48 protein-coding genes and 1 pseudogene (1 of these 49 running past the window's edge) are annotated in these 57,671 nt (G+C 58.9%); 24 read left to right on the top strand and 25 right to left on the bottom strand.

All coding sequences use genetic code 11. From position 1 onward, the window contains the following. Positions 1–206, top strand: partial view of a pyrroloquinoline quinone biosynthesis protein PqqE gene (gene pqqE, locus NTD86_RS05920; RefSeq protein WP_262201224.1) — the 3' portion only. It extends 967 nt beyond the left edge of the window; the window shows 206 of its 1,173 coding nt (coding positions 968–1,173); its start codon lies beyond the left edge, outside the window; it ends in the stop codon at positions 204–206. Further along, on the top strand, positions 172–1,998 hold the full coding sequence (locus NTD86_RS05915; protein ID WP_262201223.1) for a S9 family peptidase: 1,827 nt from the start codon (positions 172–174) through the stop codon (positions 1,996–1,998). Before pqqE ends, NTD86_RS05915 begins: the two co-directional genes overlap by 35 nt. A 68-nt stretch (positions 1,999–2,066) precedes the next feature. On the opposite strand, the gene NTD86_RS05910 is transcribed toward NTD86_RS05915, so the two are convergent. Together NTD86_RS05910 and NTD86_RS05905 are read right to left on the bottom strand one after the other, a co-directional pair. After that, positions 2,067–2,231, bottom strand: a complete 165-nt coding sequence (locus NTD86_RS05910; RefSeq protein ID WP_262201222.1) for a YqaE/Pmp3 family membrane protein — start codon at positions 2,229–2,231, stop codon at positions 2,067–2,069. Between the two features lie 178 nt (positions 2,232–2,409). Beyond that, entirely contained in the window at positions 2,410–3,693 is a 1,284-nt protein-coding gene (locus NTD86_RS05905) for an aspartate aminotransferase family protein (RefSeq protein ID WP_262201221.1), read from the bottom strand. A 228-nt stretch (positions 3,694–3,921) separates the two neighbouring features. On the opposite strand from NTD86_RS05905, the gene NTD86_RS05900 reads away from it, so the two are divergent. After that, the gene (locus NTD86_RS05900) at positions 3,922–4,824 is read left to right on the top strand and encodes a LysR family transcriptional regulator (RefSeq protein WP_262201220.1); all 903 of its coding nucleotides are present in this window, start codon (positions 3,922–3,924) and stop codon (positions 4,822–4,824) included. A 411-nt stretch (positions 4,825–5,235) separates the two neighbouring features. Here NTD86_RS05900 and NTD86_RS05895 read toward each other — a convergent pair whose 3' ends face one another. From NTD86_RS05895 to bioB, 7 genes are all read right to left on the bottom strand, one after another. Continuing rightward, positions 5,236–7,014 (bottom strand): acyl-CoA dehydrogenase C-terminal domain-containing protein, encoded by a 1,779-nt coding sequence (locus tag NTD86_RS05895; RefSeq protein ID WP_262201219.1) that lies wholly within the window; start codon positions 7,012–7,014, stop codon positions 5,236–5,238. A gap of 249 nt (positions 7,015–7,263) precedes the next feature. Continuing rightward, positions 7,264–9,069 carry a phenylacyl-CoA dehydrogenase gene (locus tag NTD86_RS05890; protein WP_262201218.1) on the bottom strand — a complete coding sequence of 602 codons (1,806 nt, stop codon included), beginning with the start codon at positions 9,067–9,069 and terminating at the stop codon, positions 7,264–7,266. Positions 9,070–9,309: 240 nt separating this feature from the next. Beyond that, the gene (bioD, locus tag NTD86_RS05885; RefSeq protein ID WP_262201217.1) at positions 9,310–9,990 is read right to left on the bottom strand and encodes a dethiobiotin synthase; all 681 of its coding nucleotides are present in this window, start codon (positions 9,988–9,990) and stop codon (positions 9,310–9,312) included. Next, positions 9,990–10,799, bottom strand: a complete 810-nt coding sequence (gene bioC / locus NTD86_RS05880) for a malonyl-ACP O-methyltransferase BioC (protein WP_262201216.1) — start codon at positions 10,797–10,799, stop codon at positions 9,990–9,992. Before bioC ends, bioD begins: the two co-directional genes overlap by 1 nt. Continuing rightward, positions 10,792–11,523, bottom strand: coding sequence for an alpha/beta fold hydrolase (locus NTD86_RS05875; RefSeq protein WP_262201215.1), 732 nt, complete (start codon positions 11,521–11,523; stop codon positions 10,792–10,794). Before NTD86_RS05875 ends, bioC begins: the two co-directional genes overlap by 8 nt. After that, on the bottom strand, positions 11,516–12,688 hold the full coding sequence (gene bioF / locus NTD86_RS05870) for an 8-amino-7-oxononanoate synthase (protein ID WP_262201214.1): 1,173 nt from the start codon (positions 12,686–12,688) through the stop codon (positions 11,516–11,518). Before bioF ends, NTD86_RS05875 begins: the two co-directional genes overlap by 8 nt. Positions 12,689–12,795: 107 nt before the next feature. Continuing rightward, a complete protein-coding gene (gene bioB, locus NTD86_RS05865; protein ID WP_262201213.1) occupies positions 12,796–13,851 on the bottom strand; it encodes a biotin synthase BioB in 1,056 nt (351 codons plus the stop codon). Positions 13,852–13,939: 88 nt separating this feature from the next. Between bioB and NTD86_RS05860 the strand changes: the two genes are divergently transcribed. From NTD86_RS05860 to NTD86_RS05840, 5 genes are all read left to right on the top strand, one after another. Continuing rightward, positions 13,940–14,680, top strand: coding sequence for a ComF family protein (locus tag NTD86_RS05860; RefSeq protein WP_262201212.1), 741 nt, complete (start codon positions 13,940–13,942; stop codon positions 14,678–14,680). Between the two features lie 278 nt (positions 14,681–14,958). Further along, positions 14,959–16,860, top strand: coding sequence for a PhoX family protein (locus NTD86_RS05855; RefSeq protein WP_262201211.1), 1,902 nt, complete (start codon positions 14,959–14,961; stop codon positions 16,858–16,860). A gap of 129 nt (positions 16,861–16,989) precedes the next feature. Further along, entirely contained in the window at positions 16,990–17,964 is a 975-nt protein-coding gene (locus NTD86_RS05850; RefSeq protein WP_262201209.1) for a serine/threonine protein kinase, read from the top strand. Positions 17,965–18,077: 113 nt separating this feature from the next. Continuing rightward, positions 18,078–18,965, top strand: coding sequence for an EamA family transporter RarD (gene rarD, locus NTD86_RS05845; RefSeq protein WP_262201208.1), 888 nt, complete (start codon positions 18,078–18,080; stop codon positions 18,963–18,965). Positions 18,966–19,302: 337 nt separating this feature from the next. Next, the gene (locus tag NTD86_RS05840) at positions 19,303–21,480 is read left to right on the top strand and encodes a malate synthase G (protein WP_262201207.1); all 2,178 of its coding nucleotides are present in this window, start codon (positions 19,303–19,305) and stop codon (positions 21,478–21,480) included. 75 nt (positions 21,481–21,555) lie between these two features. Here NTD86_RS05840 and NTD86_RS05835 read toward each other — a convergent pair whose 3' ends face one another. Continuing rightward, a complete protein-coding gene (locus NTD86_RS05835) occupies positions 21,556–21,999 on the bottom strand; it encodes a response regulator (RefSeq protein WP_262201206.1) in 444 nt (147 codons plus the stop codon). A gap of 254 nt (positions 22,000–22,253) precedes the next feature. On the opposite strand from NTD86_RS05835, the gene NTD86_RS05830 reads away from it, so the two are divergent. The 8 genes from NTD86_RS05830 to NTD86_RS05795 all read left to right on the top strand — a co-directional run bounded on the left by NTD86_RS05830 (position 22,254) and on the right by NTD86_RS05795 (position 31,666). Beyond that, the gene (locus NTD86_RS05830) at positions 22,254–24,188 is read left to right on the top strand and encodes a putative nucleotidyltransferase substrate binding domain-containing protein (RefSeq protein ID WP_262201205.1); all 1,935 of its coding nucleotides are present in this window, start codon (positions 22,254–22,256) and stop codon (positions 24,186–24,188) included. Next, positions 24,185–24,895 (top strand): PolC-type DNA polymerase III, encoded by a 711-nt coding sequence (locus NTD86_RS05825; RefSeq protein WP_262201204.1) that lies wholly within the window; start codon positions 24,185–24,187, stop codon positions 24,893–24,895. The genes NTD86_RS05830 and NTD86_RS05825 overlap by 4 nt, the downstream gene beginning before the upstream one ends. A 192-nt stretch (positions 24,896–25,087) precedes the next feature. Further along, entirely contained in the window at positions 25,088–25,606 is a 519-nt protein-coding gene (locus tag NTD86_RS05820) for an RNA polymerase sigma factor (protein WP_262201203.1), read from the top strand. Then, complete coding sequence (locus NTD86_RS05815) at positions 25,603–26,577, top strand: FecR family protein (protein ID WP_262201202.1); 975 nt, start codon at positions 25,603–25,605, stop codon at positions 26,575–26,577. The genes NTD86_RS05820 and NTD86_RS05815 overlap by 4 nt, the downstream gene beginning before the upstream one ends. Before the next feature lie 90 nt (positions 26,578–26,667). Continuing rightward, entirely contained in the window at positions 26,668–29,103 is a 2,436-nt protein-coding gene (locus NTD86_RS05810) for a TonB-dependent siderophore receptor (RefSeq protein ID WP_262201201.1), read from the top strand. A 214-nt stretch (positions 29,104–29,317) separates the two neighbouring features. After that, positions 29,318–30,430: a PepSY-associated TM helix domain-containing protein gene (locus tag NTD86_RS05805; protein WP_262201200.1), complete on the top strand. Its 1,113-nt coding sequence runs from the start codon at positions 29,318–29,320 to the stop codon at positions 30,428–30,430. After that, positions 30,427–30,603, top strand: a complete 177-nt coding sequence (locus NTD86_RS05800) for a hypothetical protein (protein ID WP_262201199.1) — start codon at positions 30,427–30,429, stop codon at positions 30,601–30,603. Before NTD86_RS05805 ends, NTD86_RS05800 begins: the two co-directional genes overlap by 4 nt. A 184-nt stretch (positions 30,604–30,787) precedes the next feature. Continuing rightward, complete coding sequence (locus NTD86_RS05795) at positions 30,788–31,666, top strand: RHS repeat-associated core domain-containing protein (protein WP_262201198.1); 879 nt, start codon at positions 30,788–30,790, stop codon at positions 31,664–31,666. Positions 31,667–31,680: 14 nt separating this feature from the next. Here the strand turns inward: NTD86_RS05795 and NTD86_RS05790 are convergent, their stop codons facing one another. Next, entirely contained in the window at positions 31,681–32,181 is a 501-nt protein-coding gene (locus NTD86_RS05790; RefSeq protein ID WP_262201197.1) for an ATP-dependent zinc protease, read from the bottom strand. 164 nt (positions 32,182–32,345) lie between these two features. Here NTD86_RS05790 and NTD86_RS05785 point away from each other — a divergent pair, with 164 nt between their 5' ends. Next, complete coding sequence (locus NTD86_RS05785) at positions 32,346–33,233, top strand: acyltransferase (RefSeq protein WP_262201196.1); 888 nt, start codon at positions 32,346–32,348, stop codon at positions 33,231–33,233. A 2-nt stretch (positions 33,234–33,235) separates the two neighbouring features. Here NTD86_RS05785 and NTD86_RS05780 read toward each other — a convergent pair whose 3' ends face one another. Next, the gene (locus NTD86_RS05780) at positions 33,236–33,811 is read right to left on the bottom strand and encodes a DUF2780 domain-containing protein (protein ID WP_262201195.1); all 576 of its coding nucleotides are present in this window, start codon (positions 33,809–33,811) and stop codon (positions 33,236–33,238) included. Between the two features lie 284 nt (positions 33,812–34,095). On the opposite strand from NTD86_RS05780, the gene NTD86_RS05775 reads away from it, so the two are divergent. The 4 genes and pseudogenes from NTD86_RS05775 (at position 34,096) to NTD86_RS05760 (ending at position 36,650) form a co-directional block, all read left to right on the top strand. After that, the gene (locus NTD86_RS05775; protein WP_262201194.1) at positions 34,096–34,608 is read left to right on the top strand and encodes a sigma factor; all 513 of its coding nucleotides are present in this window, start codon (positions 34,096–34,098) and stop codon (positions 34,606–34,608) included. Beyond that, positions 34,605–34,913: pseudogene (locus tag NTD86_RS05770) on the top strand (anti-sigma factor); the annotation flags it as partial. The gene NTD86_RS05775 and the pseudogene NTD86_RS05770, both read left to right, overlap by 4 nt. A gap of 326 nt (positions 34,914–35,239) precedes the next feature. Then, on the top strand, positions 35,240–35,500 hold the full coding sequence (locus tag NTD86_RS05765; RefSeq protein WP_019409796.1) for a hypothetical protein: 261 nt from the start codon (positions 35,240–35,242) through the stop codon (positions 35,498–35,500). Between the two features lie 91 nt (positions 35,501–35,591). Further along, on the top strand, positions 35,592–36,650 hold the full coding sequence (locus NTD86_RS05760; RefSeq protein WP_262201192.1) for an RHS repeat-associated core domain-containing protein: 1,059 nt from the start codon (positions 35,592–35,594) through the stop codon (positions 36,648–36,650). Positions 36,651–36,714: 64 nt separating this feature from the next. On the opposite strand, the gene fdhA is transcribed toward NTD86_RS05760, so the two are convergent. Further along, a complete protein-coding gene (gene fdhA / locus NTD86_RS05755) occupies positions 36,715–37,914 on the bottom strand; it encodes a formaldehyde dehydrogenase, glutathione-independent (protein ID WP_262201191.1) in 1,200 nt (399 codons plus the stop codon). Between the two features lie 244 nt (positions 37,915–38,158). Here fdhA and NTD86_RS05750 point away from each other — a divergent pair, with 244 nt between their 5' ends. Then, on the top strand, positions 38,159–39,157 hold the full coding sequence (locus NTD86_RS05750; RefSeq protein ID WP_262201190.1) for an RHS repeat-associated core domain-containing protein: 999 nt from the start codon (positions 38,159–38,161) through the stop codon (positions 39,155–39,157). Positions 39,158–39,185: 28 nt separating this feature from the next. On the opposite strand, the gene purU is transcribed toward NTD86_RS05750, so the two are convergent. From purU to NTD86_RS05705, 9 genes are all read right to left on the bottom strand, one after another. After that, positions 39,186–40,043, bottom strand: a complete 858-nt coding sequence (gene purU, locus NTD86_RS05745; protein ID WP_262201189.1) for a formyltetrahydrofolate deformylase — start codon at positions 40,041–40,043, stop codon at positions 39,186–39,188. Between the two features lie 121 nt (positions 40,044–40,164). Then, the gene (locus NTD86_RS05740; RefSeq protein ID WP_262201188.1) at positions 40,165–40,797 is read right to left on the bottom strand and encodes a sarcosine oxidase subunit gamma; all 633 of its coding nucleotides are present in this window, start codon (positions 40,795–40,797) and stop codon (positions 40,165–40,167) included. Between the two features lie 12 nt (positions 40,798–40,809). Beyond that, positions 40,810–43,827 (bottom strand): sarcosine oxidase subunit alpha, encoded by a 3,018-nt coding sequence (locus tag NTD86_RS05735; RefSeq protein WP_262201187.1) that lies wholly within the window; start codon positions 43,825–43,827, stop codon positions 40,810–40,812. Then, on the bottom strand, positions 43,824–44,156 hold the full coding sequence (locus NTD86_RS05730) for a sarcosine oxidase subunit delta (protein ID WP_262201186.1): 333 nt from the start codon (positions 44,154–44,156) through the stop codon (positions 43,824–43,826). Before NTD86_RS05730 ends, NTD86_RS05735 begins: the two co-directional genes overlap by 4 nt. Positions 44,157–44,175: 19 nt before the next feature. Next, on the bottom strand, positions 44,176–45,426 hold the full coding sequence (locus NTD86_RS05725; protein ID WP_262201185.1) for a sarcosine oxidase subunit beta family protein: 1,251 nt from the start codon (positions 45,424–45,426) through the stop codon (positions 44,176–44,178). Between the two features lie 21 nt (positions 45,427–45,447). Then, positions 45,448–46,701 carry a serine hydroxymethyltransferase gene (glyA, locus tag NTD86_RS05720; RefSeq protein ID WP_262201184.1) on the bottom strand — a complete coding sequence of 418 codons (1,254 nt, stop codon included), beginning with the start codon at positions 46,699–46,701 and terminating at the stop codon, positions 45,448–45,450. Positions 46,702–46,854: 153 nt separating this feature from the next. Beyond that, a complete protein-coding gene (locus NTD86_RS05715; RefSeq protein WP_262201183.1) occupies positions 46,855–47,505 on the bottom strand; it encodes a hypothetical protein in 651 nt (216 codons plus the stop codon). A gap of 445 nt (positions 47,506–47,950) precedes the next feature. After that, complete coding sequence (locus tag NTD86_RS05710) at positions 47,951–48,589, bottom strand: hypothetical protein (protein WP_262201182.1); 639 nt, start codon at positions 48,587–48,589, stop codon at positions 47,951–47,953. 458 nt (positions 48,590–49,047) lie between these two features. Further along, entirely contained in the window at positions 49,048–52,650 is a 3,603-nt protein-coding gene (locus NTD86_RS05705) for a toxin VasX (RefSeq protein WP_315974726.1), read from the bottom strand. Positions 52,651–53,062: 412 nt separating this feature from the next. Between NTD86_RS05705 and NTD86_RS05700 the strand changes: the two genes are divergently transcribed. After that, a complete protein-coding gene (locus NTD86_RS05700; protein ID WP_262201180.1) occupies positions 53,063–54,103 on the top strand; it encodes a threonine aldolase family protein in 1,041 nt (346 codons plus the stop codon). A 94-nt stretch (positions 54,104–54,197) separates the two neighbouring features. On the opposite strand, the gene NTD86_RS05695 is transcribed toward NTD86_RS05700, so the two are convergent. The 3 genes from NTD86_RS05695 to gbcB all read right to left on the bottom strand — a co-directional run bounded on the left by NTD86_RS05695 (position 54,198) and on the right by gbcB (position 56,033). Beyond that, positions 54,198–54,500: a cell division protein ZapA gene (locus tag NTD86_RS05695; protein ID WP_262201179.1), complete on the bottom strand. Its 303-nt coding sequence runs from the start codon at positions 54,498–54,500 to the stop codon at positions 54,198–54,200. Next, positions 54,497–54,727, bottom strand: coding sequence for a hypothetical protein (locus NTD86_RS05690; RefSeq protein WP_262201178.1), 231 nt, complete (start codon positions 54,725–54,727; stop codon positions 54,497–54,499). The genes NTD86_RS05695 and NTD86_RS05690 overlap by 4 nt, the downstream gene beginning before the upstream one ends. Positions 54,728–54,932: 205 nt before the next feature. Then, positions 54,933–56,033 (bottom strand): glycine-betaine demethylase subunit GbcB, encoded by a 1,101-nt coding sequence (gene gbcB / locus NTD86_RS05685; RefSeq protein WP_262201176.1) that lies wholly within the window; start codon positions 56,031–56,033, stop codon positions 54,933–54,935. A gap of 282 nt (positions 56,034–56,315) precedes the next feature. On the opposite strand from gbcB, the gene gbcA reads away from it, so the two are divergent. Further along, a complete protein-coding gene (gene gbcA, locus NTD86_RS05680; RefSeq protein ID WP_262201175.1) occupies positions 56,316–57,608 on the top strand; it encodes a glycine-betaine demethylase subunit GbcA in 1,293 nt (430 codons plus the stop codon). Positions 57,609–57,671: the final 63 nt, after the last annotated feature.

Here is a 57,671-nt window from a genome sequence, read left to right as displayed (position 1 = left end):
ACGAGAAAGAAAAGGACTTCGGCGGCTGCCGTTGCCAAGCCTTTATGCTCACCGGGGATGCCAGCAATGCAGACCCGGTGTGCAGTAAATCGCCGCAACACGACCTGATTCTCAAGGCGCGCGAAGAAGCCGAGCACGCCACCCAGACCATCGAACAATTGGCCTTCCGAAATGAACGAAACTCACGCCTCATCGCTAAAGGCTGAACCTTTCAGCGCCGCGCTCGCCGTTGCCGCCGGTGTCGATTTTGCAGAACTGCGGGTCGGCCCCCACGGTTTGTTCTGGAACGAATACCGCCCACAAGAAGGCGCGTGCCGCATCTGGCATTGGCGTGACGGCCAGGCCCAGCGCCTGACCCCCGCCACCTTCAGCGTGAGCAGCCGCGTGTATGAATACGGCGGCGGCTCTTTTTGCCTCAGCGATGACGGCGTGGTGTTCGTCAACGAGACCGATCAACAACTGTACAAACAGGCGCTGGACGGCAGCCAACCCCAAGCGCTGACTCAAGGCACCTGCCGCTACGGCGATGTGCAGTTCGCCCACGGCCAGGTACTGGCGGTCGAAGAAAACGCTGATCAGCACCGTTTGGTCAGCATCGACTGGCAGACCCAGGAACGTCAGGTACTGGCAGAAGGCGCCGACTTCTACGCCGCCCCGACGCTCAGCCCAAACGGCCAGCGCCTGGCCTGGGTTGAATGGAGCCGCCCGCATCAACCCTGGACCTCAACCCGCCTGATGCTCGCCGAAGGCCACACCCAGGGCCAGTGGAACCCTGCGCATTGCCTTGCCGGGGACCTGAGCGAAGAGTCTCTGCAACAGCCGCGCTTTGACGAGCACAACCGCCTGTATTGCCTGACTGACCGCGGCGGTTTCTGGCAGCCGTGGTCCGAGTCGGGCGAAGGCCTGGTGCCCGCGCAAAGCGCCGCGGCCGACCACGCTCCGGCGCCATGGCAACTGGGCGGGCGGACCTGGCTGCCGCTGGGCGAGCAATCTTATCTGGCAACCTGGACCGAAGCTGGCTTCGGGCGCCTGGGCATTCACGCGGCTGACGGCAGCGTCGATGACTTCACCGGCGACTACAGCCGTTTTCGCTCCTTGGCACTGGAAGATGAGCACCTTTACTGCATCGCTGCGTCACCCGTCAGCCCCTCGGCGATCCTGCGCATTCGTCGCAGTGACAAGCACGTCAGCGTGTTGGCCGGCGGCGTGGCGCCGTTGCCCACCGAACACATCAGCCGCCCGCAGACGTTGCGCTACCCGTCGGGCAACGGCCAAGCCCATGGCTTTTTCTACCCAGCGATGCACGGCGAGGTCAAACCGCCACTGGTGGTGTTCATCCATGGCGGCCCGACCTCGGCCTGTTACCCGATGCTCGATCCACGTATCCAGTACTGGACCCAACGCGGCTTCGCCGTGGCCGATCTCAACTACCGCGGCAGCACTGGCTATGGCCGTGACTACCGGCAGGCCTTGCACCTCAAATGGGGCGAAGTCGACGTTGAAGATGCCTGTGCAGTCGTCAGCTATCTGGCCGAGCAAGGTTTGATTGACGGAGAAAAAGCCTTTATTCGCGGCGGCAGCGCGGGCGGCTACACCACCCTGTGCGCCCTGGCGTTCAAAAATGTGTTCCGTGCGGGCGCCAGCCTGTATGGCGTCAGCGACCCGATTGCCCTGGCACGGGCCACTCACAAGTTTGAAGGTGACTACCTGGACTGGCTGATTGGCGACCCGCAGCACGATGCTGAGCGCTACGCGGCACGCACGCCATTACTGCACGCCGATCAAATCCGCGTGCCGGTGATTTTCTTTCAAGGTGAACTGGACGCTGTGGTTGTGCCGCAGCAAACCCGCGACATGCTCAAGGCCCTGGAAGACAACGGCATCCCTGCCAAGGCGTACTACTACCCCGAAGAACGCCACGGCTTTCGTAAAGCCAGCAATCAGGCGCACGCGCTTGAGCAGGAATGGTTGTTCTACAGCGAGTTGCTAAACCAATGACACGTTTTCTTTCTGTAGGAGCAAGCTCGTCTCGCGATCTTTTGAAAGCTCGCTCCTACAGAAGGCCATTAATTTGAACGCCGGGCGATGATATACACCGCGTGCACGATCCCCGGAATGTAGCCGCACAGGGTCAGCAGGATGTTCAGCCAAAAGGCACCGCCAAAACCCACCTGCATGAACACGCCCAATGGCGGCAACAAAATGGCAAAGATGATTTTTAGTAATTCCATACACTTAGCTCCTTATTGTTAACTGGATCACACTTTTCCAACCTTAATCGATTCAGCTTGCCAAGAAAAGGTTCTGCGCAGATTTTTCCCCAGACAAAAAAAAACGCCCCGCGCCGAACGAAACAGGCACAGGGCGACGCGGTACACCGCGAGACGGTTCTTTAATGCGCAGTGCGTATCAGACGGCAACACCCCGACGGCATTGCAGTTGCGCTGTGCGCACGCGGGCAAAAGCCCGGGCCAGACGCAGCAACATCTCGTCGATATTGCCTTTACTGACGCACAGCGCCGGCGTAAAGCGCAGGCAGTCAGGTTGCGGGGCGCTGATCAGCAGGCCTTCGTATAACGCGGCCTTCACCACCTCAGCGGCAGAGTTATCCGACAGCGTCAGGCCCCAGAACAAACCCTGACCGCGTAACTCACCCTGTGCATAACTATTGGCCAGTCGCCCCAGCCCTTCACGCAGGTACTGGCCAGCCTCACGAACGTGCTTCAGAAAATCTTTTTCCAGGACCGTGTCGAGCACGGCTACCCCGGCCTCTGTCATCAACGCGTTGCCATGGTGGGTGCCGCCCAACTCGCCCGGCTCCAGGCAGCAAGCCTTGCCCCGCGCCAACAACGCCGCCAAGGGCACACCGCCACCCAGGCCTTTGCCGAGAGTGACGATGTCGGCGCGAACACCGTAGTTCTGCTCTGCCAGCAATGTCCCGCAGCGGCCCATGCCGGTCTGGACTTCATCCAGAATCAGCAAAATGCCCAGCTCGCGGCACAGACGCTCCACACCCTTGAGGTAATGCTCGGTCGCCGGGATCACGCCCGCGTCGCTTTGCACCGGTTCCAGCATGATGGCCACAGTCTGTGCATCCACCGCCGCATGCAGCGCAGGCAAATCATTGAACGGCACGTTGATAAAGCCCGGCAGTTGCGGCTCAAAGCGATTATCAAAGGTGCCAGTGCCCGAAGCGGACATCGCGCCAAAGCTGCGACCGTGACAACTGCGCGTCGCAGTAATGATCCGATGGGCGCCATTGCGGTGCAGTTGGCCCCACTTGCGCGCCAGCTTGATCGCCCCTTCGTTGGCCTCGGCCCCGGTGTTTAAAAAATGCACCTGATCGCTGCCGGTGTTTTCACACAGGCGCTCGGCCAGAGTCAGCATGGCGCGGTTGAAAAAGCCTGCGCCAGGGTTCAGCAATGACTGGGCTTGGTCAGCCAAGGCCTTGACCAGCACCGCCGGGCTGTGGCCCAGGCTGTTGACTCCGCCGCCTTGAGTGAAGTCCAGATAGGCGCGGCTATCGCTGTCCCACATCCAGGAGCCCTGGCCACGCACGAACACCTGCGCCGGGCGTTCAACGCTGGGCATCAGATAACGACGGGACTCGGGGTTGCTGGTGTGCGCTGGCAAAGACTCAGCCACCAGTTGATCAAGATTGGCGTGGGGGCGACGCAAGTTAAACAAATTCATGCACGCAGGCCTTGTGTTCATAAGCAGATTCGATTTGCAACCGCCCCGGCACGGCCCGGGCGCTAAAACCTCTGATGGGTTTTTAGCCTTGCCTATGTAAATGAGCGCTCCACAGGGGCTGTTTATCTCGCGTATTTACTCGATACCCCCAATGGAACGGGCGTAGACTAGGCGCCCACGGGCCTTTGAGCTATTTCGTTTTTTAAGCATTTTCGATAAGTAATACTTATGGATTTCAAGCAACTGCGTTATTTCGTCGCGGTGTACGAAGAAGGCCATGTGGGCCGTGCTGCCGAGCGCCTGTCGATCTCCCAACCGGCGCTGTCACAACAGATCCGACAGCTCGAACACAACCTGGACGTGACCCTCTTCGAGCGCAGCAGCAAGCGGCTGTTGCCCACCCTGGCGGCCCACACGTTGTACAACCACGCATTGCCGCTGCTCGATGGCTTGCAGCGCGCCAAAGAATCGCTGCGTAACTTCCAAGGGCACGCGCTGCGCACCATTGCCATCGGCGTGCTGCAAACCGTGCACACCAGTCTCGTGCCGCAAATGCTTGAGCGCGTGCGCCAGGCCCAACCGCACCTGGTGGTACAGATTTACGAACTCACAGGGATGGAAATCGAACGACGCTTGCTCAATGGATCACTCGACATCGGCATCAGCTACCTGCCGCCTCGCCAGCCGGGGTTGCATGGCACGCCGCTGTACGAAGATGAACTGCAACTGGTGATCCCGGCGGATCATCCCTTGCGGGAATTCAAGAAGGTGTCACTGACTCAGGCCGCCGAGTTGCCGATGTTGCTGCTGGGGGAGGAGTTTCAGGTGCGCCAGATCTGGCAGACCCAACTGGCGAGCCTGGGACGTCGCCCCCACGTGCAGGCCGAGCTGAACACCATGGCCGGGATTCTCGACAGCTTGCTGCATGCCAAGTTGGCGACGGTGCTACCGGGGCGCTCGCGCCATGAGAATGACCATCAGGCCCTGCTCTGGAAACCCCTGAGCGAACCCCGCGTGCCGCTGAAAGTTGGCCTGGTGTGCCGCGATGTCCAGCGCCAGCAAGCCACCTTGGAGCTATTGCGCAGCTTGCTGGAAGACGTGATGCACCACGAAGACACGCCGATCTCATAAGGCGCCGCAAGCGGATTTCGTAGCCGCAGACGAGCCTGCGAGGCTGCGTCCGATGGCGAGGCGATCGTAAAGACCCAGTGAAGATCAAATTGACACACCGCAGTACTGGGTTTAACGACTGCTGCGCAGCCTCACAGGCTCGTCAGCTGCTACGCGTAATGCACGCGCCGAAGATATGCATTAATTTTTTTGCGCAGAAAAAAGAAAACCCCGCCTAAGCGGGGCTTTACAGACTGTTTCCCTGACATCCTTTTCTCTCCACCATCCTGGCGGAATCCTACGTGTCCGTGTTGTTGCTTTGAGCTTCCTGCTCTACGTCCTTGAAAGCTAGATTACCCATCGAGCCCAATTGGCGATATGGGCGATTGTCAGCACGTAATGTAAGTAAATGCTTACAACGTACTAAACACCTTAAAAGTGTGCTTCATCCAGCAAATACAGCGACTCGCTGCCCGCCTTGACCGAGTCGCTCAACGAATGGATGCGTGGCAGCAAACGTGCGAAATAGAAGCGTGCAGTGCCCACCTTGCTGGCATAAAAAGCATCATCGGCCACTTTGCCCAACGCTGCCCGGGCCATCAGTGCCCACATGTACGCATACGCCGTGTAACCAAAAACCTGCAGGTACTCGACCGACGCGGCGCCAATTTCATTCGGGTTGTGTTGCGAGCGATCCAGCACCCAGGCGGTCAATTCATCAAGGTTATCCAGTGCCGCCGCCAGGGGCTGGGTGAACTCGTTTAGCGCATCCGACGCCGAGGCGATGAACTGGCGAATCTCGTCAGCAAACTCACGGTAGTCAGCCCCGCGATTGCCCACGATCTTGCGCCCCATCAGGTCCAGCGCCTGAATACCGTTGGTGCCTTCGTAGATCTGAGTGATGCGCACATCACGCACCAACTGCTCCTGGCCCCACTCGCGAATGTACCCATGGCCACCAAACACCTGCTGGCCGTGAACCGTGGTTTCCAGCCCCAGGTCAGTCAGGAAGGCCTTGGCCACTGGCGTCAACAAGGCCACCAGCCCATCAGCCCGTGTACGCGCGGCCGGGTCTTCGCTGAACTTGGCAATGTCGAGCTGGTTGGCCACATAGGTAGAGAACGCACGCCCGCCTTCGTTGGCCGCTTTCATGGTCAGCAACATGCGACGCACGTCGGCGTGAACGATGATCGGGTCGGCCACTTTGTCCTTGGCCTGAGCACCGGTAGCCGCACGCCCTTGCAGGCGATCACGGGCATATTCCACAGCGTTCTGGTACGAACGTTCGCCAGAGGCCAGGCCCTGGATACCGACGCCCAGACGCTCGTAGTTCATCATGGTGAACATTGCCGCCAAGCCACGGTTAGGCTCACCCACCAGATAGCCAACGGCTTCATCGAAGTTCATCACACACGTGGACGACGCCTTGATGCCCATTTTGTGTTCAATCGAGCCGCAGAACACCGGGTTGCGCTCGCCCAGGCTACCATCGGCATTGACCAGCACTTTGGGCACCAGAAACAGCGAGATACCTTTAGGCCCGGCCGGTGCGTCCGGCAGTTTGGCCAGTACCAGGTGGATGATGTTTTCAGTCAGGTCGTGCTCGCCGCCGGTGATGAAAATCTTGGTCCCGGTGACTTTGTAAGAACCGTCGGCCTGCGGCTCGGCCTTGGTGCGGATGATCCCAAGGTCGGTGCCGGCATGCGGCTCGGTCAGGCACATGGAGCCGGCCCATTGGCCCGAGTACATGTTCGGCAAGTAAGTAGCTTTGAGTTCTTCACTGGCGTGGGCATTGATCGATACGCAGGCGCCTGCAGTCAGCATCGGATAGAGGCCAAACGCCAGACTTGAAGAGTTGATCATTTCCTCAACTTGCGCCGACACCGCCTTGGGCATGCCCATGCCACCGAACTCAGGGTTACCGCCTACACCCACCCAGCCACCTTCGGCGTAGGTTTTATAGGCATCGACGAAACCAGCGGGGGTGGTGACCACCGTGTCATTCCAGTGGCAGCCTTCTTCATCGGCACTGCGGCTCAATGGGGCGACGCTTTTAGCGGTGACTTTGCCCGCTTCTTCCAGAATGGCCTCGACCGTTTCAGCATCGACGGACTCTGCCAACGCAGGCAGTTGCGCCCAGAGAGAAGCAACCTCGAACACTTCATTGAGGACGAAGCGCATATCACGCAGGGGCGCTTTGTAATCAGCCATGGCAAACCTCGTAATCTGTAAACGACGATTAATGTGCGAACCAGTCTAGCTTAACGACGAGAGCGATACATAGGGTCAAGCTGTGACCAATACATACATACTGGTCACAATATTTTGTAGGAGCCAACTCGTCTCGCGATCTTGTGATCTTTAAAAAGACCGCAAGGCAAGCTCGCCCCTGCAGATTTAAAACCAAAAAAGCCGCTTTCCCGAAGGAAAAGCGGCTTTTCAGAGGTGACTCACCGGGTTTTAGTAGCCCAGATCGAAGTCTTCTTCTTTCATGTCCATCAGGTTGGAAGCACCCGACAACATGGCCGCAACGTGAGTGCGGGTACGCGGCAACAGGCGCTGGAAGTAGAAGCGCGCAGTTTGCAGCTTGGCTTTGTAGAAGGCTTCTTCAGAGGTGCCTTCTGCCAGCTTCTCAGCCGCCAGACGCGCCATGTCAGCCCAGAAGTACGCCAGGCAGGCATAACCGGAATACATCAGGTAGTCGACCGAGGCCGCACCCACTTCTTCACGGTCTTTCATGGCCGCCATACCGACCTTCATGGTCAGCTCGCCCCACTCTTTGTTCAGCGCAGCCAATGGCGCGACGAACTCTTTGACCGCTTCGTTGCCTTCGTTGGCCTGGCAGAACTTGTGGACGATCTTGGTGAAGCCCTTGAGCGCTTCGCCTTGAGTCATCAGCACTTTACGGCCCAGCAGGTCGAGTGCCTGAATACCGGTGGTGCCTTCGTACAGCATCGAGATACGGCTGTCGCGAACGTTCTGCTCCATGCCCCACTCAGCGATAAAACCGTGGCCACCGTAGATTTGTACGCCGTGGTTGGCTGCTTCAAAACCGACTTCAGTCATGAAGGCCTTGGCAATCGGAGTCATGAAGGCCAGCAGGGCGTCGGCTTTCTTTTTCTCTTCTTCATCAACGCCGTATTTCACGATGTCGACTTGCTTGGCGGTGAAGTACACCATGGCGCGGTTGCCTTCAGCGAACGCCTTGGTGGTCAGCAGCATGCGACGCACGTCCGGGTGAACGATGATCGGATCAGCCGGTTTTTCAGGGGCTTTAGGGCCAGTCAGCGAACGCATTTGCAGACGGTCACGCGCATATTTCAAGCCGCCCTGGAAGGCGATTTCAGCGTGGGACAGACCTTGCAATGCAGTACCCAGACGCGCGGTGTTCATAAAGGTGAACATGCAATTCAGGCCTTTGTTCGGCGGACCGATCAAGAAGCCCGTGGCGCCGTCAAAGTTCATCACGCAGGTGGCGTTGCCGTGGATGCCCATTTTGTGCTCGATCGAGCCACAGGACACGGCGTTGCGCTCACCCAAGGTGCCATCGGCGTTGGCCTTGAACTTGGGCACGATGAACAGCGAGATACCTTTGGTGCCAGCCGGTGCATCCGGCAGGCGGGCCAGAACGATGTGGACGATGTTGTCGGCCATGTCGTGTTCACCGGCCGAGATGAAGATCTTGGTGCCGGAAATCTTGTACGAACCATCAGCCTGAGGTTCAGCCTTGGTGCGCAGCAGGCCCAGGTCGGTACCGCAGTGCGATTCGGTCAGGCACATGGTGCCGGTCCACTCGCCGGTAACCAGCTTGGTCAGGTAGGTGTTTTGCTGCTCAGGAGTGCCGTGCTCGGAGATGGTGTTCATCGCACCGTGCGACAAGCCTGGGTACATGCCCCACGACCAGTTGGCAGCGCCGACCATTTCGCTCACGGCCAGGCCCAGAGACTCAGGCAGGCCCTGGCCGCCGTGGTCGACGTCGTGAGCCAGGCTTGGCCAGCCACCTTCAACGAATTGTTTGTAGGCTTCTTTAAAGCCCGTCGGTGTTTTAACCCCGGACTCGCTCCAGGTACAGCCTTCGGTGTCACCCACGCGGTTCAGCGGTGCCAGCACCTGCTCGCAAAACTTGGCGCCTTCTTCAAGAATGGCGTTAACCATATCTGGAGTAGCGTCCTGGCAAGCCGGCAGGCTCTGATAGTGCGCTTCGTAACCGAGCAGTTCGTCACGAACGAAGCGAATATCACGCAAGGGGGCCTTGTAATCAGGCATAGCGATAAACCTCTGCTGATGAATCCGGGGATGAACAACCGCGTAGATTTGTTATAGCGGTCAAACAGGTGTTTGAAACATACGTTTACGCCCATTTGTTGTCAAGCAGCGCGAAGCCTCCGTTCGTCTTGGTACGAACAGATCACAGAGAGTAGAAGTGTCATCGAATCCTGTAGGAACGAGCTTGCCGCGCGATCTTTTGATCTTTAAAAGATCGCGAGGCAAGCCCGCAGCTAGGGCTCAGTCCAGCAGATCCAGTTGCAAGTGCTCTGCCACCGCTTGCGCCGAGGCGGTCTTGAGTTTTGGCACGCGGCCCAGGCACGGCGCCGGGAGACGTTCTGCCAAGGTGGCGAGGTTTTCTTCAAGACGCGAATTTTTTGGGCCAATGATGTTGGCCACCCAGCCCGCCAGTTGCAGGCCATCACGGGCGATGGCTTCGGCGGTCAACAGGGCATGGCTGATGCACCCCAGGCGCACGCCTACCACCAGAATCACCGGCAGATCGAGCGCCTGAGCCAGATCCGACAAGTTGTCCTGGCCCGACAATGGGACACGCCAGCCGCCCGCCCCTTCAATCAGGGTGAAATCCGCCTGTAGGGCCAGAATATGGCGCATGGGTTCCAGCAAGGAGTGCACATTCACCACCACGCCGACTTCCCGGGCAGCAATGTGCGGGGCAATTGCCGGCTCAAAAGCCACCGGATTGACCTCCTCATAGCTCAACACCACAGAACTCTCGGCCATCAGCGCCAGCGCGTCGGCATTGCGCAAGCCGTGTGGCGTGATCTCGCAACCGGAAGCCACCGGCTTGCCCGCGGCGGTGCTCAAGCCGGCTTCACGGGCGGCATGCAACAAACCGGCGGCAATCGTGGTTTTACCCACATCGGTGTCGGTTCCCGTAATGAAATACGCTGGGCTCATCACGTTTTCTCCAAGATGCCGTAGACCACCTGATACGTCGCCGGTAGCCCTTTAGGCTGACGATAATGCTCATACGCACTGACCAACGCCTGTAGCCGTGCTCTGCCGGTCAACCCCGCAGGGCGACCCGGGTTCAGATTGTGCGCACCCAATGATTTCAGTTCATGGGTCAGTTGGCGTAATTGCGCGTAGTACAGCACATGTGGCTGGCTCTGCACGTTGAGCACACGCAAAGGGCTGTCGGCGCACAACTGCTGATACGTGCCCAATTCACGAAAGCGATTCACATGGACTTGCCCGTCCACCGCTCGCCAACTGTCGCGTAACTCGCTCAACGTGCCAACGCACAAGCTGGCGAACGCCAGTATGCCGCCGGGCTTGAGTACGCGATGGGCTTCACTGAGCACCCGCTCAAAATCACTGCACCACTGTAACGCCAGGCTGGAAAAAATCAGCTCGCAGCTCTCTGATTGCAGCGGCAGGCTTTCAGCATCGCCCGCAATAAAATGCTGCGCGCCTCCAAAGGGGCGGGCGAATGCCAGCATGCCCTGAGCGATGTCCAGCGCCAGCCCTTCACTGTGGGGAAATTGCTGCGCCAAGGCCCGGCTGAAATAGCCCGTTCCGCTACCCAGGTCCAGCCAGCGTTGCGGCGCCAGATCGGCTGGCAAACGCGCCAGCAATGCTTGCCCGACGTCACGTTGCAGCTCGGCCACGCTGTCGTAACTGGCCGCCGCACGCGAAAACGACACCGCCACCTGACGCTTGTCCGGCAGGTGGCCTGCCAACGTTGCCACACTTAGATCAGTCATCGTCCAGCTCATGTAAAAAAGCCTGGATCGCGGCCGCCAGTTCGTGGGGCGCTTCCAGTAAAAAGGCATGACAGGCCTGTTCAATCAGACCCACTTCAACATCGGGCAACAACGCCAGCAACGCTTCGGCCGCCGCCACAGGCACCAGCCCATCCGCACCGGCAAACAGGTGCAGTTGCGGCCCGTTGAATGCTTGCAAGGCGGGGCGTACATCCAGTTGGCCCAACAATTCCAGCCCGGCCAGCAAGGGTGCCGGCTGCGCTTTGGGTGCCGCACCCATGAGCAATTGCGCCATGCCTCGCGGGTCCGTCGCGCCTTGGCTACAGAGCAGGCCAAAGCGTTTTAAGGTGCTGTGCGGCGCTTCGGCGAAGCCTGAGATAAACGCCTCGAAGGTGGCGTTGGGCATCGCCGTTGGCCAGTCCTCACGGCAAACAAAACTCGGGTTGCTGGCTAACGTGACCAAACCACAGCAGCGATCGCCCCGGCGCGCCGCCAGCTCACTGGCGAGCATCCCGCCGAGCGACCAGCCGCCCAACCAGACGTTGTCGGGCAGGTTGGCATCCAGTTCGTCGAGCCAGTCCTCCAGCTGTGCAGACTCCAGCACCGGCAGCGGTTCGATCTCGACCCGTAAATGCTCATCCAGGCCGCGCAAGGCTGCGGCCAAAGGTTCCAGCGGGGAAATCCCCAAGCCCCAGCCGGGCAGCAAAATCAGACGATCACGCATGGTCGGGCTCCAGCTTTCGCCAACAGTCATCCAGTGCATTTAACAATAGCTGCACCTGTGCCTCTGTGTGGGCCGCCGACAAGGTCACGCGCAAACGCGCACTGCCTGCCGGCACCGTCGGCGGACGGATCGCTGTCACCAGCAAACCACGCTCGCGCAACATCGCTGACAAACGCAACGCCCGGCCACTGTCGCCGATCACAATCGGCTGGATGGGGGTAAAGCTGTCCATCAACTGCAAACCGATCTGTTCTGCGCCCTGACGAAACTGGCGAATCAGGTTGTTCAGGTGTTCACGGCGCCAGTGCTCGCTGCGCAGCAAATCCAGGCTTTTAAGGGTGGCGCAGGCCAGGGCCGGGGGCTGGCTGGTGGTGTAGATATACGGCCGGGCGAACTGGATCAGGCTTTCGATCAACGCTTCACTGCCCGCCACAAATGCACCGCTGGTGCCAAAGGCCTTGCCCAGCGTGCCGATCAGCACCGGCACATCGTCCACACTCAAACCAAAATGCTCGGCCACGCCGCCACCGTTGGCACCCAGCGGGCCAAACCCGTGGGCATCGTCGACCATCAGCCAGGCGCCTTTGGCGCGGGCTTCGCGAGCCAACGCGGGCAGATCGGCCACATCACCATCCATGCTGAACACGCCATCGGTCACCACTAGCGTATTGCCGCAGGCTTTCTCCAGCCGCTTGGCCAGACTGGCCACGTCGTTGTGCAAATAGCGGTTGAAGCGCGCGCCGCTGAGCAAACCGGCGTCCAGTAACGAAGCGTGGTTGAGACGGTCTTCGAGCACCGTATCGCCCTGCCCGACCAGAGCCGTGACCGCCCCCAGATTAGCCATGTAGCCATTGCTGAACAGCAGCGCCCGCGGGCGACCGGTGAACGCCGCCAGTGCTTCTTCCAGCGCGTGATGCGGGGTGCTGTGGCCGATGACCAAATGTGATGCGCCGCCACCCACGCCCCAGCGCGATGCACCGGCCTGCCAGGCTTCGATCACCAGCGGGTGGTTGGCCAGGCCCAGGTAGTCGTTATTGCAAAAGGCCAATAACGGCTGGCCGTCGACCACCACTTGCGGCCCTTGCGGGCTCTCAAGCAATGGTCGTTGACGGTAAAGATTGTCGGCACGACGCGCGGCCAGACGGGCGCTCAAATCGAAAGACATGCTGGCCTCGAAAAAGGATTGCACAAGACCTGCAGGAGCCAGCTCACCTGGCGAGCTTTTGATCGTTAAAAGATCGCGAGGCGAGCTGGCTTCTACAGTTAAGAGGCTTAAACCGCAGCGTTGTAGAACTGCTCGCTGGATTTTTGCTCGATCAGCGCTTGCTCAATCGCCGCCTGATGCACCTCATCGGCGTGTTCTTCACCGGCTTCGGGCAAGATGCCCAGGCGCGCGAACAGCTGCATGTCTTTGTCCGCCTGAGGGTTGGCGGTGGTCAGCAATTTGTCGCCGTAGAAAATCGAGTTGGCCCCGGCAAAGAACGCCAGCGCCTGCATTTGATCGTTCATGGCTTCACGCCCGGCCGACAGGCGGACATGGCTTTGCGGCATCATGATGCGCGCCACAGCCAGCATGCGGATAAAGTCGAACGGATCTACGTCATCGGCGTTGGCCAGCGGCGTGCCCGCCACCTTCACCAGCATGTTGATCGGCACCGACTCCGGGTGCTCGGGCAAGTTGGCCAGTTGGATCAACAGATTGGCGCGGTCATCCAGCGACTCGCCCATGCCCAGGATCCCGCCGGAGCAGATCTTCATTCCCGCATCGCGCACGTAACTCAAGGTTTGCAGGCGCTCGCTGTAAGTGCGGGTGGTGATGATGCTGGTATAGAAGTCAGGCGAGGTATCGAGGTTGTGGTTGTAATAATCCAGCCCCGCGTGCGCCAGTGCCGCCGTTTGCTCCTGATCGAGCTTGCCCAGGGTCATGCAGGTTTCCAGGCCCATGGCCTTCACACCTTTGACCATCTCCAGCACATAGGGCATGTCTTTGGCAGACGGGTGTTTCCAGGCCGCGCCCATGCAAAAACGCGTCGAACCGATGGCCTTGGCCCGAGCGGCTTCTTCAAGCACCGCCTGCACCTGCATCAACTTCTCTTTTTCCAGGCCAGTGTTGTAGTGGCCGGACTGCGGACAATATTTGCAATCTTCCGGGCAGGCCCCGGTTTTGATCGAAAGCAGCGTTGAAACCTGGACCCGATTAGCGTCGAAATGCGCGCGATGAACGGTCTGCGCCTGGAAAAGCAGGTCATTGAACGGCTGGACAAACAACGCACGAACTTCGGCTAAAGACCAATCATGTCGCAAGTTGGCAAGGGTGCTGGCGCTCATCGGCGATTCTCTTGTTTATGCTTTGACTTGAACCTGAAGCCACCGCCTCAGGCACTGCACGGATGCGCGATATGTTTGGGGATGTGACATGAGTTGTCAACCACGCTTAGCAACACTGGTTGACAAGTGGTTATTAATTAACCAGACCTGCTTGCTGTGCGACGAGCGTTCAGATACCCCGCTGCCACTGTGCGCGGCCTGTGAGCTCGAACTGCCTTGGCTGGGGGACAGTTGTCAGCGCTGCGCCTTGCCGCTGCCGATGGCCGGGCTCACCTGCGGTCTGTGCATCAAGCGACCGCCAGCCTACGAATCGGTGCACGCGCCATGGGTCTACGGCTTTCCCATCGACACGCTGATCATCCGTTTCAAGCACAACAGCAAGTGGCCTTATGGCCGCTTAATGGCCGATATTCTTGGCCAATCACTGCATGATCGCTTCAGCACAGGCGACCCCAAGCCGGACTTCCTGCTGCCGGTACCCCTGTCTCTAAAACGCTTGCGCCAGCGCGGCTACAACCAGGCGGCCATGCTGGCTGACTGGCTCAGCCGCGATCTGGGTATTCCGTGTCGCGACCAGTGGCTGCTGCGCCCCCAGGACACCGCCGCGCAACAAGCGCTCGACGCCAAGACCCGCAAACGCAACTTGCTGCACGCCTTCGCTCTGGCCCCGGACGTCCAAGTCCGCGGCCTGCATCTGGCGCTGGTGGACGATGTGCTGACCACCGGCGCCACCGCGCAAAGCCTCGCCCGCCTGTTGCGCCAGGCCGGGGCACGTCAGGTGGATGTGTATTGCCTGGCGCGCACGCCCAAGCCGGATGGGCCATCCTGATGAACCGCAACACCTCGTAACACTCCAGTTGAACGACGGCAGCGCGGTCAACGTGCCCTTCGCGCCGACGCGGGTGCGGCTCGTGCTAACGCTTTAAACCAGCGCCCTCACCTCAACCTGCTGCCGGCGAGAGGGCGAGCTGATTGGCGTTGTTTTTGAATTCGCGTGCGGTCAGGCCCCTCTCCCTTCAGGGGAGGGTCAGGGCGAGGGCTTTTTGCAACACCGCTGTCATAAACGCTGCTTAAGGTTGCGCAAAAACCAAAGAGAGCCTGCGCGCCATGAACCTGTTAGAAGAACAACAAGCCACTGACCTTGAGCAGATCGTCGGCCTGAGTCGACGGGGGTTTATCGGCGCCGGCGCCTTGTGCGGTGCCGCCCTGTTTTTAGGTGGCAACCTGCTGAGCCGCAGCGCCCTGGCCGCCAGCGTCAGCTCAGCCTCCAGCCCTTTGTTGGGGTTTACCGGCATCAGCGCGGCCACCGGCGACACCCTCAGCCTGCCACCCGGCTACCGTGCCTCGGTCCTGATCAGTTGGGGCCAGCCCTTGCACGCAGGCGGCCCGGCCTTTGACCCCAGCGGCAATGGCAGCGCCGACGCCCAGCAAGTGCAGTTCGGCGACAACAATGATGGCATGAGCCTGTTCGCCTTCCCCGATGACCCCAACCGCGCCCTGCTGGCGATCAACAACGAATACACCAACTACCGGTACCTCTACCCGCACGGCGGCCTGCCTACCTCTGCCGAAGAAGTGCGCAAGGCCCAGGCCAGCGAAGGCGTGTCGGTGATCGAAGTGCAGCGCAAAGGCGATGGCTGGCAGTTTGTGCAAGACTCGCCGTTCAACCGGCGCATTCACGGCAACACCCCGATCCGCCTCAGCGGCCCGGCCGAAGGGCATGCGTTGTTGCGCACTCAAGCCGACACCCACGGCAGCCGTGTGCTGGGCACTTTCCAGAACTGCGCCAACGGCAAGACACCGTGGGGCACCTACCTGACCTGCGAAGAAAACTTCACTGACTGCTTCGGCAGTTCCGACCCCAGGCAAACCTTCGACACCGCGCAAAAACGCTACGGTGTCACAGCCGCCAGCCGTGAGATCGACTGGCACCTGCATGACCTGCGCTTCGACCTGGCGGTCAACCCCAACGAGCTCAACCGTCATGGCTGGGTGGTCGAGATCGACCCGTTCGATCCACAGTCGATACCCGTCAAACGCACGGCCTTGGGCCGTTTCAAGCATGAGAACGCGGCTCTGGCGCAAACCCGTGACGGCCGTGCGGTGGTGTACATGGGTGACGACGAGCGCGGGGAGTTCATTTACAAGTTCATCAGCCGCGACAAGATTGACCTCCAAAACCCCAAGTCCAATCGTGACCTGCTGGACCACGGCACGCTGTATGTGGCGCGGTTCGATGCGGGCGACAACAACCCCGACCGCCCCAAAGGCCAGGGCCAATGGGTCGAGTTGAGCCACGGCAAGAACGGCATCAATCAAACCAATGGTTTTGCCAATCAGGCCGAAGTGCTGATCCACGCGCGGCTCGCGGGCAGCGTGGTCAATGCCACGCGCATGGACCGCCCGGAGTGGATCGTGGTCAGCCCCAAAGACGGCCAGGTCTATTGCACCCTGACCAACAACGTCAAACGCGGCGAAGACGGACAGCCCGCTGGCGGCCCCAACCCGCGCGAAAAAAACGTCTACGGGCAGATCCTGCGCTGGAAGGCCCACAACGGTGACCACGGCGCAGACAGCTTCGACTGGGAACTCTTCGTCGTGGCCGGCAACCCGGTGCTTCACCCCGATCAGGCCAAAGGCGGATCGGCCAACATCACCCCGCAGAACATGTTCAACAGCCCCGATGGCCTTGGCTTTGACGACGCCGGGCGCTTGTGGATCCTGACCGACGGCGACTACAGCAACAGCGGCGACTTCGCGGGCATGGGCAATAACCAGATGCTCTGCGCAGACCCCGACAGCGGTGAGATCCGTCGCTTCATGGTCGGGCCGGTCGGCTGCGAAGTGACCGGCATCAGCTTCTCGCCAGACCAGAAAACTCTGTTCGTCGGCATCCAGCACCCCGGCGAAAACGGCGGCTCGACCTTCCCCGAGCACCTGCCCAACGGCAAGCCGCGCTCCTCGGTCATGGCCATCAGCCGCGAAGACGGCGGCATCGTCGGCGCGTAGCGATGGGCCCGTACTGCTCGCGATCTTTTGATCTTTTAAAAGATCGCGAGGCAAGCTCGCTCCTACAGGTGCCAGTCTGCGTTAACATGCTTGGCCGGACGCGGCAGCCAGCTGCGCGCAGGAGTCAGTATGTCTCATCCGTTCACAGCACTTACCCCTGACCTGGTGCTCGACGCCGTCGAAAGCATCGACTTGCTGAGCGATGCCCGCGTGCTCGCCCTCAACAGCTACGAAAACCGCGTGTACCAAGTGGGTATCGAAGGCTCGCAGCCACTGATCGCCAAGTTCTATCGCCCGCAACGCTGGACCAACGACGCCATCCTCGAAGAACACCAGTTCACCTTTGAATTGGCCGACTGCGAAGTGCCGGTGGTGGCGCCGATCATTCACAACGGCCAAAGCCTGTTCGAGCACCAGGGCTTTCGCTTCGCCCTGTTTCCGCGCCGTGGTGGGCGTGCGCCTGAGCCGGGCAATCTCGACCAGCTCTACCGCCTGGGCCAACTGCTCGGGCGCCTGCATGCGGTGGGCGCCACCCAGCCCTTTGAACACCGCGAAGCCTTGGGCGTGAAGAACTTCGGCCATGACTCGCTGAACACCCTGCTCGAAGGCAACTTCATCCCGCGCAGCCTGTTACCGGCGTACGAGTCGGTGGCGCGCGACCTGCTCAAGCGGGTCGAAGACGTCTACGCCGCCACCCCGCACAGCAACATCCGCATGCACGGCGACTGCCACCCCGGCAACATGATGTGCCGCGACGAGGTGTTCCACATCGTCGATCTCGACGACTGCCGCATGGGCCCTGCGGTACAAGACCTGTGGATGATGCTGGCCGGTGATCGCCAGGAATGCCTGGGGCAACTGTCTGAGTTGATGGACGGCTACAGCGAGTTCCATGACTTCAACCCGCGCGAACTGGCTTTGATCGAGCCGCTGCGCGCCTTGCGCCTGATGCACTACAGCGCCTGGCTGGCCCGGCGCTGGGACGACCCGGCCTTCCCGCACAGCTTTCCGTGGTTTGGCAGCGAGCGGTATTGGGGCGACCAGGTGCTGGCATTGCGCGAACAGCTCGCAGCCCTGAATGAAGAACCGCTGAAACTGTTTTAAAGTGATGCCCTTTGTACAAGCGAGCTTGCCTCACGATCTTTTGATCTTTTAAAAAGATCGCGAGGCAAGCTCGCTTGTACAGCACCCGTCATTTGCTTAAGCAAGGATTCTGCATGCAAGCCGCCAACCCGCGTCGCGGGTACATTTTAGGCCTTAGCGCCTATGTCATCTGGGGTCTGTTCCCGCTCTACTTCAAACTGCTAGAAAGCGTGCCCGCAGCCGAAATCATCGTCAGCCGCGTGCTCTGGTCAGCATTGTTCGGCGCTTTGTTGCTGCTGGTGTGGAAGCACCCAGGCTGGCTACAAGAACTGCGCGACAACCCAAAACGCTTCGCGGTGCTGGCTGGCAGCGGCCTGCTGATCGCGGTCAACTGGCTGACCTATGTGTGGGCGGTAAACAACGACCGCATGCTCGAAGCCAGCCTGGGCTACTACATCAACCCACTGGTGAACGTGCTGCTCGGCCTGTTGCTGCTGGGTGAACGCCTTCGCCGCCTGCAATGGATTGCCGTGGGCCTCGCGGCCATCGGCGTCGCCGAGCAGGTGTGGCAGGCCGGCAGCCTGCCCTGGGTGTCGCTGGTGCTGGCGCTGACCTTCGGCTTCTACGGGCTGATCCGCAAACAGGCGCCGGTCAAGGCACTGCCAGGGCTGGTGGTCGAAACCTGGATGCTGGTGCCTATCGCCTTCGGCTGGCTGTTGTTTCACCCAGAAGCCAATAGCGCCCATGCCGAGTTCTGGACCACCTCCCAAGCCTGGCTGCTGCTCGCCGCCGGCCCCGCCACGCTGATCCCGCTGGTGTGTTTCAACGCCGCTACTCGGCATTTGCCCTACACCACCATCGGCTTCATGCAGTACATCGCGCCCACCCTGGTGCTGATCCTCGCGGTATGGGTGTTTGGCGAGCATTTGTCCGACAGCACCTTGATTGCCTTCATGTTTATCTGGGCCGGTCTGGTTGTATACAGCATCGACGCCTGGTTGAGCCTACGCCGAAAAGCCTGATTTAAACCCTTGATCGCGGTGGGAGCGCCCTGCTCCCGTCGCGCTTGCGCGCGCCCGCCAATAAAATTGTGTACTGTTTTTAGATTTATCTGGAACAACATGCACATTTCTTGAGAACATCCTGTTCTTCTACGTGACCGATAGCTTAAAAAAAGTCGCAGAACGACGTAGTTAGTCTGATTTTCACATCGGCAAATGATCATGTAGTATGCCCCGGCGACCACTACATAATTCGCAACAAGGTCGGTCAAGGCGTCTGCTTTACCCCGTACAACCCCGCCAAGGCGGTGTTTTGAGAAGCGCTCCAGGCTTTAAATAACAATGAGTGAGGCAAGCAATGACTGAACACGTTCACGTCGGTGGCCTGCAGGTCGCCAAAGTCCTGTTCGACTTCGTCAACAACGAAGCCATCCCCGGTACCGGCCTCAACGCCGACCAGTTCTGGGCCGGTGCCGATAAGGTCATTCATGACCTGGCTCCCAAGAACAAAGCACTGCTCGCCAAACGCGATGATTTGCAGGCGCGCATTGACGCCTGGCACCAGGCGCAGGCCGGCAAGGCCCACGACGCCGTGGCTTACAAAGCCTTCCTACAAGACATTGGGTATCTGCAGCCAGAAGCCGCAGACTTCCAGGCAACGACACAAAACGTCGATGACGAAATCGCCCGCATGGCTGGCCCGCAACTGGTGGTACCAGTCATGAATGCGCGCTTTGCCCTCAACGCTTCGAACGCCCGCTGGGGGTCGCTGTACGACGCGTTGTACGGCACCGATGCCATCAGCGAAGCCGATGGCGCCGAGAAGGGCAAAGGCTACAACAAGGTCCGTGGCGACAAGGTCATTGCCTTCGCCCGCGCCTTCCTGGACGAAGCCGCGCCACTGGCCAGCGGTTCGCACGTTGACTCCACGGCTTACGCCATTGTTGACGGCGCCTTGCAGGTCACCCTCAAAGGCGGCGCCAGCAGCGGCCTGGCCGACACCGCGCAACTGGTCGGCTACCACGGTTCGGCGTCGGCTCCGACCGCCGTACTGCTCAAGCACAACGGCCTGCACTTCGAGATCCAGATCGACGCCACCAGCCCGATCGGCAAAACCGATGCGGCGGGCGTCAAAGACGTGCTGATGGAAGCTGCGCTGACCACCATCATGGACTGCGAAGACTCCGTAGCCGCCGTCGATGCCGATGACAAAGTGGTGATCTACCGCAACTGGCTTGGCTTGATGAAGGGCGACCTGAGCGAGCAAGTGACCAAGGGCGGCGACACGTTCACCCGCACCATGAACCCGGACCGCGAATACACCGCACCCAAAGGCGGCAGCGTCAGCCTGCATGGCCGTTCGCTGTTGTTCGTGCGTAACGTGGGCCACCTGATGACCATCGACGCGATCCTCGACAAGGATGGCAACGAAGTGCCGGAAGGCATTCTTGACGGCTTGCTGACCAGCCTCGCGGCCATCCACAGCCTCAACGGCAACACCACGCGCAGCAACAGCCGCACCGGCTCGGTGTACATCGTCAAACCGAAAATGCACGGCCCTGACGAAGCAGCGTTCACCAACGAGCTGTTCGGGCGCATCGAAGACGTGCTGCAACTGCCGCGCAACACGCTCAAAGTCGGGATCATGGACGAAGAGCGCCGCACCACCGTCAACCTCAAGGCATGCATCAAGGCCGCCAGCGAGCGTGTAGTGTTCATCAACACGGGCTTCCTCGACCGTACGGGTGACGAGATTCACACCTCCATGGAAGCCGGGCCGATGGTGCGCAAGGCGGACATGAAAGCCGAAAAGTGGATTTCGGCCTACGAAAACAACAACGTCGATGTGGGCTTGAGCACCGGTCTGCAAGGCCGTGCGCAAATCGGCAAAGGCATGTGGGCGATGCCCGACCTGATGGCGGCAATGCTGGAACAGAAAATCGCTCACCCGCTGGCTGGCGCCAACACCGCCTGGGTGCCATCGCCGACCGCCGCGGCCTTGCACGCGCTGCACTACCATAAGGTCGACGTGTTCGCCCGCCAGGCCGAATTGGCCAAGCGCGCTCCCGCATCGGTGGACGACATCCTGACTATACCGCTGGCCGTAAACCCGCAGTGGACGCCTGAGCAAATCCGCAACGAGCTGGACAACAACGCTCAAGGCATTCTGGGTTACGTGGTGCGCTGGATCGACCAGGGTGTCGGTTGCTCGAAAGTGCCGGACATTCACGACATCGGCCTGATGGAAGACCGTGCGACGCTGCGTATTTCGAGCCAGCACATCGCCAACTGGCTACGTCACGGCATCGTCAGCCAAGCGCAAGTGCTGGAAAGCCTCAAGCGCATGGCTCCGGTGGTGGATCGTCAGAACGCCAACGACCCGCTGTACCGCCCGCTGGCACCGGACTTCGACAACAACATCGCCTTCCAGGCGGCGGTCGAACTGGTGATTGAGGGCACTAAACAGCCAAACGGCTACACCGAGCCGGTGCTGCACCGTCGTCGTCGTGAGTTCAAGGCTAAAAACGGCCTGTAAAACCTCGTAACCCTGTAGGCGCGAGCTTGCCTCGCGATCTTTAGAAGATCAAAAGATCGCGAGACAAGCTCGCGCCTACAGGTTGAGTGTCCGGTTGATCAGCTCAAGCAGCTTGGCCGGGTCGATGGGCTTGAGCAAAAAGTCCACAACATTCAAGTGCATCGCTTCAATCGCATCCCGCACCCCTGCATCACCCGACATGATGATGATCGGCAACTCAGCCCACTCCGCCGAGTCGCGCACTGTGCGGATCAGGTGCAGGCCGTCATGGGGCTCCATGCGCAAGTCCGTGAGCATCATGCCAATCGGCAAACCGCACTCCAGCAGCGCCAGCGCCTGCACTTCACTGCTGGCCGTCGCGCATTCAATGCCATGCAAGGCCAGAAACTCCGCCAACAGTTCACGCGAGAGCGGATCATCTTCCACGATCAATACGCAGCGCTCGGCCTCCGGCGGGGCAAGCATCACCTCGCTCAGGGCTTCACGTTCGGCGTCACTCAAGATGTCGTGTTCTGTCATATCCGTCTCAAAACGGCAAAAATGTTAAAACCAAGTCGCTCAGTCGGTTATCTCCGAGTTCGCTCAATGTGCACTTAGACACGCCTATTTCCAAGTAGGTGCCGTCCGAAAAGCACAAAAAGCGCGCAGGTTGTCGAAAATCGAGCTTTCTAGACTTACGTCCAATGGGCACCCGCGTGCAGACCACCGAGCATGAAGGCCTGTAGGGGCCACCTCCCGTCATAACAACAACGGCTAATCATGCGGTATCGGTAATGAGTAAATCGGATGCGTTTCTCCAGGCAGGTAAAACGGCGGTGTTGCAGAACATCCACGGCACCATGCAGTTCTTGCAGCGATTTCCGCCCTTCAACCAAATGGAAAACACCCACCTGGCATTTTTGGTCGAGCAGTGCCAACTGCGCTTCTATGGCCCCGGTGACAGCATCATTCACCCCGAAGACGGGCCGGTCGAGCACTTCTATATCGTCAAGCAAGGCCGAGTGGTGGGCGAGCGCAATCACCAGGGCGCCAGTGTTGCCGAAACCACCTTTGAGATCACCGCGGGCGAGTGCTTCCCCCTTGCCGCCTTGCTGGGCGAGCGCGCCACCCGCACAGAGCATTTGGCCGCCGAAGATACCTTCTGCCTGCAACTGAACAAAGCTGCGTTCATCAAGGTGTTTGCCCTCTCGGACGAGTTCCGCGACTTCGCCCTGCGCGGTGTCAGCAGCTTGCTCGACAAGGTCAACCGGCAGGTGCAGCAAAAGGCCGTTGAAACCCTCGGCACCCAGTATTCGCTGAACACCCGCCTGGGCGAATTGGCCATGCGCCACCCGGTCACCTGCAGCCCGCAGACCGCCCTGCGCGAAGCCGTACGCCTGATGCACGAGCAACAAGTGGGCAGCATCGTGATCGTTGACCCACTCAAGGCGCCACTGGGGATTTTCACCCTGCGCGATTTGCGTCAGGTGGTGGCCAACGGCATCGAAGATTTTGATCAGGCCATCGAGGCGCACATGACGGCGGCGCCGTTCTACCTGTCGCCCGATCACAGCGCTTTCGACGCGGCGATTGCCATGACCGAACGGCACATCGCCCACGTGTGCCTGGTCAAGGAGCAACGCCTGTGCGGCGTGGTGTCCGAGCGTGATCTGTTTTCCCTGCAACGCGTCGACCTGGTGCACCTGGCGCGCACCATCCGCCATGCGCCACGGCTGGACACCCTGATCAACCTGCGCGGCGAAATCAGCCAGTTGGTCGAGCGCATGCTGGCACACGGTGCCTCATCGACTCAGATCACCCACATCATCACCCTGCTCAACGACCACACCGTGTGCCGCGTGATCGAGCTGGTGCTGGCCGAACGCGGCGACCCCGGCGTACCGTTCACCTGGTTGTGCTTCGGCAGCGAAGGGCGACGTGAACAAACCCTGCACACCGACCAGGACAACGGCATCCTGTTTGAAGCCACCGACGCCACGCATGCTGCCGAGATCCGCCAGCGCCTGTTGCCGATTGCCCAACAGATCAACACCCACCTTGCGGCCTGCGGCTTCACCCTGTGCAAAGGCAACATCATGGCTGGCAACCCCGAGCTGTGTTTGTCCCGCGCCGAATGGGCAAGGCGTTTCAGCGCGTTTATCCGCGAGGCCACGCCAGAAAACCTGCTGGGCTCCAGCATCTACTTCGACCTGCGCGCGGTCTGGGGTGATGAACAGGGTTGCCAGCAATTGCGTCGTACGATCCTCACGCAGGTTGCCGACAACCGCTTATTCCAGCGCATGATGGCCGACAACGCCCTGCGCCATCGCCCGCCCGTGGGGCGCTTTCGTGAGTTTGTGCTAGAGCGCAAAGGTGGCGACAAGGCCACCCTCGACCTCAAGGTCCAAGGCCTTGCGCCGTTCGTTGACGGCGCCCGTCTGCTGGCGCTGGCCAATGGCGTGGAAGCCATCAACACCCTTGAGCGCCTGCGTCAGCTCGTCACCCTGGGCGTGATCGAACCGCTGGACGGGGCCGCCTACGAAGAGGCGTATCACTTTATTCAGCAGACGCGCATGCAACAGCATCAACTGCAGACCCGGCAAAACCGCCCGTACTCCAACCGCGTCGACCCCGATCAGCTGAACCAACTGGACCGGCGCATCCTGCGAGAAGCCCTGCGCCAGGCGCAGCGTCTGCAAAGCAGCCTGGCCCTGCGGTATCAGCTATGAAGCTGTTCTCCTGGCTATTGCCCCGCAAAGCCCCGACCTTGAGTCTGGCCCAACAGCAACGCCTGTTGCGTTTGCCCGAGTCGGCGGGGTTGGGCGAGCAGACGTTGCGCGCCCAACGTTGGGTCGTGGTGGACCTGGAAACCAGCGGTCTGAACCTCAATCGCGACCAAGTCTTGTCGATTGGCGCGATGGTGATCGAAGACGGCGCGATCGACTTCAGCCAGACCTTCGAACGCACGTTATTACGCACCGACAACCCGCTCAGCCCCAGCGTTCTGCTGCATGGCTTGGGGCCCAGTGCGATTGCCGCCGGCAGCGACCCGGCCGACGCCTTGCTGGATTTTATGGAGTTTGTTGGCGACAGCCCGTTGCTGGCCTTCCACGCTCCATTTGACCAGCACATGCTTACCCGCGCGCTCAAAGACAGCCTGAATTACCGCATGCAGCATGCCTTTATGGACGTAGCGATACTGGCGCCCATGCTGTGCCCGCAGCACACTGGGCGAGAGGCTGGGCTGGATCAGTGGATCAAGCATTTCAACCTCTATGTCGAAGACCGCCACAACGCCAGCGCTGACGCATTGGCCACTGCTGAACTGGCCCTCATCCTGTTCAACCGCGCCCGTGCCCAAGGCATCGACAGCCCGCAAGCCCTGCAACAGCGCCTCAACCAGTGGCAGCGGCGCAAGCACGTTCACAGCTTTTAAGAGCGCCCTCACCCGGAGGGAGAGGGAACTGACCGCATACGGACTCAAGATCACCACACATCGGCTCCCTCTCCCTCCGGGAGAGGGTTGGTGAGGGCTGGCCATCCGATGAGCGTGAATTGCGCCGCTCGTTTCCCTCTGACACAATCGCGAATAATTATCGTTAGTTAATACTTGCAATCGGTGCGCCCGTTGTCCTCAGCCCAAAACCCTCAGCGTGAACTGGTTGGCTCGCTCTACCGCGACCATCGCGTTTGGCTGCTGGCGTGGTTACGGCGCAATGTGGCATGCCCGCAACGCGCCGAGGACTTGAGCCAGGACACCTTCGTGCGGCTGCTGGGCCGCGCGCACCTCAGCGCCCCCCGCGAACCCCGAGCCTTTCTCGCGGCCATCGCCAAAGGCTTGCTGTTCGACTACTTTCGCCGCGCCGCCCTGGAACAGGCGTACCTCAACGAACTGATGCAACTGCCCGAAGCCGAGCAACCCTCGCCCGAAGAGCAACACCTGATCCTCGAAGACCTCAAAGCCATCGACCGCCTGCTCGGCAAGCTGTCGAGCAAGGCTCGGGCGGCGTTCCTGTACAGCCGCCTCGATGGCCTGCCCCACGCGGACATTGCCGAGCGCCTGGGCGTGTCGGTGCCGCGTGTGCGTCAGTACCTGGCCCAAGGCATGCGCCAGTGCTACATCGCGCTCTATGGCGAGCCCACGTGAACGCGATCAGTTCCAGACCGGTCTCGGCCACCGTGCTCGACGCGGCCATTGCCTGGCAACTGTGCCTGGACTGCGGCAATGGCAGCCCGGTGGAACAAGCCGAATTCGAAAAGTGGTACGCCGCCAACGAAGAACACGCCCGCGCCTGGCAACAGCTGGGCATGCTCGACCACCGGTTCAGCAGCACCAGCCTGGCCGCACGCAACGCCTTGCGTAACGCCCGCAGCGGCGTGCAACAACGGGTGCGCAAACTCGGCAGCGGCCTGGCGAGCATTGCGCTGGTGTGCGGGCTGGTCCTGTTCGCAGGCAAAAACTACCTGCCGATTGATTACTGGATGGCCGACCAGCGCACCGGCACCGGCGAACAACGCCAACTGCAACTGGCCGATGGCACAGTGATCAATCTCAACACCCACAGCGCGGTGGATGTACGGTTTGATGGCGACACCCGACGCGTCATTCTGCAAGCAGGCGAGATCATGGTGCAGACCGGCCACGGCGACCCACGGCCCTTTGTCGTGCAAACCCGCGACGGCACCCTGCGGGCATTGGGCACGCGGTTTCTGGTCAAGCGTGAAGACGACGGCACGCGCCTGAGCGTGCTGCAATCACGCGTGGCAGCACACCCCGAAAACGCCCACGACGACGTCATTTTCAGCGAGGGCCAGCAAGTGCTCATGCACCGCGACCACCTCGGCCAAATGCTCACCGTCACCGCCGGGGCCGATGCCTGGACCCGCGGCATGCTGGTGCTCGACAACGTGCGCCTGGCCGACATGGTCGGTGAACTCAATCGCTATCACCGTGGGCATCTGGGGGTTGATCCACGCGTGGCTGACCTGCGCATCACCGGCAGCTTCCCGCTGGACAACTTACAACTGGCACTCAACGCCCTGCCGCCGATCCTGCCGGTCAAGGTCAAACAGCTCACCCCGTGGTGGATCACCGTCGCGCCTGCGACAGAAAAATAAATGCAGATTATTTTCAATTAGCCCTATCACTTTTCGATGCTCGTTCGGCTCCTAGTCATTGAGAACCATTTCCATTCAGGAATCCGCCGAATGTCCCGCACCCTCGATACGTTTTTGCGCCCTAGCCTGTTAACCCTCGCCATTGCCCTTGGCGCGCCGCTGACCAGCACCTCGCTGGTCGCCGCCGAGCAAAACGCCGCCTCACGCAGCTACAACCTGCCCGCCGGGCCGTTGGCCGCCACCCTCAACCAGATCGCCAGCCAGGCCAACTTGACCCTGGCCATTGACCCGGCCCTGCTGGCCGGCAAAACCTCAGCACCCGTGCAGGGCTCGTTCGAAGCCACCAACGCATTGCGCGAAGCCTTACGCGGCACCGGCCTGCAATTGGTGCCGGGCAGTGCGGGCAGCTTGACCGTGATCGCGATCGCGCAGGGCGTCGTGGCTCTTGAAGCCACGACCATTTCCGCTCAGGGCGGGTACGAAAGCGCCTGGGGTCCGGCCACTGGCTACTTGGCGCAACGCTCAGCCGCGGGCACTAAAACCGATACCGCACTGGCACAAGCCCCTCGCTCAATCTCGGTCGCCACGCGCAGCCAAATGCAAGATCGCGCAGCGCAGAACCTCGACGATGCCGTGCGTTACATGCCCGGCGTCACCGCCAGCAGCTATGGCAGCGACAGCCGTTCGGAATGGCTGAAAGTCCGCGGCTTCGAACCCACTCAATTCCTTGATGGCCTGCCGTTGCCCAAAGGCTCCTACACCATGCCCAAGCTGGAAACCTGGGACCTGGAGCGCGTCGCCTTGCTGCGCGGCCCGGCCTCATCGGTGTACGGTCAAACACCGGCAGGCGGCTTGCTGGACATGGTCAGCCGTCGCCCCGAAGACATCGCCAGCCACGAAGTACAGCTGCAAATCGGCAGCTACCAGCGCAAGCAAATCAGCTTTGACAGCACGGGCCCGATTGATGACGAAGGGCGTTTTCTGTATCGCGTGAGCGGCGTGGTGCGTGACAGCAACACCACCATCGAACACACCGATGACAAGCGCTACAACATCGCCCCGAGCCTGACGTGGAACATCGACCCCGACACCAGGTTGACCTTGCTCAGCCAGTTCAACCGCGATGACACCGGCACCACCAGCCAGTTCTTGCCGATCCAGGGCACGCTGGTGTCGACCCCGGCAGGCAAGGTCAAGCCCCACAAAAACCTGGGTGATCCGGACTGGGAGTTCTACGACAAAACCTACTACGCACTCGGCTATGCCTTCGAACATCGCCTGAACGACGTGTGGCAGTTGCGTCAAAACCTGCGTTACACCAAAAGTGACTTGTCCTTTCAGAGCATCACCGCCGGGGGCTATTTCGGTTCGGTGGCCGATGATGGCACTGTCCAGCGCGGGGCAAACATCGTGGACGAAGACATCAGCCAATTTGCCGTGGACAACAACCTGCAAGCCGACTTCACGACTGGCGCACTCAATCACACGCTACTGATCGGCCTCGATCATCAGCGCGTCGATACCCACTACAAATGGCAATACGGCGTTGCCCCGAGCAGCAACATCATTAACCCGATCTACGGGCAAGACTTCAGCCACGTCAACTACACCGCCTACAACGATTACAACCAGAAAACCCGCGACACCGGCCTGTACCTGCAAGACCAAATGGCGCTGGATAACTGGCGCTTGACCCTGGGCGGACGTCAAGACTGGCTCCATACCGACACCACCTTCTACAACCAGAACGATGCCCGCGACAAACGCGACGACAGCGCCTTCACCGGCAACGCGGCGCTGAGCTACGTGTTCGATTCAGGCTTCACTCCTTATGTGTCGTATGCCGAGTCGTTCCAGGCCGAACCGGGGGGCTTTGGCGGTAAATCGTTCAAGCCCGGTACAGGCAAGCAATACGAATTGGGCCTTAAATACCAGCCACCAGGCAGCGAGATGCTCTTGACTGCCGCCGTGTATGACCTGACCCGCAAAAACATCGTGCTCAGCGACACCCTTGGCGTGAGCCGCCCCTTGGGCGAAGCCAATGTGCGTGGCCTGGAGCTGGAGGCCGTGGGTAACGTCAACGACAACCTGAAACTGACCGCCGCCTATACCTATGCCAACACCAAAATGACCAAAGTCTCGAACCCATCGGACAAAAATCGTCCATTGCCGCTGACACCCGAGCATCAGGCCTCGATCTGGGCTGACTACACCTGGCACAAAGGTGCACTGCAAGGGTTCGGCATTGGCTTCGGAGCCCGCTACATTGGCGAAACCGACAACATCGCCATTGGCAGCATGGACTATGTGGCAGACGCGGCTTACGGCCATACAGACGCCTACACCGTCTACGACGCGGCCGTGCATTACGACCTCGGCAAGGTCAGCAAAAGCCTTAAAGGCGCCACCGTTTCGGTCAACGCCAATAACGTCTTCGACAAGCAATATCTGTCGACCTGCGACGGTTTCTACTGCTACTACGGTGACCGCCGCAATATCATGGCCAGCGTCGACTACAAGTGGTAACTCGCTAAACCGGCCTCTGTAGGAGCGAGCTTGCCTCGCGATCGTTTGATCTTGATCCAAAAGCCCCCGCACCCAGGCCCTCTCCCGAAGGAGAGGGCCCCGAATGGGGGATGCTGTTGATTACCGCTGGCCTGTTTGCTGCGCGACAGCGCGGCGTCGAAGACGGGGCGGCCGCTCATACATTGACAACGGTGTTTTTTCATTTGGGACCTTCATGAAAAGCAAAACCATCCGGCGCTGGTCTTTTATCCACACCTGGACCAGCCTGATTTGCACCGCCTTCCTGCTGATGCTGGCGCTCACCGGCCTGCCGTTGATTTTCAGCCATGAAATCGACCACCTGATCGGCAATGCGCCGCAAGTCACAGAGTTGCCCAAAGACACGCCGCAGCTCGATTTGCAGCAACTGATCAAGGCCGCTGAAGCCCATCGGCCGGGCGAAGTCATGCAGTACATCGACTGGGACGAAGAAGAGCCCAACGCCGTCTACGCCATCATGGCCGCCACGGCCGGCACCGAGCCCAACGCCTCGCACACCTTCATGCTCGACACCCGTACCGGCGCTCCCATTGAAGTGCCGTCAGCCAATGGCGGCTTCATGATGGTCATGTTGCGCCTGCACGTAGACATGTTCGCCGGCCTGCCCGGCAAACTGCTGCTGGCCTTTATGGGCACCTTGTTTGTGCTGGCGATCATCTCCGGCACCGTGCTGTATCTGCCGTTTATGCGCCGCAATGAATTTGCCACAGTGCGCACCGACAAATCCCGCCGCTTGCGCTGGCTGGATCTGCATAACCTGATCGGCGTGGTGACCCTGACCTGGGCCTTGGTGGTGGGCGTGACCGGGGTGATCAGCGCCTGCGCCGACCTGCTGATCGACGCCTGGCGCAACGACAGCCTCAGCGCCATGGTTGAACCCTACCGCAATGCACCGCCGCTGACCCGCCAAGCCCCGGCCACTCAGTTGCTGGACATCGCCGCCAAGGCCGCGCCGGGCATGCAACCGGACTTTATCGCCTTCCCCGGCACGCGCTTCTCCAGTGAACACCATTACGCGGTGTTCATGAAAGGCAGCACCCACCTCACCTCGCACCTGCTGACACCGGTCTTGATCGACGCCAGCACCTTGGAGGTCACCGCCGTCGGCGGCCGCCCCTGGTACATGAGCGCCATGGGCATGTCCCAGCCCCTGCACTTTGGTGACTACGGCGGCATGCCGATGAAACTGCTCTGGGCGGCCCTCGACCTGCTGACCATCGTTGTGCTCGGCAGCGGCCTGTATTTGTGGTGGGTACGGCGCAAAGCCAGCAAGGAGAGCACCCGATGAAACCGCGCCAGTCCAACTTCTGGAAAGTCTTTAGCGTGCCGCTGGCGATTGGTCTCGTCAGCGCTACAGGCTTGTTCGCGGCCCTGCTGGGCGAAGGTGTGTGGGACGCCCTGAGCTGGATCGGCCTGGGCATCCCGGTGTGGATCAGCGTGCGTGGGTTGCTCAAGCGCTGATCGTTGCGTTACCCCAATGGCTTGGCGAGCAACGGCACACAAACCTAGCCGTTCTATCAGTACCGCGCATGGCATGTACCCGCTCACACTGTCTGTTCTTTGAGCAAGCGATACGGCAAATACCATGTCAGCGCAAAAGCCCCTAGAACGGCACCAGTACGCCTATGACCCGCTGGACCGTCATATGAGTACCGGCACCGCTGAAAACCAAGCCACTCACCTGTTTTATTGTCGTCAACGTGTGGCCACTGAAATCAGAGGCGATACCCATGCGCAAGTCTTTGAGTCTGAAGAGGCGGTACTGGCGTATAGAGTCCAACAGGGTGAGGGACTCACGACGACACTGGTCGCCGGGGACACCAAACGTTCAACACTGTCGGTTCTGAACCACAGCCAACCTGCATCAGTGACGTTTACACCTTATGGGTATCAGCCCTTAATGCCCGGCATACACAGGGTGCCCGGCTTTAATGGTGAACGCCCGGACCCGCTCACCGGCCATTACTTGCTGGGCAACGGCTACCGGGCGTTTAACCCGATGTTGATGCGCTTTAACAGCCCCGATCGTTGGAGCCCGTTTGGCAAAGGCGGGATTAATGCGTATGCGTATTGCTTAGGCGACCCGGTAAACCGTATCGATCCCGACGGTAATATCAGCGCGCTGATGCTGAACCGGGCGTTTACGATTATTACGGAGGGTTTAGCAAAGAAACCGCCCCGCACGTGGGTATTTGCCAACAGCCTGGATGCTATTCCAGAGAACAAAGCTGTGGCAGCTTTCACCACCAGGATTGATAAAAGCCAACTCCAACTGACAAAAGACCTGAGAATTTTTCCGCGAAGCCAAAAACAAAATTTAAAACTTCAAACTTTTATCCGGAAAAACAAAACACTACTGGTTGAGTTTGTCGAGTCCAATAATTTAGCTAGAAAAAGAGAAATCGTTCTTCAACTCACCGCTAAAAAATCAAGACAAGAACGAAAATTGACCCTAACCACCCCACCTTTGCCTGACAATCCCACCGTTAAAACAGAGGTCCAAGTGTCGAACATTCGCCAGTAATGCTCGACATCGGTTTAGCACCCCGGCTGATCCGCCGTATACCGTCGCGCCGGGTTTACCGCCGCGCCGAACTCACGCAGCGCTTTGGCCCCGATCAACAGCGGGTAGTTGAAGTTGCTGCGGTCGGTGAGGTTGACCTCCACGGTGCGTTTGACATTGCCCAGGCACATGTCCAGATCCACCACCGGGCGCTTGGCCACGTTCACTTCATCCTTGTCGTCGTCTTCGTCGGCGCGGTTTTTGATTTTGCTGATGCGCGAGACTTTGTGTTCATACACCTTACTGTCCGCGTCCGGGGTGGCGAGCTGGAAACGTACCCACTCTTCGCCGTCACGGGTGAAGGTCTGAATATTTTTGGCCGACAGCGACGCCGTCAAGGCTCCGGTGTCCATCTTGGCCTTCAGCGTCTCACCGAATTCCGGCAGCTTGATGTACTCATAACGCCCGTACAGGGTCGGCTCGGCGGCCATCACCGGCAACGCCAATACACAGAGCAAGGCTAAAACAGACTTCATGGCGGTCATTTCCTTATAGGGATGCGGGTTAGACCCTAAGGTTGTCGTTGGTTCCCACAGAGGACAATAGCCCTTAAGTAGTGAAACATTTGTTAGCACTCCGATTTGGCGTTCTGCAACACGCTGCTTATCATGGCGGGTCCTTAAATGTTCAAGAGTTACTTATGCGCCGCCTGCTCACCGGCTGTTTGGTCACACTGCTGTTGCTGTGCAACACCCTCATTCTGTTCGGCCCGCTCATGCTGTTCGCGCTGCTCAAGCTGATTTCGCCGGGTCGACTGCGCGATTACAACTCGTGGGCCGTGATGTGGATCGCCGAAACCTGGTCCGAGATCGACAAGCGCATTTTCGCCTTGTGCCTGCCCACCCGCTGGGACATTCGCGGCGCCGATAACCTCAGCCGCAGCACCTCGTACCTGGTGATCAGCAACCACCAGTCGTGGGTCGATATCCCGGCCTTGATGCAAGGCCTTAACCGCCGCACGCCGTTCTTCAAGTTCTTCCTGAAAAAAGAACTGATCTGGGTGCCGTTTCTGGGCCTGGCCTGGTGGGCACTCGACTATCCGTTCATGAAGCGCTATTCCAAGGCCTTTTTGGCCAAGCACCCGGAACTCAAGGGCCAGGACCTCAAAATCACCCAGGCCGCCTGCGAGCTGTTCAAGCGCCAGCCGGTCACCGTCGTCAATTACCTGGAAGGCACCCGCTTTACCCCGGCCAAACGCGCACAACAACAATCGCCCTATACCTACCTGCTCAAACCCAAGGCGGGCGGCGTGGCGTTTGTACTGGCCGCCATGGGCCCACAGCTGGACGCCGTACTCGACGTCACCGTGGTGTATCCACAAGCAAAAATTCCAGGCTTTTGGGCGTTGATCAGCGGGCAAGTGCCCAAGGTCATTGTCGATATCCAGACCCGCGAACTGGACCCGGCCCTGTGCCAGGGCGACTACGAGAACGACCCCGTGTTTCGCGAGCAGATCCAGAGCTGGGTCAACCAGCTCTGGATCAAAAAAGATCAACGCATCAGCACATTGCGTGCTGAGCGCGGTTGACCTTATTTACCCCAAAGCGTACCCAGCGTGGTCAACAGCGGGCTTGCAACACCCTGTTGGCCCAAGTACTGAGTGATCACCGGGGCGAACTCCTGGACCATGCTGCTCTTCATGCCCAGCGCTTCAAAAGCGCTGTCCAGTTGCGATTTGTTGGTCACGTTGCTCACCGCCACCTTGGCATCATTGCTCACCGGGCTGATCTGGCCGACAAGGGCCTGCAGTTGCGGGTTCTTGGCGCTGAATTGGCTCAATTGAGTCAGGGCACCGGCGCCTGTCACCTTGCTGATGCCCGGCACTTGCTTGGACAGATCAGCATAGTCATTAGCAGTCAGCTGGTTTTTCGCCAAGCTCAACATCGCGCCCACACCGCCAGCGGCTTGTTCAGGCTTGACGCCCAGTTGCTGGGCTTTGGTCAGCAACTGCAAGGCCTGCGTAGTTTTGTCAGAGCTTGCGCCGTTAGTGCCCTGTACCTGGCCCAACAGCTGGGTCGCCGCGCCCAGGTCAAACCCTGCTGCAAACACAGGGGTTACCGCTACGCTCATCAATGTTGCCAGTGCTACTGCGCTCAACTTTTTCATCACATCAACCTCTAGAACCAAAAAGCCGCCCCGCACAGGAACAGCCAAACTATCAATCAGACCAAACGCTACAACAGATGTTCCCTACAGCTAGCATTCAGCAAACAGGGCGCAATCTTAATTCAAAACAGGAACTGCGCGTTGTATGGCTTCAGGACGGCCAGCGCTTATCAAATTCGGATGATGAAACCGCCAAAAATCTAACCGGCGAGTCAGGAAAAAATACTGACCCCTGCATGGAATAGCCGAGATTTTTGAACTAATCTTTCCAAGAGAATGGCACTTTGCCATCCGTTTTGATAAATGGGAGAACGATCATCTTAATCTCCGACGCCGAGTACCTCAAAAAGCTGTTGGCCCAATGTGCTTTGGGAAACTGCAGAGCCTTTGAAACGCTGTATCGTAGCGTCGCCCCACGTTTGCAAAACGTGGCCTTACAGTGCATGAGCCGCCGTGATCTGGCTGAACAAGTCGTTCAAGAAAGCTTCGTGCGCATCTGGCGTGACGCCTCACGGTACGATCCCCATTTATCAACCCCCTTGACCTGGATGATCGCCATCACCCGCGATCAGGCCATAGAGCAATTGCGTATCTACCGTGAGCTCCCAGAGGCTGACCTGCAACAGCCTCCTTGCCTTGAGCAACTGGATAGCATGCAACGTCAAACCATCACCACGGCTTATTTCTACGGTCGCAGCGCCAGTGAACTGGCCGTGCAGCTGGCGGCACCGCTGGGTTCGGTCAAAACCTGGCTGCGCCGGGGCATGGAACGTCTGCGCGGAGGGCTTGAAGCATGAATTATCAAACTCCCACCCTGCGCCGTGCGCTGGCAGGCGATTACGCTATCGGCCTGATGCCGCCTGCCGCCTGCAAACGTTTTGAACAGCTGCTGGTCAATGACGCCGGGCTGCGCGAAGAACTCGCCGCCTGGCAAACCAGCCTCGCCCGGCTGACCGACTCACTGAGCCAGGACCCGGTGCCAGACCGGGTGTGGCAAGGGATTGTGGCGCGCATTGAACCTCAAGTGGCGCCCAAACGACCGTTCCTGAGTGGGCTGAATCTTGTCGCTATCGCCTGCGTAGTCGTGGTCGCGGTGGTGGTGCTGGCGGTCTTTTAACGATCAAAAGATCGCGAGGCAAGCTCGCTCCTACAGGGTTTTGGGTTTGCACGGGGTGGAGTCAGGGGCTTATAGTCCGCCGGTCGTCCCAATGACGACCGGGTTTGGCGACCTGTAAACCACCATGCGAAAACTCCTGTTTCTTGCAGGCTTTTTCGTACCCGCAAGGCTGTGTTATGGCAGCTGTGCGCGGGAGACCTCCGGGTCTGCCGGGTGGTGTGTTTCCGGTTCGCCAACCTGCGTGCAGCTGCCACCTATTTGTTTGGCGACGAATAGGTGGCAGCTTTATCCAACACACCAGAGCGCACTTTATGAACCAATACATCCCGCTAACCGCAATAGACTGCCTGATCCCCAGCTTGCTGATTGACCGCCAAAGCCCGCCTGACGTGCTGCATGCCAATGCGGCGGCGCGCATTCTGGCCGTGACCCAACTGTTCGAAAGCCTCAACCGTTTAGACCTGAGCGCCGCCGACGGCGTAGATCTCAAACACATCACCCAGCCTTGCGCCATTTTGCTGCGCGACGGCTGTGACCTGCTCGACGTACTGGGCCAGCGCTTGCAGGTCTAAACCCTCGCTACCTAGCAGTTCTGCTAGCTATACAGCGTGCAACTCCAGGGAGAGGCTAAACCTTCGTCCGCGCTTTTCCCGGGAGTTCAACATGAGCAAACAGCGCAAAACCGTCGCCAGCACCTACCTGTACGATCCATTGGACCGGCTGGCAGCCAGCAACAGCATTCAACGTTTTTACAACGACACCCGCATCGCCACTGAGGTTGAGGGCGAACGCAAAAGCCGTTTTTTTGAGACCGACTCCCAACCCCTCGCGTTGCAGCAGCATGGCAGCCTGCCCGGCACCACCTTATTGGCGACCGATCAGCAAAGCTCTGTGCTCAATGGCGTTAGCCCGGAGGGTGCCCTGCACGCGCAGGCTTACTCGCCCTTTGGTCATCACCCCATTGGCACCTCACTCAATGGGGCAGGGTTTAACGGCGAACGACCAGAACCGCTGACAGGCCATTATTTATTGGGTCAGGGGTATCGGGCGTTTAATCCGGTATTGATGCGTTTTAACAGCCCGGACAGTTGGAGCCCGTTTGGGGACGGGGGGATTAACGCGTATGCGTATGGTGATAATGACCCGGCGAACAAAGTTGACCCTACAGGCCACATACCCTTTTTAAGTAAATTAATTATTGCTCTTAAAACACCGGCGTGGACAACACGCAATATCGTGAACACTATCCCCAATACAAGTGCCCTTTCACGAACTCCATCATTAAGATCATTACGCTCATCAATCTCTGAAGAAATAGGGGATTTATCTACAACGGTGTCGCGGCAAAACTCTATAACGTCGCTCGGCTCAGTGGAGGATATACCTAGACCGAACCCCAATATTATGCCAAGGCGCCGCGGTGTAATATATCAACCCGGAGACGAAATGCTTGAGGCAATAAGTGCTTTCTTTCGGAGTAATAGGCCCTCACGGTCTCCGAGCGGCACTATAACTCCACCACGCCAGAGTACTTACACCCCCCCTCCTCCTTCCACATCAACTGCTTATGCAAGAGCAGAAGCTGCCGCAATAAATAACATTGACACATTACCCAGCTATGCTGAAGCGACAGCTCCACCTAGCTATTACAATACGGTCACTCTAGCAACTGACCCTAAACAATTTTCGGCTTATACAAAGCGCATTCGAAAAGCAAAATAAAAATCCTTGCCTGTGATTGATATCTAACAAACACTCTGTAATTAACAGAGTGTTTGTTTATTGTTCAGATTGTACTAAACAACCGATGCGGATCAATCACAAACTTCTTCGGTACACCCGCATCAAACTCGCCATACCCGCGCGGGGCGTCATTCAAACTGATCACCTCTACGCCCACAATGTCGGCAATTTTGATGCGATCCCACATGATCGCCTGCATCAGTTGGCGGTTGTATTTCATGACCGGGGTTTGCCCGGTGTGGAAGGTGTGGGATTTGGCCCAGCCCAGACCAAAGCGGATGCTCAGGCTGCCCATTTTGGCGGCTGCATCGACAGCGCCCGGGTCTTCGGTGACGTACAGGCCCGGAATACCGATTTTGCCCGCCACCCGCACCACGCCCATCAGTGAGTTGAGCACCGTGGCCGGGGCTTCGTGCTTGACGCCGTCATGGCCGTGGCCACGGGCTTCGAAGCCCACCGCATCGACCGCGCAGTCGACTTCCGGCTCGCCCAGCAACTCGGCGATTTGTTCATGCAGCGGGGTGTCCTTGGACAGGTCGGCAATTTCAAAGCCCTGCGCCTTGGCGTGCGCCAGACGGATCGGGTTGACGTCACCGACAATCACCACCGCCGCGCCCAGCAAGCGCGCCGACGCTGCAGCGGCCAGACCCACCGGGCCAGCACCGGCGATGTACACCGTGCTGCCCGGCCCAACGCCCGCCGTGACCGCGCCGTGGTAGCCGGTGGGCAGGATGTCGGAAAGGCAGGTCAGGTCGCGGATTTTCTCCATGGCGGCGTCGCGGTTCGGCAGTTTGAGCAGGTTGAAATCGGCATACGGCACCAGCACATATTCCGCCTGGCCGCCCACCCAATCACCCATGTCCACATAGCCATATGCACCGCCGGGACGGGCCGGGTTGACGGTCAGACACACGCCGGTGTTTTGCTCTTTGCAACTGCGGCAACGCCCGCACGCCACGTTGAATGGCACCGACACCAGGTCGCCAACTTTCAAATGTTCAACGTCACGCCCGGCTTCAATCACCTCGCCGGTGATCTCGTGGCCCAGCACCAGCCCCACTTGCGCTGTAGTGCGACCACGGACCATATGCTGGTCAGACCCACAAATATTGGTCGACACCACCCGCAGGATCACCCCGTGATGGATCGGCTTGCCTTGTGGGTTTTGCATCTTGGGAAAAGGAATGTTCTGCACTTCAACCTGGCCATTGCCCAGGTACACCACACCGCGATTGTCAGCCATCGTATTCACCCTTGTTGTTGTTGGAGGTGAAGCAGTTTTAACGTGTCGCTTGCAGCTTAGAGCTTGCCTGCGCCGTCATAACACCGCCGTACGACCTCCATTTAGGAAAACGCGCCGTTCAAGGTGATTCCACAACGCATCAGGGTCTGGGTGTACACAAAAAATACTGTCAGATCTGCTAGCTATACGGACAACCCGCGCACGTTGACACTCAACGTCTAACGCTGCTTTTGAGGACAGGTAGATGCCGACGAAACTTGATGACTATCGCTACGATCCGCTGGATCGCCTCGTAGGTACCCGCGATGTGCTTCGGTTCTACAATGCCAAATACATAGCGACTGAGGTAGAAGGTGACGTCACACGGTGTTTTTGTACACACGAGACGCAACCGCTGGCCCAGTTGCAACAGCAAGCGGGCGTAACCGAAACACGATTACTGGCCACCGACAGGCAATACTCGGTAGTCCATACGTTCACTGCCACTGAAGGTTATTCACGGGAGTACTCGCCCTACGGGTTTCAACCCGCTTCCCGTGAACAGGGCGATGAGTTGGGATTCAACGGTGAAAGACGCGCCCCTGTTACCGGCCACTACCTGTTGGGTCAGGGCTATCGGGCGTATAACCCCGTGCTGATGCGTTTCAACAGCCCAGACACGTTGAGCCCGTTTAACAAGGGCGGCATAAACAGTTATGCCTACTGCCTGGGAGATCCGGTTAATCTCATCGACACAGACGGGCATAGTGCAGCAAGTCTGATAGCAACTATTTTTAGAAACATTCCAGCTTTCGATCAGGTCCCCAGGCTAAATATTGTGCACCACGCTGCAGCCAATGCTGCGCCCGTTTTAGAACCCTTAGGGAGAGTTCGATTTGCTCTGCGGGGGAATAATTCTATGGCCTTAGTCCCAGCTGACAGAGCGTCAGTCGTGACTGTACCAACCTCCAGAGCAGCCGCTGCAATTGAAGCCCCAATCGCCATAGCCAGGGCATCCACCTCAAGATCAGCCCAGGGTGCCGCCGCAGCGCCAGCCCCCATAGCATCAACCTCCAGGGCCGCTTCAGCGGTGGCCGCTCAAAACACCAGCTCAGCCGCAGACTTTTTCCATGCTCGCCAAGCCAGCCGAACCCGGCAAGCGGCCGCAGCACGGTCCGCCCCAGCGCCCGCGCCCCAGCCATCACCTGAAGCAGATACCCAAGAGGCTGCACGCTGGATACGAGGTGATGCCGACCTGTGGTAAGGGCTTGATCAGGGGCGCGATCAGGCGATTACAACACCACCGTGCGCCCACCATTCAAAAATACCCGCCGTTCAATGTGATAGCCCACGCCCCGCGCCAGGGTCTGGGCTTCGATGTCGCGGCCCTTGGCAATCAAGTCTTCGGGATAGTGGCTGTGATCAACCACCTCCACGCCCTGGGCGATGATCGGGCCTTCGTCCAGGTCGTTATTGATGTAGTGCGCGGTGGCGCCCACCAGTTTCACGCCTTTCTCGTAGGCCTGGTGATACGGCTTGGCGCCTTTGAAACCGGGGAGCAACGAGTGGTGAATGTTGATGGCCTTGCCGTCGAGTTTGCGGCACAGCTCGGGGGACAGCACTTGCATGTAGCGGGCAAGAATCACCAGTTCGGCACCGGTGTCTTCGATCACTTGCCACACGCGAGCCTCTTGCGCGGGCTTGTTGGCAGGGTCGAGGGCGAAGTGGTGATACGGGATGCCATGCCATTGCGCCAGCGGTTCAAGATCAGGGTGGTTGGACACTACCGCCACCACGTCCATCGACAGTTGGCCGATGCGTTGGCGATACAGCAAGTCATTCAGGCAATGGTCGGCCTTGGACACCATGATCAGCACTTTGGGCCGGTAGTGTGGTGGCGTCAGTTCAAAGGTCATGCCGAAGGCTTTGCCGCGATCAGCCAGCCCGGCGCGAAAGGTGTGCTCGTCGAAGTCATCAGGCTGACGGAATTCAACGCGAATAAAGAAACGCCCCGAGCGTTGATCGTCGAAGGAATGGTGTTCGGTGACGTAGCAACGGTGTTCAAACAGATAACGGGTCACGGCGTCGACTGTGCCCAGCAGGCTGGGGCAATCGGCCGTGAGGATCCAGGTGTCAGGGGCGCGGCTCATGGTGCAACTCCTTGTTATAGACCCCTGTAGGAGCGAGCTTGTCTCGCGAGCTTTTAAAGATCAAAAGATCGCGAGGCAATCGAGCGTCGACCGGCTCTTCCTACACGGTGTGCGTTATGCCTCAGGCCTCAACATTCAGCCCATACTCCCCCGCCGCATCTTGCAGCCACAGCCACCAGTAATCCGAGAAACTGCGGCGGATCAACAGCTCCCAGGTGTCTTCACCCGTGTGCCGGATCACCAACTGCGACTTGGCAAACACGGTGCCCACCGCCTTGCCCACCGGGAAGTTGTCAGGGTGCACGTCGTAGCTCGTCGACTTCATCAATACGTCGCGCACGTTCGGCCCGCTGAGTTCCAGCAATTGCTGCCCGCCACTGACGTTGACCACCGAAATATGCAGCCCCGCCAACGCGGCGCGCAGGGCCTGCTCCACGGCGTATTCCTGTCCGCCCGGGACGATGAGCAGCCATTCATCCGGGCCCATCCATTGCAACGAGGTGTCACCCTTGGCCACCAGGCTCAAGGCCACCGGCAGTTCCAGCCCCAACGCTTTGTGCACGCCCTCGGCAAAGGCCGGGTCTTTGGCGTCACCCCGCAAGGTCAGGTGACCCAGCAATTTTTTCTCGCGCACCGTCACGCCAGGGTTTTTGCGGCCCTTGCCAATCAACTTGTCGAGGTTGGCGTGATGCAGCGATGACTCGGCTTTGGCGCCCGAGTCCGGGCGTTGTTGGTATACGTTTGCGGTCGTCATGAGATCACCCACTCAAATATTCTGCCGGTCGCCTTTGGGGTCGAAGAACACCGAAGACACAATTTCAGCCTCAATCACGCTGCCATCGGCCTGGGGTGAAAACACCCGCTCGCCAAGGCGCTTGAGACCGCCTTTGACCACGCCCATGGCAAACGAATACCCCAGCGAGTTGTGCGCATAGCTGGAGGTCACGTGGCCGACCATGGTCATCGGGATGGTCTGTTTAGGGTCGAACACCAGTTGCGCGCCTTCCGGCAGCCATTTATTCGGATCGACCGGCTTGAGGCCCACCAGTTGTTTGCGCTGGTCACGCACGCAGTCTTCACGGTTCATGCCGCGCCAGCCGATCCACGAGAACGGTTTGGTCCGGCCCACGCACCAGGCCATGTTCAGGTCGTCCGGGGTCATGGAGCCGTCGGTGTCCTGGCCGACGATGATGAAGCCCTTCTCGGCCCGCAACACGTGCATGGTCTCGGTGCCATACGGGGTCAGGTTGTACTGTTTGCCCGCCTCGACGATTTTTTCCAGCACGCCCATGGCGTAGTCAGCCTGGATGTTGACTTCGTACGACAGCTCGCCAGTAAACGAGATACGGAACACCCGCGCCGGCACGCCCGCCACCAGGCCTTCTTTCCAGGTCATGAACGGGAACGCATCGCGGTCCAGGTCAATGTCGGTCACTTCGCTGAGCAACTTGCGGCTGTTGGGGCCGCTCAAGGTCAGTGTCGCGTAGTGGTCGGTGACCGAGGTGAAGTACACCTTGAGATCCGGCCATTCAGTCTGTTGATAGATTTCCAGCCATTGCAGCACGCGGGCCGCACCACCGGTGGTGGTGGTCATGACGAAATGGTTGTCAGCCAGGCAGGCCGTGACGCCGTCGTCGAACACCATGCCGTCTTCTTTGCACATCAGCCCGTAACGCGCCTTGCCCACATCCAGCTTGGTCCAGGCGTTGGTGTAGATACGGTTCAGGAACTCCCGCGCATCCGGGCCTTGAATGTCGATTTTGCCCAGGGTGGAGGCGTCCAGAATACCGACGCTGTCGCGCACCGCCTGGCACTCGCGTTTAACCGCAGCGTGCAGGTCTTCGCCATTACGCGGGAAGTACCACGGGCGTTTCCATTGGCCGACGTCTTCAAATTCAGCACCTTGCTTGACGTGCCACGCCTGCAAGGCGGTGTAACGCACTGGCTCGAAAATGTGCCCGCAATGGCGGCCCGCCACCGCGCCGAACGTCACCGGCGTGTAGTTGGGGCGGAACATGGTGGTGCCCATTTGCGGGATGCTTACGTTCAGCGAACGGGCGGCAATGGCCAGGCCGTTGACGTTGCCAAGCTTGCCCTGGTCGGTGCCAAAACCCAGCGCGGTGTAGCGTTTGACGTGCTCGACTGACTCAAACCCTTCACGAGTGGCCAACTCAATCGCAGCGGCAGTCACATCGTTTTGCAGGTCGACAAATTGCTTGGGGGCCCGCGCCGTAGCCTTTTCGTGGGGCACCTGAAAAAGCGCCACGGTCGCTTCCTGTACCTGATTCAGCGCTTTGGGCAGCACGCCTTCAACCGCTTTAAAACCGGCTTCGCTGGCCGCGCGTGCGCCGCCTTCAAAGCCATCGGCCAGGCTGTCGCCCAACCCGTAAACGCCATTGATACCGCCCACGCACACGCGCTTTTGCGGGGCTTCGCCGGGTACAAAACCCAGAATGTCTTCGCGCCAGATTGGCTTGCCGCCCAGGTGCGAAGCCAAATGCACCACCGGGCTGTAACCGCCGGAAGTGGCCACCAAGTCGCACGGCAGCCATTCACCGGGGCTGGTGACGCTGTGGGATTTGAGGTCAATCGCCGCCACGCGGGCGCCCGTCACGCGTTTGCTGCCACGAGCTTCGATCACTGCGCTGCCGGTCAAAATCCGGATGCCTTTGGCGCGGGCTTCTTCAACCAGAGCACCTCGCGGATTGCTGCGTGCGTCGGCCACCGCCACCACTTGCTGGCCCGCATCGAGCCAGTCCAGCGCCACGCGGTAGGCGTAATCGTTGTTGGTGCTCAGCAGCAGTTTTTTACCCGGCGCCACGCCATAGCGGCGCACGTAAGTCGACACCGCACCTGCCAGCATGTTGCCCGGCACGTCGTTGTTGCCGTACACCAATGGACGCTCACACGCGCCCGTGGCCAGCACCACGCGCTTGGCCCGCACACGGTGCAAGCGCTGACGCACCTGCCCTATCGGCGCCCGGTCACCCAGGTGATCGGTAAGGCGCTCGTGAATGGTCAGAAAGTTGTGATCGTGATAGCCGTTGACCGTGGCACGCGGCAGCAACACCACGTCCGGCAGTTCCTTGAGTTCTGCCACCACCTTGGCCACCCACTCCATGGCCGGCTTGCCGTCCAGGCTTTCGCGGCTGTCGAGCAGGCTGCCGCCAAATTCTTCCTGCTCATCGGCCACGATCACCCGTGCACCGCTGCGCGCCGCCGCAAGGGCCGCAGCCAGACCGGCAGGCCCGGCGCCCACAATCAGCACGTCGCAGTGGTGGTTCATATTGTCGTAGGTGTCGGGGTCATTCTGCGTCGGCGAACGCCCCAACCCTGCTGCCTTGCGGATGTACTTCTCGTAAGTCATCCAGAACGACTGCGGGTACATAAAGGTTTTGTAGTAAAAACCCGGCGGCATCAGCTTGCCGCCGACCTTGCCCAGAATGCCCATCATGTCGGTGTTTACGTTGGGCCAGCCGTTGGTGCTGGTGGCAACCAAGCCTTGGTACAACGCCTGTTGCGTGGCGCGCACGTTAGGGATTTGCGTGGCTTCGGTGGCGCCGATCTGCAGCACCGCGTTGGGCTCTTCGGCGCCCGCAGCGTAAATGCCACGCGGCCGGGAATATTTAAAACTGCGACCGATGATGTCGACACCATTGGCCAGCAATGCAGCCGCCAGGCTGTCGCCTTCGTAGCCTTTGTACTGTTGGCCATTGAAGGTAAAGGTCAGGACTTTGCTGCGATCAACGCGGCCGCCGTTTGGCAAGCGATGGGTCTGACTCATACCTTTTCTCCCAGCTCGCGGGTGACTGTGGGCGCGACAGGCGCGGCGTGTTCGGTGAACTGCGGTTTGCTGCCGATCAGGTAGGTTTCCAGGATTTCGTACGTCACGGTGTTGCGCGTGACGTTAAAAAACTGACGGCAACCGGCAACGTGGTTCCACAACTCGTGGTGCAGGCCACGCGGGTTGTCGCGAAAGAACATGTAGTCGCCCCACTCCTTGTCGGTGCAGGCGTTGGGGTCAAGCGGGCGCGGAATGTGCGCCTGGCCGCTGGCGTGAAACTCTTCTTCGGAGCGCAACTCGCCGCAATGAGGACAGAAGATATGCAACATGGGGTGGTTCTCCTGTGTATTAGTGGGCGACAGCGGCAGCGCCGTGCTCGTCGATCAAGGCGCCGTTATAAAAACGGTCGATGGAAAACGGCGCCGCCAGCGGGTGCATTTCGCCTTTGGCCAAACTGGCGGCAAACACGTTGCCCGAACCCGGCGTGGCTTTGAAACCACCGGTGCCCCAGCCGCAGTTGAAGAACAGGTTTGGCACCGGGGTTTTGGAGATGATCGGGCAGGCGTCGGGCGTGGTGTCGACGATGCCGCCCCATTGGCGGTTCATGCGCACGCGGGACAGCACCGGGAACATCTCCACAATCGCTTGAATGGTGTGCTCGACCACCGGGTACGAGCCGCGCTGGCCGTAGCCGACCCAGCCGTCGATACCGGCGCCGATCACCAGGTCGCCCTTGTCTGACTGGCTGATGTAGCCGTGCACGGCGTTGGACATGATCACGCTGTCGATAATCGGTTTGATCGGCTCCGACACCAGCGCTTGCAGCGGGTGCGATTCGATCGGCAGGCGAAACCCCGCCTGGCGCGCCATGTGCCCGGAGTTACCCGCCGTGACCACGCCCACGCGTTTGGCGCCGATAAAGCCCTTGCTGGTTTCGACGCCGATGCACACGCCGTTTTCTTTGCGAAAGCCGAGCACTTCGGTCTGTTGAATCAAGTCCACACCCAATGCGTCGGCCGCCCGGGCAAAGCCCCAGGCCACCGCGTCATGCCGGGCCACGCCGCCGCGTCGTTGCACGGTGGCGCCGATGATCGGGTAGCGGGTGTTTTTGGAGCAGTCCAGGTACGGAATTTCGTCCGCCACTTGTTTGCCGTTCAACAACTCGCCGTCTACGCCATTGAGGCGGTTGGCGCTGACCCGGCGTTCCGAGTCGCGCATGTCTTGCAGGGTGTGGCACAGGTTGTAGACGCCGCGCTGCGAGAACATGACGTTGTAGTTGAGGTCCTGGGACAAGCCTTCCCACAACTTCATGGCATGCTCGTAGAGGTGCGCCGACTCGTCCCACAAATAGTTGGAACGCACGATGGTGGTGTTGCGCGCCGTGTTGCCGCCGCCCAGCCAGCCTTTTTCAACCACGGCCACGTTGGTGATGCCGTGCTCTTTGGCCAGGTAATACGCGGTGGCCAGACCATGCCCGCCGCCGCCGACGATGACCACGTCGTAGACCTTTTTCGGGGTCGGCGTGCGCCACATTTTCTGCCAGTTTTCGTGGTGGCTGAACGAGTGCTTAAGAAGGCCGAAGCCTGAGTACCGTTGCATAGGGTCTACTCCAAAACGCGCTCAGCGATAAACCGGGAAGTCTTTGCACAGCGAGGTCACCTGACGCGCCACATCGGCCTCGATATCCGGGTCACCGAGGTGATCGAGGATGTCGCAGATCCAGCCCGCCAACTCCGTGCACTGCGCCACTTTGAAACCACGCGTGGTCACCGCCGGGGTGCCGATGCGCAGGCCCGAGGTCACGAACGGCGACTGCGGATCGTTGGGCACTGCGTTTTTGTTGACCGTGATGTGCGCACGGCCCAGAGCGGCGTCGGCGTCTTTGCCGGTCAGCCCCTGACGGATCAGGCTGACCAGAAACAGGTGGTTGTCGGTGCCACCCGAGACCACGTCGTAGCCGCGTTTGATAAACACCTCAGCCATCGCCTGGGCATTGTCGATGACCTGCTGCTGATAGGTTTTGAAGCCCGGCTCCTGCGCTTCTTTGAAGCACACCGCCTTGGCCGCGATCACGTGCATCAACGGGCCGCCCTGCCCGCCCGGGAACACCGCCGCGTTGAATTTCTTCTCCAGCGCTTCGTTGCGCTTGGCCAGAATCAACCCGCCACGCGGCCCGCGCAGGGTCTTGTGGGTCGTGGTGGTGACCACATCAGCGTAGGGCAGCGGGTTCGGGTACAGGCCCGCCGCAACCAGCCCGGCCACGTGGGCCATGTCGACAAAAAAGTACGCGCCGACTTTGTCGGCGATTTCACGAAAGCGCGCGAAATCCAGGGTTTTGGAGTACGCCGAAAACCCGGCAATGATCATTTTGGGCTGGTGCTCGACGGCCAGACGCTCGACTTCGTCGTAGTCGATCAAACCGGTGGCGGTGTCGATGCCGTACTGCACCGCGTTGTACAACTTGCCCGAGAAGCTGACGCTGGCGCCATGAGTCAAATGCCCGCCGTGGGCCAGGCTCATCCCCAACACCGTGTCACCGGCATTGAGCAACGCCAGGTACACCGCGGCGTTGGCCTGGCTGCCCGAGTGCGGCTGCACGTTGGCGTAATCGGCGCCGAACAGTTGCTTGGCACGGTCGATGGCCAGTTGCTCAACTTTATCCACATGTTCGCAACCGCCGTAATAGCGCTTACCGGGGTAGCCTTCGGCGTACTTGTTGGTCAGGCCACTGCCTTGGGCTTCCATGACGCGCTGGCTGGTGTAGTTCTCGGAGGCGATCAGCTCAATATGATCTTCCTGACGCTGATCCTCGGCGTTGATTGCCGCCAACAAGGCATCGTCGTAACCCTGAATCTGATCCTGTTTGCTGAACATTGCGTTCTCCCAGCGCCAGCGCGCCATTCGTCTCGGTGAGGCTTATGCCCTTTGAGCCAGATGGTAGAGCTGGCGCTGGCCGATCAAATGCCTGCGCACGCCACGCAATGGTGCGTTTACGACATGGCGAGCCTGTACGACCTCTTCACAAGCTCAGGCGCTGTGCGGCGGATTCGGCTCGTTGCGATACACCTCGGCATATACCTCAGTAATCGGCGTGCGTGGGTAGCGTTTGAGCAGGGCTTTGACCTTTGCACTCAGTCGTAGCAGTTCGCTGCTGGGCTTGGCCCATTGTTCAGGCGGCAGCGGCTCGGACCACGCTTGCATGGCTGGCGGCAACGCGCGGCGGCCGACCTTGGCGATGCGTTTTATTTCCCATTCCACCAAACGGTTGGGCAGTGTCCACAGGGTCATCACGTGATACACGTACCAAAAAAAGGCGTAGATCCGGCCCACTTCCTTTTCGCGCAGGCGCCGATGCAAACCGGCGCGGGCATTACGGAAGGTATGCAGCCCTTCGTGAGGCGGGTCACTGGGTTCTTGTAATCCGAGCGGATCTTGAAGGCCGGAGAGGTCGTTAAGTTCGTACTCCATATACCCACGAACAGCCTCCCAGTTGGAAATCGCCAACTGCAAACTGCCGCACTGGAACTCAACCCGGACTAACTCGCCCTCATGCTCAAACCCCATGCCCATGCCGTATTGACGGGTCACACCATATTGCGTGGCACCTTGAGCCTGAACGACCCACGCGGACAGGGATTCCCAAGGGACGAATAAAGGCTCAGTGGCGCCATCGGGCATAAAGCACACTTCGCGGCGCTGACGGTTGAAGCGGGTGGGGATGACTTTGGTGAAAAGGTTGTGGTGGTAAAGCCAGATGAAAAAGAATAGGGCTGAGACAAGTATCCAAATGCCTAGAGCAGTCTCCCAAGACGCCAAGAAAATCTCTTCCGCAAACGCCCAACTTCTCTTTAAGTTTAAATCCAATAAGAACCCTATTAACCCACCTACAAGAGGTCCTCCAAATGCCACAAAACATGACATGGAAAAGGGTATACCCAAGTTAAACTGATACGTAAATACTTTCGGCTCCCCGCCTCCGAAATCCATAAAAGTGTCATTGTAATCACTGATATAGGGACAGAAAGGATGCTCATTTGTCGGCAAGGGCAAGGGGGCTAAATAGGTTTGGTGGCCAGAGGGGAAACATTCGACATCTCCCGCGCGCTTACCCTCGGGTATATTTTCAATCTCTACTGTCATTGCGATACACCTCGGCATATACCTCAGTAATCGGCGTGCGCGGGTAGCGTTTGAGCAGGGCTTTGACCTTTGCACTCAGTCGTAGCAGTTCGCTGCTGGGCTTGGCCCATTGTTCAGGCGGCAGCGGCTCGGACCACGCCAGCATGGCTGGCGGCAACGCGCGGCGGCCGACCTTGGCGATGCGTTTTATCTCCCATTCCACCAAACGGTTGGGCAGTGTCCACAGGGTCATCACGTGATACACGTACCAAAAAAAGGCGTAGATCCGGCCCACTTCCTTTTCGCGCAGGCGTCGATGCAAACCGGCGCGGGCATTACGGAAGGTATGCAGGCCTTCGTGAGGCGGGTCGCCGGGTTCTTGTAATCCGAGCGGGTCTTGAAGGCCGGAGAGGTCGTTAAGTTCGTATTCCATATACCCACGAACAGCCTCCCAGTTGGAAATCGCCAACTGCAAACTGCCGCACTGGAACTCAACCCGGACTAACTCGCCCTCATGCTCAAACCCCATGCCCATGCCGTATTGGCGGGTGACACCATATTGCGTGGCACCTTGAGCCTGAACGACCCACGCGGACAGGGATTCCCAAGGGACGAATAAAGGCTCAGTAGCGCCATCGGGCATAAAGCACACTTCACGGCGCTGACGGTTGAAGCGGGTGGGGATGACTTTGGTGAAGAGGTTGTGGTGGTAGAGCCAGATGAAAAAGAATAGGGCTGAGACAAGTATCCAAATGCCTAGAGCACTCTCCCAAGAGGCCAAGAAAATCCCCTGAACTGACTCCCAACTTCTCATTAAGCTAGAACCCAACGAAAGCCCCATCAAACCACCTATAAGAGGGCCTCCAAATGCCACAAAACATGACATGGAAAAGGGTATACCCAAGTTAAACTGATACGTAAATACTTTCGGCTCCCCGCCTCCGAAATCCATAAAAGTGTCATTGTAATCACTGATATAGGGACAGAAAGGATGCTCATTTGTCGGCAAGGGCAAAGGGGCTAAATAAGTTTGGCGACCGGAAGGAAAAAATTCGACATCACCGGCGCGCTTAATAACTGTTTTTTTATTCAATGGCGACTTCATTTCAACACCGCCAAATCAAGAACTTTAACTTCAACCAAAGGTATCTCTGGCGTGAACGTCTGGTGGTCTGCTGAAGGGAAACGCCCCTTTTCTAAGGCATTAAACCGTATCCGGTACGTCTGCTCGCTCACACGTTCATTTTCATCCCAAGACTGAAGGTTAATCTCGATCAGTAACGCCTCAGATACTTTACCTTGCACATGCTCAGCATTTACCGGATATACCAGTTTTAGTAACAAGGGCGAGCCCTCGTTTTTCTTTTCTTGTTCACTTACTACCCGTAACAAGCCCGTATGCAAAAGCGCAGTTACGTTTTCAACGTGCTCCACAAGTGGGTTTTTATAGCTCAGGGTGACCGTTGTAATGCGTTGAGCTCCAATCATCAAGGCTCGCCGTTTTATCCCAACCAATGGAACTTGGAAAGTAGATATATCCAACCCAGGAAAAACCAGGACGATTTCTCCTACCTTGGTATTAGGCAACGGGCTCTGCAAATACGGTTCATCCACACTATCTTTTATTTCTACAAAGGGTGCTTGCAACAACGCAGTGAGGGTGTTGTGAAACTCTTTCAAAGTCGCGTTCCTACGTTTTTCTAAATCATGACTCCAAGGGACAGATTGCAACCATTGATCATGAGCACTTGTGTTATACCGGTTGTACACCCACACACCCGCCAACTCCAGCAACGTAAATAGCCCACCTACCCAACTGACACGAACAAATACGCTTGACAGACGCGCCCCCCACAACTTCAAGGCAGACTCTCGAGCGAATCCTTTAGTTGCCATCAGCAACTCATAAGCTGCGACAGCTAAGTTCCCTCCCCCATAGGCATTACTTAATGCCAAGCCTCCTGAAGCAATCATGGTCAACATGGCTCCGTGCTGAGCTCCCTGATTGCCACTGCGGACTGCTTGTACCCAACTTTTATGGTAGGTGTGCAGACTAACTAACGCAGCAATAAAACCAAATAAATATGCACCCACCCCTAAGCTGACATGTAACCTACCAATAGTTACCTCTAATCGACTAAGAGCATTCAATCGCAGACTTTCACCCAGGGCTTTCGCCTGGGCATTAAGAGCCGTGTCAAATACCCCTTGCGCCGCTGCAAAACCAGCCGCTCCTGTTGCAATCAGAGCACTTGTAAAAGAACTCCACTCTTGTTCGTGCGCAGGTAACGATTCTATTTCTTTGTATACCTGCGCCAAATTCACCGCCTGCGCCACAAACAGCAGCAACGCCGCCCCATCTCCCAGCGCATTCATTACCGGCGCACTCTTCACGCCATTGCGAAAGTCCCTCATCAACCCGGCGGCTTGCCGTTGGCCTTCGTTCGGGAAGATCACTGTCAACCCGGCGCGCTCGGGGGTTGCGCCTAACAGCCGTGCATGTTCATCCGGCAGTTCCACGATCGGGCTGATACTCGCTGCCAATCGCTTTTCGCCCGAGTCCAGTTGCCAACGCAGGTAGGCTATTTTCTGCTGAGTTTCTACAGATTGGGCCGATGTATGCCCCTTCTCGCCCTTACGCCGTGCAGTGCGGTTGGCTTGTCTGCGCTCGCGCTTGAGCTTGGACATTTCACCCCGTTGTTTGAGGACTTCTTCCAGCGTGGAGCGCAAGCTGGCTTTTTCTTCAGGGGTGGCAAATTTGAAGGTCACGCCTTCAGTTTTCGCGGCTTGCAGAATGTTCGATTTCAACGCAAAGGGCAGGTTGCGAAACAGTTGATCAAGGTCGGGCATGGTTTGCCCTTTGAACACTGCAGCAAATTCGGCCAGTAATTTTTCCAGCCCGCGGTTCAGCGCCGGAGCCAAGCTGATTTGCGCCGCGTTGGCGACGGTACGCGTGCTGTCAGGCAGCTCGTCCAACGCCGGTAAACGCCCGTGTTCAATGCTGCGCAGTTGCTCGAACAACCCGCGGGTATTGTTGAACACGGTCATGCCCGCGGCATTCAAAAATGCATATTGCACCCACAGCCCGGTTTGTTCGCTGAAGGGCAAGGTGTAGTACAACGGGCGGCTGAATTGCGGTTGGCGTTCGATAAATGAATGCAATTGATCGCAGGCTTCGTCGCTGCGGCAAATGTCTTTAAGGCAGGCATATTCAAGGGTAAAAGCAAAACCCACCTGCCGACTGAGTTGCGGGTCGAGGTACCAGGCGTTTTTGTGAAAGCCGCAGGTGGTGGTCAGTGCCACGCGGTCGGCGGTGATGCGCTCAAGCAGGTCATTCCAGCGGGCGAGGCCTGTGCGGTGAGCCAGCAGGTCGCGGTCCATGGCTTCGCGGTCGATCAGATCATTCACGCCACGCTGGCCGAATTTGGCCCCGTGCAAAATGTCGTAAATTCGTTCGCCGTGAAGTTTGCCAAGGTCGATTAAAGCTTTGAGGTGCTTTTGGACGAAAGCACTGGGCGTAAGGTGAAAGTGCAGGGGGGTGTAATAGCGTCGATCGACTTCATCGGTGATCAATTGACCCGTAATCATGCCGTCACCGCCAGAATGAGCGGCCGCCATCGCCTGCGCCTCGGCCCTTTCACGCAACACCTGCAAATCCGCCGGCACCGGGCTTCCCGCTGGCGGGGTCATCAACCCGCCTTTGTTGACGTATTCCAGCATCGCCGCTTTGGTCACGCCCCGATCCGGTTCAGGCATGTTCTCCAGCTCGGCAAACATGGCCTTGATCGCCGGATCATCGGTTGCTCCGGCCAGCACTGACACATCCCGGTCACTCAGTTGGCTGAGGGACTCGATGTAGCACGCCAGCAGGTAATCGCGTTCGTTGTTGCCTGCCTGCGCACCGCCATTGGCCCAGTCACTCACCCAGCCTGCGACCTGATCCTGATAATTGGCCAGATCACGCAGTACGCCCAACGTGTCATCGAGCACAAGGTACAGGGTGTCGAAATGATACTGCGGGTGAATAGCGTCCTTTAGATGAGCAAAATAATAAGGGCTAAAACGCGGCGGGTTTTCCCACAGGTAGGGAAGGCGTTCATGCTCGGGTAATTCGGCGTACAGGCGGCGCCGCTCACTGAAGGCGGCATGCTCTGCCAGTGACGCATCAGCTTCCAGATGATCCTGTTCGTGCTCGACACGCTCAGTGGCGTATTCCGCCAGCCATCGCTCGACCATCGGCTCAGTCAGCAGGTGCTGAGCGCCTTTGAGACAGTCCGCCCGGCTCAGGTCCACGGCCTGCATAAAGTAATTGCGCTCAGCGGGATCGTTAATCACTTGCCGGCATTTATTGGCCGACCATTGCACCTCGGCATAACTGACATACAAGGTGCTGGTTTTAGGGAAGATCAACGTGGGCGCATTGATCGGGTCTTCGCGTTCGTCTTCGATCACCTCCTTACCCTGAAACAGCATCGACTCAACCACGCCGTTATAAACCCAGTACTCGGATAACTCACCGTTGCCGCCGTCGATCACATAGAGCCAGCCATCACGCAGCAGGCGAATGCCCAACGGGCGGCTCTTCAAGCTGTAAGGCATGGCAATTTCAGCGGCCGGATCGAGCGCCGGGTTATCCACCAACCCATAACGCAGGGGCAGCAGTTGGACAGTGCTTTTTCTCAGCGGGCAGACGCCCAAGGCCACTTTGGCATCGGTGCGACTGAAATTAATGTCGTTGGGGTTACGTGGATTGTGCGGGCTCACTAATCAGATTCCTGTAGGCCAAAGGCTTGCAACGGGCAATATCAGTGACGCTGTTAACGAGATGACATGAACCTGATATTTCACGGTGATCACTTACCCGAAGTTCAATGCGTGCAAAAAAGCGCAAAGGTCATTAGTTGTTTCTTGAAATGACAAACATGAAAAAAGTGCGCAAGAAGTTGCGCAGTTAAACCAAACTTAATTATCAAATCCGTCAATAAAGTCAGCTCTGCGTTTTAGCACGATATGGACTTATTTATATGTAGGAGCTTTCCGCATCTTGAGTCGTGTCTGTGCACCCGCCGCTTTCTTGGATAAAGTGCACCACGATCTTCGACCAAGGAACCGGGAAATGACTGATAAGAGCCAACAATTCGCCAGCGACAACTACTCCGGTATCTGCCCCGAAGTCTGGTCTGCCATGGAAAAAGCCAACCACGGCCACCAACGCTCCTACGGCGATGACGAGTGGACGCTGCATGCCGCCAATGACTTCCGTCGGTTGTTCGAAACCGACTGCGAAGTGTTCTTCGCCTTCAACGGCACCGCCGCCAACTCGTTGGCATTGTCGTCGTTGTGCCAGAGCTTCCACAGCGTGATCTGCTCCGAAACCGCCCACGTCGAAACCGACGAATGCGGCGCCCCGGAGTTCTTCTCCAACGGCTCGAAACTGCTGTTGGCTCGCACCGAAAACGGCAAGATCACGCCGGAGTCGATCCGCGAAATCGCCACCAAGCGCAAAGACATTCACTACCCAAAACCCCGCGTGGTGACCATCACCCAGGCCACCGAAGTGGGCACTGTCTATACGCCTGAAGAAATCCGCGCCATCAGCACCACTTGCAAGGAACTCGGCTTGCTGCTGCACATGGACGGCGCGCGCTTTTCCAACGCCTGTGCGTTCCTCGGCTGCTCGCCCGCCGACCTGAGCTGGAAAGCCGGAGTGGACGTGTTGTGCTTTGGCGGGACGAAAAATGGCATGGCAGTGGGCGAAGCAATTCTGTTCTTCAACCACGACCTGGCAGTGGACTTTGACTACCGCTGCAAACAGGCCGGGCAACTGGCCTCGAAAATGCGCTTCCTGTCAGCCCCGTGGGTGGGCTTGCTGGAAAACGACGCCTGGCTCAAACACTCGCGCCACGCCAACCACTGCGCTCAACTGCTGAGCCAGTTGGTCAGTGACATTCCAGGGGTTGAGTTGATGTTCCCGGTCGAGGCCAACGGTGTGTTTCTGCAACTGTCGGAACCTGCCGTCGAGGCATTGACCGCCAAGGGCTGGCGTTTCTACACCTTCATCGGCAAAGGTGGCGCGCGCTTTATGTGCTCCTGGGACACCGAAGAAGCACGGGTGCGGGAGTTGGCGGCGGATATTCGGGAAGTGATGGTGGGATAAAAGCTGATTATCTGTAGGAGCGAGTTTGCTCGCGATCTTTTGATCGTTTAAAAGATCGCGAGGCAAGCTCGCTCCTACAAAGTTATGTGATTGTTCAGCTTTGCCCGAGGGTTCGCTCAATCACATCGACCGTGGCGCTGACTTGCTCTTGATAACGGTCGAGTTCCTGCTTGTGGCTCAGTTGCAATTCAATCTGTTGTGAACACAGATTCAACGCGGCCAAAACCAGCAATTTGTCCCCGATCAAGCTCGGGTACTTTCTTTTCGTTTCGGCCAGGGCAGCTTTCAACATGACCGTGGCGGCCAGCAGCGTTTGTTTCTCGCCTTCCGGTGCCTTGATCGTGTAGTCGTTACCCAGAATCGAGACGACACTTATACCGTCTCTGTCCGCACTCATGCGTTGACAGGGCTCACGCTCGCGCGCTCAACCAGGGCTTGAATACGGGCAGCGGTGGCACCTTGCTTCTCTTCGGCTTCCATCAGCGACAGTTGCAGGGTTTCGTTTTCTTCTTTGGCTTGAGCCAGCTCGGTGTTGAGCTGAGTGTTCGCGTCCAGCAGTTCCTGTTTTTGCTGAACCAGGTCACTGACCAATTGTTCCAGTTTGCTAAGGGATGACTCAATCATGATGGTGTTCTCAAGCAGATTTCAGAGGGCGCGTACGATAAAGAAAAGTCGGCCGCTAAGCTAGCGAAGACCTGCCTTTACGCGCCCTAAAGACTGCGGTTTGGAACCTTTGTTCCCGAGACACCCGAATACACTGTAGGAGCCAACTGCCTCGCGAGCTTTTTAACGATCAAAAGATCCCAAGACAAGGCTCCTACAGTCCCTTTCAGAATTCGATACGCACATCGCCCTTCGGCACGCTGCAGCACGACAGGATGTAGCCTTCGGCTACGTCGTCGTCAGTGATGCCGCCGTTGTGGTCCATCTCCACTTCGCCGCCCAGCTTGAGCACTTTGCAGGTGCCGCAAATGCCCATGCCGCAGGCTTTGGGAATCATCAGCCCCAACTTGGCTGCCGCCGCATGCACGGTTTCGGCCGGGCCCACGCGGATGCTCTTGCCCGAGGCCGTAAATTCCACCTGGTTCAAATCCGCCACGTCCAGCTCCGGCGCATCGGCTGCCTGTTCGGCTTGCTCGATGGCGTCCGCACGGACTTCGGGCGGCGTCGCACCAAACGACTCTTCGTGATAACGGCTCATGTCAAAGCCGTTGCTTTCCAGCAGCCGCTTCACCGCATTCATATAGGGCGTGGGCCCGCAGCAAAACACTTCGCGCTCCATGAAATCGGGCGCCATCAGGTCGAGCATTTTGTGGTTCAAGTAACCGCGATAACCCGCCCAGGGCTCACCCAGCCCGTGCTTTTCGCAGATCAAATGCAGGCTGAAGTTATCGATGCGCGACGCCATGTGCTCCAGCTCGCGGTGGTAAATGATGTCTTTGGGCGAGCGCGCGCTGTGGATAAATACCATGTCGACATTGGCATTGGTGTCGTAAAACCAACGCGCCATCGACATCACCGGGGTGATGCCCACGCCGCCGCTCAGGTACAGCACTTTCGGGCTGGGCGCGTCGATGGCATTAAACAGCCCGACCGGCCCGTGCACCGCCAACTCCTGGCCTTCCTGCAGGGTGTCGTGCAACCAGTTGGACACCCGCCCGCCGGGCACGCGTTTGATCGTTACTGAAAAACTGTACGGCACCGACGGAGAGCTGGAGATGGTGTACGAGCGCATCACCGGGTCGCCGTCGATCTCCAGTTCCAGGGTCACGAACTGCCCCGGCTTGAAGAAGAACAGGATCGGCTGATCAGCCATGAAGCAGAACGTGCGCACGTCCCAGGTTTCCTGAATCACTTTGACACAGCGCACGATGTGTCGGCCATTGGCCCAGGTTTGGGTAGTCACCGGATTCAGAAAGCTGTTGGACATACGCTTCTCCACGGCCGCCTGTCGGCCTCTTGCTGGCGATTCTGCGCATGCCATGAAGCAGCCATTTACCTATTCGCGACATTCACATACTTATCGCGACCAGCCGCTGAAAACAGCCCTTGCGGCGTCGGGAACAGATTGGGCCATGTCGCCCGCAGATATGGCGATCAGGCACTTCGAACGCACACTCATCGGCACTGACAACAGTGATTGCATTGCCTTGTGTCGTACCCCTGATCAGCCACTTTTCGGCCACATCGCATGGCCATGAGGACAACAACGATGGATGTCACCGCAACCCTGAGCCTGGGCGATCCACTAGAACCTGCACGCAAGGCCACCGCCGAGATGTTGCAAAACCGCGAGCGGACGTTTTCGCTGCCGCAGCCGTTTTATAACGACCAGCGCCTGTTCGACATCGACATGCAAGAGATCTTTCAGAAGGAATGGCTGATTGCGGGCATGACCTGCGAGATCCCTACCAAAGGCAACTTCCTGACTCTGCAAGTCGGCAACAACCCGATCATCGTGATTCGCGGCGCCGAAGGCCAGGTGCATGCGTTTCACAACGTCTGCCGCCATCGCGGTTCGCGGCTGTGCACCAGCGAAAAAGGCAAGGTCGCCAAGCTGGTCTGCCACTACCACCAGTGGACCTACGAGCTCGATGGCCGACTGCTGTTTGCCGGCACCGAGATGGGTGCCGACTTCGACATGAAGCAATACGGCCTCAAGCCTGTGAACGTGAAAACCGCAGGCGGCTACATCTTCATCAGCATGGCCGAAAACCCGCCGGCGATTGACGAGTTCCTGGCCACGCTGAACCACTACATGGAACCCTACGACATGGAAAACACCAAGGTGGCGATTCAGACCACCCTGGTCGAAAAAGCCAACTGGAAACTGGTCCTGGAAAACAACCGCGAGTGCTACCACTGCGGCGGTTCGCACCCGGAGCTGCTCAAAACCTTGCTGGAGTGGGACGACGTCACCGACCCGCGGGCCGACCAGGCCTTCAAGGACCACGTGGCCGCTTCGGCTGCTGCCTGGGACGCCGAGAAAATCCCTTACGCTCATGCCAGCTTCGGCCTGCGCAATCGCATCGTGCGCATGCCGCTGCTCAAGGGCACCGTGTCGATGACCATGGATGGCAAACAAGGCTGTGCAAAACTCATGGGGCGCATCAAAAACCCCGACCTGGGCTCAATGCGCATCCTGCACCTGCCGCACTCGTGGAACCACTGCATGGGCGATCACATCATCGTCTTCACGGTGTGGCCGATCGGTCCGCAAGAAACCATCGTCACCACCAAATGGCTGGTGCACAAAGACGCGGTGGAAGGGGTGGATTACGACGTCGAGCGCATGCGTAAAGTGTGGGACGAGACCAATAACCAGGACCGCCGCCTGGCAGAAGAGAACCAGCGCGGCATCAACTCCACGGCGTACCAGCCAGGGCCGTACTCCAAGACGTATGAGTTTGGGGTGGTCAACTTTATCGACTGGTACAGCGAGCGCCTGCTGAACAACCTGGGCGCAGCGCCAGCCGCGTACCTCAAAGGAGTCGTGGCGCAGTGATTTAAAACCGACAGGAGCGGGGGGGGGGGGGGGGGGGGGGGGGGGGGGTGTTGTCTTCGCGGA

The sequence above is a fragment of the Pseudomonas sp. 7P_10.2_Bac1 genome, assembly GCF_025465935.1.
Taxonomy (GTDB): Bacteria; Pseudomonadota; Gammaproteobacteria; order Pseudomonadales; family Pseudomonadaceae; genus Aquipseudomonas.
The sequence above is the reverse complement of the archived record's forward strand: the minus strand, read 5'-3'. Positions and strand labels throughout refer to the sequence as shown.

Bases quoted from the DNA above. Each gene is read 5' to 3' on its own strand.
- NTD86_RS05915 (WP_262201223.1), top strand. From the start codon at position 172: ATGAACGAAACTCACGCCTCATCGCTAAAGGCTGAACCTTTCAGCGCC.
- NTD86_RS05910 (WP_262201222.1), bottom strand. From the start codon at position 2,231: ATGGAATTACTAAAAATCATCTTTGCCATTTTGTTGCCGCCATTGGGC.
- NTD86_RS05905 (WP_262201221.1), bottom strand. From the start codon at position 3,693: ATGAATTTGTTTAACTTGCGTCGCCCCCACGCCAATCTTGATCAACTG.
- NTD86_RS05900 (WP_262201220.1), top strand. From the start codon at position 3,922: ATGGATTTCAAGCAACTGCGTTATTTCGTCGCGGTGTACGAAGAAGGC.
- NTD86_RS05895 (WP_262201219.1), bottom strand. From the start codon at position 7,014: ATGGCTGATTACAAAGCGCCCCTGCGTGATATGCGCTTCGTCCTCAAT.
- NTD86_RS05890 (WP_262201218.1), bottom strand. From the start codon at position 9,069: ATGCCTGATTACAAGGCCCCCTTGCGTGATATTCGCTTCGTTCGTGAC.
- bioD (WP_262201217.1), bottom strand. From the start codon at position 9,990: ATGAGCCCAGCGTATTTCATTACGGGAACCGACACCGATGTGGGTAAA.
- bioC (WP_262201216.1), bottom strand. From the start codon at position 10,799: ATGACTGATCTAAGTGTGGCAACGTTGGCAGGCCACCTGCCGGACAAG.
- NTD86_RS05875 (WP_262201215.1), bottom strand. From the start codon at position 11,523: ATGCGTGATCGTCTGATTTTGCTGCCCGGCTGGGGCTTGGGGATTTCC.
- bioF (WP_262201214.1), bottom strand. From the start codon at position 12,688: ATGTCTTTCGATTTGAGCGCCCGTCTGGCCGCGCGTCGTGCCGACAAT.
- bioB (WP_262201213.1), bottom strand. From the start codon at position 13,851: ATGAGCGCCAGCACCCTTGCCAACTTGCGACATGATTGGTCTTTAGCC.
- NTD86_RS05860 (WP_262201212.1), top strand. From the start codon at position 13,940: ATGAGTTGTCAACCACGCTTAGCAACACTGGTTGACAAGTGGTTATTA.
- NTD86_RS05855 (WP_262201211.1), top strand. From the start codon at position 14,959: ATGAACCTGTTAGAAGAACAACAAGCCACTGACCTTGAGCAGATCGTC.
- NTD86_RS05850 (WP_262201209.1), top strand. From the start codon at position 16,990: ATGTCTCATCCGTTCACAGCACTTACCCCTGACCTGGTGCTCGACGCC.
- rarD (WP_262201208.1), top strand. From the start codon at position 18,078: ATGCAAGCCGCCAACCCGCGTCGCGGGTACATTTTAGGCCTTAGCGCC.
- NTD86_RS05840 (WP_262201207.1), top strand. From the start codon at position 19,303: ATGACTGAACACGTTCACGTCGGTGGCCTGCAGGTCGCCAAAGTCCTG.
- NTD86_RS05835 (WP_262201206.1), bottom strand. From the start codon at position 21,999: ATGACAGAACACGACATCTTGAGTGACGCCGAACGTGAAGCCCTGAGC.
- NTD86_RS05830 (WP_262201205.1), top strand. From the start codon at position 22,254: ATGAGTAAATCGGATGCGTTTCTCCAGGCAGGTAAAACGGCGGTGTTG.
- NTD86_RS05825 (WP_262201204.1), top strand. From the start codon at position 24,185: ATGAAGCTGTTCTCCTGGCTATTGCCCCGCAAAGCCCCGACCTTGAGT.
- NTD86_RS05810 (WP_262201201.1), top strand. From the start codon at position 26,668: ATGTCCCGCACCCTCGATACGTTTTTGCGCCCTAGCCTGTTAACCCTC.
- NTD86_RS05805 (WP_262201200.1), top strand. From the start codon at position 29,318: ATGAAAAGCAAAACCATCCGGCGCTGGTCTTTTATCCACACCTGGACC.
- NTD86_RS05800 (WP_262201199.1), top strand. From the start codon at position 30,427: ATGAAACCGCGCCAGTCCAACTTCTGGAAAGTCTTTAGCGTGCCGCTG.
- NTD86_RS05795 (WP_262201198.1), top strand. From the start codon at position 30,788: ATGAGTACCGGCACCGCTGAAAACCAAGCCACTCACCTGTTTTATTGT.
- NTD86_RS05790 (WP_262201197.1), bottom strand. From the start codon at position 32,181: ATGAAGTCTGTTTTAGCCTTGCTCTGTGTATTGGCGTTGCCGGTGATG.
- NTD86_RS05785 (WP_262201196.1), top strand. From the start codon at position 32,346: ATGCGCCGCCTGCTCACCGGCTGTTTGGTCACACTGCTGTTGCTGTGC.
- NTD86_RS05780 (WP_262201195.1), bottom strand. From the start codon at position 33,811: ATGAAAAAGTTGAGCGCAGTAGCACTGGCAACATTGATGAGCGTAGCG.
- NTD86_RS05765 (WP_019409796.1), top strand. From the start codon at position 35,240: ATGAACCAATACATCCCGCTAACCGCAATAGACTGCCTGATCCCCAGC.
- NTD86_RS05760 (WP_262201192.1), top strand. From the start codon at position 35,592: ATGAGCAAACAGCGCAAAACCGTCGCCAGCACCTACCTGTACGATCCA.
- fdhA (WP_262201191.1), bottom strand. From the start codon at position 37,914: ATGGCTGACAATCGCGGTGTGGTGTACCTGGGCAATGGCCAGGTTGAA.
- NTD86_RS05750 (WP_262201190.1), top strand. From the start codon at position 38,159: ATGCCGACGAAACTTGATGACTATCGCTACGATCCGCTGGATCGCCTC.
- purU (WP_262201189.1), bottom strand. From the start codon at position 40,043: ATGAGCCGCGCCCCTGACACCTGGATCCTCACGGCCGATTGCCCCAGC.
- NTD86_RS05740 (WP_262201188.1), bottom strand. From the start codon at position 40,797: ATGACGACCGCAAACGTATACCAACAACGCCCGGACTCGGGCGCCAAA.
- NTD86_RS05735 (WP_262201187.1), bottom strand. From the start codon at position 43,827: ATGAGTCAGACCCATCGCTTGCCAAACGGCGGCCGCGTTGATCGCAGC.
- NTD86_RS05730 (WP_262201186.1), bottom strand. From the start codon at position 44,156: ATGTTGCATATCTTCTGTCCTCATTGCGGCGAGTTGCGCTCCGAAGAA.
- NTD86_RS05725 (WP_262201185.1), bottom strand. From the start codon at position 45,426: ATGCAACGGTACTCAGGCTTCGGCCTTCTTAAGCACTCGTTCAGCCAC.
- glyA (WP_262201184.1), bottom strand. From the start codon at position 46,701: ATGTTCAGCAAACAGGATCAGATTCAGGGTTACGACGATGCCTTGTTG.
- NTD86_RS05715 (WP_262201183.1), bottom strand. From the start codon at position 47,505: ATGCCCGATGGCGCCACTGAGCCTTTATTCGTCCCTTGGGAATCCCTG.
- NTD86_RS05710 (WP_262201182.1), bottom strand. From the start codon at position 48,589: ATGCCCGATGGCGCTACTGAGCCTTTATTCGTCCCTTGGGAATCCCTG.
- NTD86_RS05700 (WP_262201180.1), top strand. From the start codon at position 53,063: ATGACTGATAAGAGCCAACAATTCGCCAGCGACAACTACTCCGGTATC.
- NTD86_RS05695 (WP_262201179.1), bottom strand. From the start codon at position 54,500: ATGAGTGCGGACAGAGACGGTATAAGTGTCGTCTCGATTCTGGGTAAC.
- NTD86_RS05690 (WP_262201178.1), bottom strand. From the start codon at position 54,727: ATGATTGAGTCATCCCTTAGCAAACTGGAACAATTGGTCAGTGACCTG.
- gbcB (WP_262201176.1), bottom strand. From the start codon at position 56,033: ATGTCCAACAGCTTTCTGAATCCGGTGACTACCCAAACCTGGGCCAAT.
- gbcA (WP_262201175.1), top strand. From the start codon at position 56,316: ATGGATGTCACCGCAACCCTGAGCCTGGGCGATCCACTAGAACCTGCA.